The sequence below is a fragment of the Bacteroidota bacterium genome (assembly GCA_039821555.1).
In the GTDB taxonomy this organism is placed as follows: Bacteria; Bacteroidota; Rhodothermia; order Rhodothermales; family Rubricoccaceae; genus JBCBEX01.
In genome coordinates this window covers 438,356-496,026 of sequence record JBCBNX010000001.1, presented here as the reverse complement: position 1 = coordinate 496,026, position 57,671 = coordinate 438,356, and the positions used below count along the sequence as shown (strand labels likewise).

The 57,671-nt window shown below is 61.1% G+C and carries 48 protein-coding genes (1 of these 48 cut by a window edge); 16 read left to right on the top strand and 32 right to left on the bottom strand.

Annotated elements, in window-relative coordinates; translation table 11 throughout:
• From AAFU51_01995 to AAFU51_01980, 4 genes are all read right to left on the bottom strand, one after another.
• Window positions 1–4, bottom strand: the 5' end (the start) of a protein-coding gene (locus tag AAFU51_01995) for a lamin tail domain-containing protein (GenBank protein ID MEO1570018.1). The gene continues 4,772 nt to the left of window position 1, outside the view; the window shows 4 of its 4,776 coding nt (coding positions 1–4); its start codon is at window positions 2–4; the stop codon falls past the left edge of the window.
• A gap of 89 nt (window positions 5–93) precedes the next feature.
• Window positions 94–495: a nuclear transport factor 2 family protein gene (locus tag AAFU51_01990; protein MEO1570017.1), complete on the bottom strand. Its 402-nt coding sequence runs from the start codon at window positions 493–495 to the stop codon at window positions 94–96.
• A gap of 29 nt (window positions 496–524) precedes the next feature.
• Entirely contained in the window at window positions 525–2,222 is a 1,698-nt protein-coding gene (locus AAFU51_01985) for an AbgT family transporter (protein ID MEO1570016.1), read from the bottom strand.
• 109 nt (window positions 2,223–2,331) lie between these two features.
• Window positions 2,332–4,164: an ABC transporter ATP-binding protein gene (locus AAFU51_01980; GenBank protein ID MEO1570015.1), complete on the bottom strand. Its 1,833-nt coding sequence runs from the start codon at window positions 4,162–4,164 to the stop codon at window positions 2,332–2,334.
• A 172-nt stretch (window positions 4,165–4,336) separates the two neighbouring features.
• Between AAFU51_01980 and AAFU51_01975 the strand changes: the two genes are divergently transcribed.
• Window positions 4,337–6,064, top strand: coding sequence for an AAA family ATPase (locus AAFU51_01975; protein ID MEO1570014.1), 1,728 nt, complete (start codon window positions 4,337–4,339; stop codon window positions 6,062–6,064).
• On the opposite strand, the gene AAFU51_01970 is transcribed toward AAFU51_01975, so the two are convergent.
• Together AAFU51_01970 and AAFU51_01965 are read right to left on the bottom strand one after the other, a co-directional pair.
• Complete coding sequence (locus AAFU51_01970) at window positions 6,061–6,708, bottom strand: GNAT family N-acetyltransferase (GenBank protein ID MEO1570013.1); 648 nt, start codon at window positions 6,706–6,708, stop codon at window positions 6,061–6,063. The two genes, AAFU51_01975 and AAFU51_01970, sit on opposite strands and share 4 nt — an antisense overlap.
• A 23-nt stretch (window positions 6,709–6,731) precedes the next feature.
• Window positions 6,732–7,349 carry a TetR/AcrR family transcriptional regulator gene (locus AAFU51_01965; protein MEO1570012.1) on the bottom strand — a complete coding sequence of 206 codons (618 nt, stop codon included), beginning with the start codon at window positions 7,347–7,349 and terminating at the stop codon, window positions 6,732–6,734.
• 126 nt (window positions 7,350–7,475) lie between these two features.
• Here AAFU51_01965 and AAFU51_01960 point away from each other — a divergent pair, with 126 nt between their 5' ends.
• The 3 genes from AAFU51_01960 (at window position 7,476) to AAFU51_01950 (ending at window position 10,403) form a co-directional block, all read left to right on the top strand.
• A complete protein-coding gene (locus AAFU51_01960) occupies window positions 7,476–7,766 on the top strand; it encodes a YiaA/YiaB family inner membrane protein (GenBank protein MEO1570011.1) in 291 nt (96 codons plus the stop codon).
• A gap of 100 nt (window positions 7,767–7,866) precedes the next feature.
• Entirely contained in the window at window positions 7,867–8,754 is an 888-nt protein-coding gene (locus AAFU51_01955) for a lysophospholipid acyltransferase family protein (protein MEO1570010.1), read from the top strand.
• A 383-nt stretch (window positions 8,755–9,137) separates the two neighbouring features.
• Window positions 9,138–10,403, top strand: coding sequence for a DUF2357 domain-containing protein (locus AAFU51_01950; protein MEO1570009.1), 1,266 nt, complete (start codon window positions 9,138–9,140; stop codon window positions 10,401–10,403).
• 59 nt (window positions 10,404–10,462) lie between these two features.
• On the opposite strand, the gene AAFU51_01945 is transcribed toward AAFU51_01950, so the two are convergent.
• The 4 genes from AAFU51_01945 to AAFU51_01930 all read right to left on the bottom strand — a co-directional run bounded on the left by AAFU51_01945 (window position 10,463) and on the right by AAFU51_01930 (window position 16,863).
• Window positions 10,463–12,061, bottom strand: coding sequence for an acyl-CoA dehydrogenase family protein (locus tag AAFU51_01945; protein ID MEO1570008.1), 1,599 nt, complete (start codon window positions 12,059–12,061; stop codon window positions 10,463–10,465).
• 970 nt (window positions 12,062–13,031) lie between these two features.
• Window positions 13,032–13,793 carry a lipase gene (locus AAFU51_01940; protein MEO1570007.1) on the bottom strand — a complete coding sequence of 254 codons (762 nt, stop codon included), beginning with the start codon at window positions 13,791–13,793 and terminating at the stop codon, window positions 13,032–13,034.
• A 101-nt stretch (window positions 13,794–13,894) separates the two neighbouring features.
• Complete coding sequence (locus tag AAFU51_01935) at window positions 13,895–15,148, bottom strand: TIGR01777 family oxidoreductase (protein ID MEO1570006.1); 1,254 nt, start codon at window positions 15,146–15,148, stop codon at window positions 13,895–13,897.
• 260 nt (window positions 15,149–15,408) lie between these two features.
• Complete coding sequence (locus tag AAFU51_01930; GenBank protein MEO1570005.1) at window positions 15,409–16,863, bottom strand: deoxyribodipyrimidine photo-lyase; 1,455 nt, start codon at window positions 16,861–16,863, stop codon at window positions 15,409–15,411.
• Between the two features lie 377 nt (window positions 16,864–17,240).
• Between AAFU51_01930 and AAFU51_01925 the strand changes: the two genes are divergently transcribed.
• Window positions 17,241–18,248 carry a polyprenyl synthetase family protein gene (locus AAFU51_01925; GenBank protein MEO1570004.1) on the top strand — a complete coding sequence of 336 codons (1,008 nt, stop codon included), beginning with the start codon at window positions 17,241–17,243 and terminating at the stop codon, window positions 18,246–18,248.
• Window positions 18,249–18,487: 239 nt separating this feature from the next.
• Window positions 18,488–20,629 carry a dehydrogenase E1 component subunit alpha/beta gene (locus AAFU51_01920; GenBank protein ID MEO1570003.1) on the top strand — a complete coding sequence of 714 codons (2,142 nt, stop codon included), beginning with the start codon at window positions 18,488–18,490 and terminating at the stop codon, window positions 20,627–20,629.
• A gap of 44 nt (window positions 20,630–20,673) precedes the next feature.
• Here the strand turns inward: AAFU51_01920 and AAFU51_01915 are convergent, their stop codons facing one another.
• From AAFU51_01915 to AAFU51_01880, 8 genes are all read right to left on the bottom strand, one after another.
• On the bottom strand, window positions 20,674–21,132 hold the full coding sequence (locus AAFU51_01915) for a cupin domain-containing protein (protein MEO1570002.1): 459 nt from the start codon (window positions 21,130–21,132) through the stop codon (window positions 20,674–20,676).
• Between the two features lie 87 nt (window positions 21,133–21,219).
• Entirely contained in the window at window positions 21,220–21,924 is a 705-nt protein-coding gene (locus AAFU51_01910; protein ID MEO1570001.1) for a type 1 glutamine amidotransferase, read from the bottom strand.
• 12 nt (window positions 21,925–21,936) lie between these two features.
• Entirely contained in the window at window positions 21,937–23,073 is a 1,137-nt protein-coding gene (locus tag AAFU51_01905; protein MEO1570000.1) for a bifunctional 2-methylcitrate synthase/citrate synthase, read from the bottom strand.
• A 20-nt stretch (window positions 23,074–23,093) separates the two neighbouring features.
• Entirely contained in the window at window positions 23,094–23,969 is an 876-nt protein-coding gene (prpB, locus tag AAFU51_01900) for a methylisocitrate lyase (GenBank protein ID MEO1569999.1), read from the bottom strand.
• Between the two features lie 96 nt (window positions 23,970–24,065).
• Window positions 24,066–25,577 (bottom strand): MmgE/PrpD family protein, encoded by a 1,512-nt coding sequence (locus AAFU51_01895; GenBank protein MEO1569998.1) that lies wholly within the window; start codon window positions 25,575–25,577, stop codon window positions 24,066–24,068.
• A gap of 195 nt (window positions 25,578–25,772) precedes the next feature.
• Window positions 25,773–26,744: a phosphoribosylaminoimidazolesuccinocarboxamide synthase gene (locus AAFU51_01890; protein ID MEO1569997.1), complete on the bottom strand. Its 972-nt coding sequence runs from the start codon at window positions 26,742–26,744 to the stop codon at window positions 25,773–25,775.
• Between the two features lie 88 nt (window positions 26,745–26,832).
• On the bottom strand, window positions 26,833–27,873 hold the full coding sequence (locus tag AAFU51_01885) for a LacI family DNA-binding transcriptional regulator (GenBank protein MEO1569996.1): 1,041 nt from the start codon (window positions 27,871–27,873) through the stop codon (window positions 26,833–26,835).
• Window positions 27,874–28,042: 169 nt separating this feature from the next.
• Window positions 28,043–28,879 carry a bifunctional hydroxymethylpyrimidine kinase/phosphomethylpyrimidine kinase gene (locus AAFU51_01880; GenBank protein ID MEO1569995.1) on the bottom strand — a complete coding sequence of 279 codons (837 nt, stop codon included), beginning with the start codon at window positions 28,877–28,879 and terminating at the stop codon, window positions 28,043–28,045.
• A 114-nt stretch (window positions 28,880–28,993) separates the two neighbouring features.
• On the opposite strand from AAFU51_01880, the gene ugpC reads away from it, so the two are divergent.
• The 7 genes from ugpC (at window position 28,994) to miaA (ending at window position 36,992) form a co-directional block, all read left to right on the top strand.
• Window positions 28,994–30,103: a sn-glycerol-3-phosphate ABC transporter ATP-binding protein UgpC gene (ugpC, locus tag AAFU51_01875; GenBank protein MEO1569994.1), complete on the top strand. Its 1,110-nt coding sequence runs from the start codon at window positions 28,994–28,996 to the stop codon at window positions 30,101–30,103.
• A gap of 323 nt (window positions 30,104–30,426) precedes the next feature.
• Window positions 30,427–31,365, top strand: coding sequence for a tyrosine-type recombinase/integrase (locus AAFU51_01870; protein MEO1569993.1), 939 nt, complete (start codon window positions 30,427–30,429; stop codon window positions 31,363–31,365).
• A 720-nt stretch (window positions 31,366–32,085) separates the two neighbouring features.
• A complete protein-coding gene (locus AAFU51_01865) occupies window positions 32,086–33,654 on the top strand; it encodes an NAD(P)/FAD-dependent oxidoreductase (GenBank protein MEO1569992.1) in 1,569 nt (522 codons plus the stop codon).
• Between the two features lie 128 nt (window positions 33,655–33,782).
• Window positions 33,783–34,538 carry a lycopene cyclase domain-containing protein gene (locus tag AAFU51_01860; protein ID MEO1569991.1) on the top strand — a complete coding sequence of 252 codons (756 nt, stop codon included), beginning with the start codon at window positions 33,783–33,785 and terminating at the stop codon, window positions 34,536–34,538.
• Between the two features lie 81 nt (window positions 34,539–34,619).
• Window positions 34,620–34,790: a hypothetical protein gene (locus tag AAFU51_01855; GenBank protein ID MEO1569990.1), complete on the top strand. Its 171-nt coding sequence runs from the start codon at window positions 34,620–34,622 to the stop codon at window positions 34,788–34,790.
• A 77-nt stretch (window positions 34,791–34,867) separates the two neighbouring features.
• Complete coding sequence (moeB, locus tag AAFU51_01850; protein MEO1569989.1) at window positions 34,868–36,031, top strand: molybdopterin-synthase adenylyltransferase MoeB; 1,164 nt, start codon at window positions 34,868–34,870, stop codon at window positions 36,029–36,031.
• Entirely contained in the window at window positions 35,997–36,992 is a 996-nt protein-coding gene (gene miaA / locus AAFU51_01845) for a tRNA (adenosine(37)-N6)-dimethylallyltransferase MiaA (GenBank protein ID MEO1569988.1), read from the top strand. The genes moeB and miaA overlap by 35 nt, the downstream gene beginning before the upstream one ends.
• 8 nt (window positions 36,993–37,000) lie before the next feature.
• Here the strand turns inward: miaA and AAFU51_01840 are convergent, their stop codons facing one another.
• The 12 genes from AAFU51_01840 to AAFU51_01785 all read right to left on the bottom strand — a co-directional run bounded on the left by AAFU51_01840 (window position 37,001) and on the right by AAFU51_01785 (window position 52,491).
• On the bottom strand, window positions 37,001–38,818 hold the full coding sequence (locus AAFU51_01840) for a class I SAM-dependent methyltransferase (protein ID MEO1569987.1): 1,818 nt from the start codon (window positions 38,816–38,818) through the stop codon (window positions 37,001–37,003).
• Between the two features lie 155 nt (window positions 38,819–38,973).
• Window positions 38,974–39,390 carry an ATP-binding protein gene (locus AAFU51_01835; protein MEO1569986.1) on the bottom strand — a complete coding sequence of 139 codons (417 nt, stop codon included), beginning with the start codon at window positions 39,388–39,390 and terminating at the stop codon, window positions 38,974–38,976.
• Between the two features lie 67 nt (window positions 39,391–39,457).
• On the bottom strand, window positions 39,458–43,831 hold the full coding sequence (locus AAFU51_01830) for a S8 family serine peptidase (GenBank protein MEO1569985.1): 4,374 nt from the start codon (window positions 43,829–43,831) through the stop codon (window positions 39,458–39,460).
• Window positions 43,794–44,714 carry a glycosyltransferase family 2 protein gene (locus tag AAFU51_01825; GenBank protein MEO1569984.1) on the bottom strand — a complete coding sequence of 307 codons (921 nt, stop codon included), beginning with the start codon at window positions 44,712–44,714 and terminating at the stop codon, window positions 43,794–43,796. The genes AAFU51_01830 and AAFU51_01825 overlap by 38 nt, the downstream gene beginning before the upstream one ends.
• A 37-nt stretch (window positions 44,715–44,751) precedes the next feature.
• A complete protein-coding gene (locus tag AAFU51_01820; GenBank protein ID MEO1569983.1) occupies window positions 44,752–45,387 on the bottom strand; it encodes a glycosyltransferase family 4 protein in 636 nt (211 codons plus the stop codon).
• A 457-nt stretch (window positions 45,388–45,844) separates the two neighbouring features.
• The gene (locus AAFU51_01815; protein ID MEO1569982.1) at window positions 45,845–46,960 is read right to left on the bottom strand and encodes a Xaa-Pro peptidase family protein; all 1,116 of its coding nucleotides are present in this window, start codon (window positions 46,958–46,960) and stop codon (window positions 45,845–45,847) included.
• Between the two features lie 2 nt (window positions 46,961–46,962).
• Window positions 46,963–48,426, bottom strand: coding sequence for an IMP dehydrogenase (guaB, locus tag AAFU51_01810; protein ID MEO1569981.1), 1,464 nt, complete (start codon window positions 48,424–48,426; stop codon window positions 46,963–46,965).
• Between the two features lie 34 nt (window positions 48,427–48,460).
• A complete protein-coding gene (locus AAFU51_01805; GenBank protein MEO1569980.1) occupies window positions 48,461–49,276 on the bottom strand; it encodes a pseudouridine synthase in 816 nt (271 codons plus the stop codon).
• 104 nt (window positions 49,277–49,380) lie between these two features.
• Window positions 49,381–50,061, bottom strand: coding sequence for an SMC-Scp complex subunit ScpB (scpB, locus tag AAFU51_01800; GenBank protein MEO1569979.1), 681 nt, complete (start codon window positions 50,059–50,061; stop codon window positions 49,381–49,383).
• Window positions 50,062–50,110: 49 nt separating this feature from the next.
• The gene (locus AAFU51_01795; protein ID MEO1569978.1) at window positions 50,111–50,875 is read right to left on the bottom strand and encodes a segregation/condensation protein A; all 765 of its coding nucleotides are present in this window, start codon (window positions 50,873–50,875) and stop codon (window positions 50,111–50,113) included.
• 102 nt (window positions 50,876–50,977) lie between these two features.
• Window positions 50,978–51,949, bottom strand: coding sequence for an NAD-dependent epimerase/dehydratase family protein (locus AAFU51_01790; protein ID MEO1569977.1), 972 nt, complete (start codon window positions 51,947–51,949; stop codon window positions 50,978–50,980).
• 161 nt (window positions 51,950–52,110) lie between these two features.
• Window positions 52,111–52,491, bottom strand: a complete 381-nt coding sequence (locus AAFU51_01785; protein MEO1569976.1) for a hypothetical protein — start codon at window positions 52,489–52,491, stop codon at window positions 52,111–52,113.
• Between the two features lie 156 nt (window positions 52,492–52,647).
• Here AAFU51_01785 and AAFU51_01780 point away from each other — a divergent pair, with 156 nt between their 5' ends.
• From AAFU51_01780 to AAFU51_01770, 3 genes are read left to right on the top strand one after another with little or no spacing between them, the layout of a single operon-like run.
• Window positions 52,648–53,463 carry an SdiA-regulated domain-containing protein gene (locus AAFU51_01780; protein ID MEO1569975.1) on the top strand — a complete coding sequence of 272 codons (816 nt, stop codon included), beginning with the start codon at window positions 52,648–52,650 and terminating at the stop codon, window positions 53,461–53,463.
• A 10-nt stretch (window positions 53,464–53,473) separates the two neighbouring features.
• The gene (locus tag AAFU51_01775; protein MEO1569974.1) at window positions 53,474–54,172 is read left to right on the top strand and encodes a Pycsar system effector family protein; all 699 of its coding nucleotides are present in this window, start codon (window positions 53,474–53,476) and stop codon (window positions 54,170–54,172) included.
• A gap of 14 nt (window positions 54,173–54,186) precedes the next feature.
• A complete protein-coding gene (locus tag AAFU51_01770) occupies window positions 54,187–54,696 on the top strand; it encodes a histidine phosphatase family protein (protein MEO1569973.1) in 510 nt (169 codons plus the stop codon).
• Here AAFU51_01770 and rbfA read toward each other — a convergent pair.
• Both rbfA and infB read right to left on the bottom strand, forming a co-directional pair.
• Entirely contained in the window at window positions 54,693–55,112 is a 420-nt protein-coding gene (rbfA, locus tag AAFU51_01765) for a 30S ribosome-binding factor RbfA (protein MEO1569972.1), read from the bottom strand. The two genes, AAFU51_01770 and rbfA, sit on opposite strands and share 4 nt — an antisense overlap.
• A gap of 76 nt (window positions 55,113–55,188) precedes the next feature.
• Window positions 55,189–57,671, bottom strand: a 2,483-nt coding sequence (infB, locus tag AAFU51_01760; protein MEO1569971.1) for a translation initiation factor IF-2, incomplete at its 5' end; no start/stop codon positions are given.

The window sequence follows — 57,671 nt, the reverse complement described above, 5'->3', positions numbered from 1 at the left end:
GCATGGGCAGTGGGATGGGTGCGCGGCAAGATCGTCCGCATCGCTCAGACGCACAACCTGTGACAAACAACCCGTGGCACCACGCCGACGTGCTCACCGACGCCGCGAACGATGCCAGGTCACGAGCGAGACGCGCCAGCCTTCGCTGAGCCGGTGCAAGATCCACAGATGGGTGCCTCGGCTGGCCGTGAAGCTCCCATCCGGAGCGCGGTGCCGCGCTTCATAGCGGCACGACTTGTAGGCGATGCCCTCGGCGCCGTAGAGGTCGGTGATCTCTGTCTGGAGGTCGAGCAGGCGCAGGGGCGAGGTGAAGAGCCGTCGCCCGGCGTCGTGGCCGATCTCGACCTCCTCGCCGTCATCGGTGATCCAGCAAACGTCAGGCGTGCAGCAGCCGAGGAGCGTCTCGACGTCGCCCGCGATCTCGGCACGCACCCAGAGGTCATGCAGGGCGCGGATGGCGCGGGCATCGACGTCGGGGAGCGGGGGACCGGGCATCGGTCAGGCGCGGTCGAAACGGATGAAGCTTAGTTGCCCGGTGTGTAGAAAGTCGGCGCCTCTGGGCCGACTGGCATACCGAGCACGAAAACCCAGAGGTAGAACAAGATGACCCACCCGATGAGGAAGAAGATCGAGTAGGGCAGCATCGTGGCGATGATGGTCCCGATCCCCATCTTGCGGTCGTACTTCGCTGCGAAGGCGAGGATGAGCCCAAAGTAGCTCATCATCGGCGTGATGATGTTGGTCGTCGAGTCGCCGATGCGGTAGGCGGCCTGGATGACCTCCGGGCTGTAGCCGATCAGCATGAGCATCGGCACGAAGATGGGCGCGGTGACGGCCCACTGCGCGCTCGCCGAACCAAGCATGAGGTTGACGAAGCAGCACATCAAGATGAACGGGATGAAGACGAGCGGCCCCGTCAGGTTCGCCTCGATGAGGAAGTTGGAGCCGGTCACGGCGAGGATCGCGCCGAGCTGCGTCTCGCGGAAGAAGGCCACGAACTGCGCCGCGAAGAACACGAGCACGATGTAGAGCCCGAGCGTGCTCATGGCGTTGGCCATGCCCTCGACCACGTCGCGGTCCGAACGCACAGTGCCAACGACCCAGCCATAGACGGCGCCAGGGATCAAGAACGCCACGAAGATGAACGCGACGATCCCGCGAAGGAACGGCGAGTTGAGCACGGCACCTGTCTCCGGGTTGCGCAGCACGCCACTCTCAGGAACGACGAGCAAGGCCAGGATGCCGAAGACGACCAGCGAGGCAACGCCCGCCCAGCGGAGGCCGCTGACCTCCTTCGCGCTGAGCGGCTCCATCGCGTTCTCGTCGTGGATGCTGGGGTCGGCGTTCGAATCGTCATAAGATCCCAGCCGCGGCTCCACGATCTTCGCCGTCACGTAGGTCCCTACGCCGGTGATCAGAAAGGTGCTGATCATCATGAAGTACCAGTTCACCGCCGCGTGGACCTCATACTCCGGGTCGATAAGCTGGGCGGCTTCCTGCGTGATGCCCGCCAGGAGCGGGTCTACGGTGCCGATGAGAAGGTTCGCCGAGTAGCCGCCCGAGACGCCTGCGAAAGCTGCGGCCATCCCCGCCAGCGGGTGCCTCCCGAGGGCCAGGAAAATCACGCCCGCGAGCGGCACTAGGACGACGTAGCCCATCTCGCTCGCCGTGTTGGAGAGCACGCCCGAGAACACGATCGCCATCGTCACGAGGCCTTTGGGCGCCTTGAGCACGATGCCGCGAATCAGCGCCGAGAGCATGCCCGAGTACTCTGCCACGCCCACGCCCAACAGCGCCACGAGCACCGTTCCGAGCGGCACGAACCCCGTGAAGTTGGTCACGAGCGTGGTTACGATGAAGCGCAGCCCCTCGCCGGTCATGAGCGACACGGCGCGGATCATGCCGTCGTCGGTGCGGCCGCGTGCACCGTCAGGGCGCGGATCTTCGACGGCCAACTCCAGCCACCCCGCGATTCCGCTGATGAGCACCACGCCAAAGGCAAACAGCGCGAACAGCGTCACCGGGTGCGGAAGCAGGTTGCCCAACCACTCGACGAAAGCGAGGAACTTCGCAAAGAACCCGCTGGGCTCCTCGGACGAAGCACCTTTCCCGTTGGACGACGGGCTACCGTTCGTGGAGATGGGGCTGTCGTCGGGGGAGGTGGAAAACTCCTCGGGCGAGGAAGTCAAGCGCTCCTCAGGATCGCGGGCGTCGTCTGACATCGGTAGGACGAGTAGGTAGGAAAGCCCGAAGATAGGGCGGGCCGAAACTTGGAGCCGACCAAACGGCTTGCCCCTATCCAAATTGCCCAGGTCGCCCTTCAGGGATGCGTCACGACATCAGCAGCTCCGTCGCTCCGTTTTCACTCGACGGCCCCGTGAAACCGACATCGGCCCCGTTGAACTGCATCGCTGCGAGACGAGCGTACAGGCCGTCTAGCGCGACGAGTTCGTCGTGCGTGCCCGTCTCGACGATGCGACCGTGGTCCAGCACGAGGATCCGGTCGGCGTCGCGAACGGTTGCGAGACGATGGGCGATGACGAAGGTCGTGCGGCCGTCCATCAACCGAGCGAGCGCCTCTTGCACGAGCGCTTCGCTCTCCGCATCGAGCGCGGACGTGGCCTCGTCTAAGAGCAGCACGGCCGGGTCCCGGAGCAGCGCGCGGGCGATGGCGAGGCGCTGTCGCTGGCCGCCGGACAGCTTGACGCCGTCCTCGCCGATCTCGGCATCGTAGCCCCCCGGAAGTGCGGTGATAAAGTCGTGCGCGTTGGCAGCCTGGGCTGCAGCCTCCACGTCGGCATCGCAGGCGTCGAGGCGGCCATAGCGGATGTTCTCACGCACGGAGCGCCCAAAGAGCTGTACGTCCTGTGCCACGATCGAGATGTGATTGCGCAACGAGGCGATCTGCAGTTCGCGTAGGTCGTGCCCATCGAACGTGACGCGACCCGCGGCGGGGTCGTAGAAACGTGGAACCAGGTTGAGGAGCGTCGTCTTTCCGGCGCCACTCGGTCCGACGAGCGCGACCGTCGTTCCGGGCTCCACTGCAAACGATACATCCGTGAGCACGGGGTGCCCATCGTCGTAGGCAAACGACACCGCATCGAAGGCAACGGCGCCGCTGGGACGTGCGAGTGGTTGGGCCCTCTGAGCCTCAGGGATTTCCGGGACGGTGTCGAGTAGGTCGAACAACCGCTCCGACGCCCCGGCGGCGCTGCTGTAGGTCGTGTAGAGGCGGGACAGCGAGCCGACCGCCCTCGAAATCGTGAGCGCGTAGAAAATGAACGCGACGAGGTCGCCCGCCGTGAGCCGCCCCGCAAGCACCTCGCGCCCCCCGAACCAGAAAATGCCGACGATCACCATCATGAAGATCATCCCCACGCTGGACCAGAAGGCCGACGAGAAAAGGATCTTGCGGCGCGACGTTTCGAAGAGCGCCTCGACGCCCTCGCTGTAGCGCGCCACCTCGTAGGGCTCTCGTGCAAAGGCCTTCACAACACGAATGCCCTGGATGGCTTCCTCGGCGATGGCCGTCGTGTCGGCGAGCTGATCTTGAATCGAGCGGGCGAGTTGCCGGAGCTTCACGCCGGCCCAGCGTGTGAGGAATGAGACGGCCGGGACCGTAGCAAAGATGACCAGCGACAGCCGCCAGTTGAGAAACAGCATCAGCCCGACGGCACCGATGAAGGAAATCGTTTCGGTGAGCAGGCTGGAAAGCGAACTCGTTGCCGCGCTCTGAATCTTCGAGACGTCGTTGGTGAGGCGCGACGTGATTTCGCCCGTACGGCTCTCGGCATAGAAGCGAAGCCCCAACCGATGCAGGTGTGCGTAGAGACGCTGCCGCAAGTCCGAGACGACACGCTCGCCGGTCCAGCCGAGGAGGTACTCACCGGCGAGACTCAACAGGGCTCGTGCCACGAACAGGCCGAGCAAGAGCACGGTGAGCGTGTCGAGAAGCCCGCTGTTACCTGCCTCGAAGACGGCGTCGAGCAACTCGCGGAGCCCAAGCGGCACGATCAGCGAGACGACGGTAGCGCCCACCGTCAGGATGAGCGCGATAGCAAGGCGGCCGGCGTAGGGCCGAGCGAGCGCCAGAATTCGACCCAGCGCAGGGAGGAGCGGGACTTTCGAAGCGTCGGGGGTTGCCTCGTCCGGTTTTGATTCCAACGGCGGCGCTTTCGATGGCGCACGACGCGAAGGCTTCGAAGAATGGGTACGCATGATTCAGAAACGCAAGGCCCTCCAGCCGGTTCGGTCATCAATTCGGGTAGGGGAGATGGTGCCGGGTTCGACCGCGTCCCAGAGCGTCGCGTAGTTTTTCGACAGCCGTATATCCTTGATGTTCACCCTAGACCCTATGCGCTATTGGCTGTGGGCCGCGCAGCCTACCCACTTCGCAACGTTCGCCCAGACCGGTACCTTTGCGGTCCGGCGTCAGGGGCGCTCTGCGCTTCGTCGCATGCGCAACGGAGACCGCATCATCGCAGTTGTGACGAAAGGCAAAGGGGTCGCAGGGCTGTTCGAAGTCGTTGGTGAGCCCTTTGAGGATGCAACCTCACTGTTGCACGACAAGGCGACTCCGCACCGCGTCCGAGTTCGCCGTCTTGCTGCGCTTCCGGAAGACGATTGGATTCCTACCGGACCGCTCCTCGACGAGCTGACGGTGCTTCGCGAGTACCCGCAGTTCGACTCGTCGGCCGAGCGGCTTGCGGCCATCCTGCGCCAACTCGTTCACGAACTTCCGACCGTCGACGGGAAGGTGCTTGAGTTCACGATCCACGCGCGTCAGGCGGCACCGCTTGGGCCTATTCTTGACTTCGTGGAACGCTTCATCCGCGACTCCGACGCGTCCCATGATCGGGTGGGCGAGCCCGTTGTGCCGTGTTACGAAGGAGGTCCTTTGTTCGAGCGCACGTCTGTGGTGGAAGCTGTTATTGCAAAGCTCGGCTACCACAGATTCGAGTACGCTCCCTATGAAGTCGCGGCGTTCCTGACCGCGCTCCGCACCAAACCCTTTGTTTTGCTGGCTGGCCCCACCGGCGTGGGCAAATCAGCGCTGCCCAGGCTGGTCGCCGAAGCGACAGGGTCCAGCCACATCCTCATCCCCGTACAGCCGGACTGGGCAGACGACGGCGAAACCATGGGCTATGTAGACCTGGCGGGCCACTTCCGCCCAGGCGTTCTCTTGCGCGCGGCGCAGCAGGCCACCGATCAGCCCGAACGGCAGCACCTAGCCGTCCTCGACGAGATGAACGTTGCCAGACCGGAACAGTACCTCGCGGCCGTGCTCAGCCGCCTCGAAGCACGGCACGCAGGCGACGTTGGCTATGTGACTGAGCCGCTTCTCGACTCGGAGGGCGTTCCAGAGCCCTGGGCGAGCACACCGTTTCCGGCAACGCTGAGCCTGATCGGGACGGTCAACGTGGACGAATCCACCATCCCATTCAGCAGAAAGGTGCTCGATCGTGCATTTGTACTTGAGTTCGGAGGAGAGCTCCTTCGCCCATGGGTCCCCGACGAGTCAAACGACGTAGCGTTGAGGCCCGCCGAGGTTATGCCGTGGCCCGTAGAAATGTGGCAACCACGAGCCCTGCGCCTGGCAGAACTCGTCGATCTCGCGGACGAAGAGCAAGCACTCATCGCACATGCAACCCGGTTCCTCGCGGAAGTGGACGCGATACTGAGACCATCAGGGTTCACGGTGGGATACCGCACCCGAGATGAGGTTGCGCTCTTCGTGTTGCACGCTTCCGAGGTGGTTGACGCTTTCCGCACGGACGACGGGACGCCCGTGGACCCCTTCGATGTCGCACTCGTGTCGAAAGTGCTTCCCCGCCTCGCCGGAGGGTCGCAGGCGTTCGCCGAGGCGATCCAGACGCTTTTGGCCTGGGCGATCGACCCTGACGCTGAGAAAGCAGATATCGCGCCCCGCGATGCGGGGGACACAACGGCCGCGTGGCCTCATCACGGTCGATATCCCAGAGCCCGCTTTCCATGCACTGCGGCGCGGTTGGCCGGCATAATCGACCGATTAGAACGCGATGGTTACACGTCGTTTTGGGGCTAAACCGCTTGGTGCGCGCCCGTCGTGTTCCACGCGGCTTCGACCTGTGCCACGGCTTGAGCCAGTGCCTTAGCTGAGGATGCGGACGAGGTCTTCCATGCCGAGTGCTCCGTGGGAAGCGAAAACAGAAGGCCGTCAGGACTTCTACGCGGCCCCAAGCCAAGCCTACGCATCCATCCCTGCACCTTCGTGTTGCCATCCTCAACCAGTCCCAGCAGTGAACGAATGTCTACGCGACGCGCGTGGACGAGAAGCAGCGCCAGCAACAGTCGCCCTGCACCTGAGCCTTGGGCCTCGTCGGCAACCGTCAACGAAAACTCAGCAGCATCGGGGGTCTGGGGCAAGCGAACGAACCGTCCAATACCGATGCCGGGGATGGCGTCGCTGTTCTCGGCTTCGGACGATAGAAGGCCCCACGCACCATGGTGAACATGGTCAACGTCGGTGAGGTAGCGCAGCTCGGCTTCCGTAAGTGTCGGGTGAGGGGCGAAGAAGCGGAGGAGCTTCGAGCGGTCCGACAACGCATCAAAGCCACGGCGCAACCGCTCCCGATCTGTCGGAAGCACAGGGCGTGCGATCACCTCGCGACCCGATTCGAGCGTCAGGGTCAGGCGGAAGTGCGGAGACGGGAATGGCGGTATGAGCATAGAAGCGACGGTGGTGGTAGCCGTCAGTCTGCAACGAGCAACCCGTCCAATAAGGTCGCCACAGCGTGCCTCGCGAGTGCTTCGATGTTGTCGGGCCGTTCCATCTGTCCGTCGACGAGGAGCGAGGCCAGGCCGTGGACGAGGCCCCAGGCGATGTAGGCGTGCTGTTCTGGCGGCGCGTCAGAGCGGACCGTGCCCCGGGCCTGGGCGTCCGCTACCATGCGCACGAGCTCTGCGTAGGCTGCTTCAGCCGCGTCATGGAGGTCGGGGTGGGCACTACGCGCAAGGGCATCCCGACCATACATCAAGCGATAGTGGGCGGGGTGCGCATCGGCAAAGCGCACGTAGGCTGCGCCCATTTCGGCAAAGTGATCGCGCTCTGAGGTCCGCGACGTGGCAGCGGGTGCCGACGATGTAAATCGGTGGAGGAGCGCCTGTAGCGTGGCAAACCCCTCAGCTGCCACGGCTTCCAGGAGCGCGTCCTTGTTGGCGAAGTGGCGGTAGGGCGCCGTTCGCGATACGCCGGTACGCTCAGCCAATGCGCGCATAGTGACGGCGTCGACGCCGTCTGAGGCGAGCAGCGCAGTAGCAGCGTCGAGGAGGGCGGCGCGGAGGTCGCCGTGGTGGTACGAGTCGGGCATAGGTCGGAGATGTTCAGGGCGTCGAGAAAAAGTACGGACTCACGGAACCATGTTGACATGTGATACATAGATTGGCTAAGTTGACAGTGTCAACACTGCTAGTTTAACCATCGATTACCCACAGCCATGTACCCGTCCTCGACCCACCCCGCGCCCAGCATCCAGCAAGACTCCTCGTCGTGGATCTTCTTCGTGAAGGTGTCTTTTGCGCTGTCGCTTCTTGCCCTCGGCACCGGAATCGTCTTCCTGCCCGTGGACGTGTGGATCCGCGGCTACCTCGCCATGGGCGCGCTCTTCACCGTCGGCTCCACCGTCACGATGACGAAGACGATGCGTGACCACCACGAGGCCCAGAAGCTCATTCACCGCATTAACGAGGCGCGTGCCGAGCGCATGTTGAAAGAGGAGACCGAATAGGCTCCGTGTCTCACCCGCTCTCAAACTCGACGGAGTCATTGGCTCTTCCGCTATGTTCTCAGCACTTCGGTTGCTGAATCCCCAAAGCGAAACCGTACGCATGAAACACCTCGTGAACATCCTCATGGCCCCCGTGGCTGTGCTCCGGCTCGTACTGCTCGTGACTATCGTACTCATCGGCGGTTTGGCGATGGTGCTGTTGGCGCCGATCCCGATACGGCTGAGGGGCATTCGGCTGGCCGCATGGCCGCAGGTTGCGATGGCCCGTTCAGCCCTCGTCGTGGGCAACGTGTGGGTCCGGTGCGATGACCGCAGAGCGTTGCGCGCCCATGAAGGCTTGGTCTTCCCGAACCACCTCAGCTTCGTGGACATTGCCATCCTGTTGTCCATCGTTCCCGTGCGCTTCATGGCGACGCAGGGTGTGGCGAAGCTGCCCGTGATTGGCTGGCTCGCGACGATGATCGGTACGGTCTACGTCAACCGCGGCAGCGACCGTGGTCGCGCGCAGGCACGGCAGGAGGCTGGCGAGGCGTTGAAGCGGGAGCCTTACCCGCCGCTCGCCATCTTCGCCGAGGGCGGCATTGGCCCAGGCGACCAGGTGCTGCCGTTGCGGCATGGAGCTTTCGGACTAGCCGCTGAGCATGGCCTCGGGATCAGGCCTGTCGCGATTGCCTACGATCCGCTGGCGATTGCTCGCTGGGAAAAGCCGACATCGCTATGGCGGGTCATGTGGCGCATTGCTTCGTTCCCCGGACCGCTCCGCGTGCGTGTGACGCCGTTGCCTGAGGTGCGCCCGGCGCCCGGCGACGATCTGCCCGCGCTGGCCTCGGCGACGCAGGAAGCCCTTGCCGGTACGCTCGGCGTCCCCGCCGGAACGGTTCGCCACGAGGTCATCCGCAAGCAACTAGGCGCATGGACGTTGGGCAACGGGGCACCGGCCAACGGAGTGCAGCACGATGACGAAGTGGCAACGGAACCCTCGGCGTGAACTACCTCCAGGTTGTCGAAACGGAGCGTCTTCGCATCGAGTGGCGTGCCCCTCACCCGTGTAGCGTCACGGTCACCGCGCGGGGCTCATCGACCGATGCGGCAGACACGGGCTCGGGCGCCGAGCCCCTCTACGAGGAGACGACCTATGGACTCTTCGTTCGGGCTCGGGGTGCGCCGTGGCGTGTGGAGGTTTGGCACAAGGACCCGACAGTGACTCGCGGGCTGCAGGTGTCTGCGGACGGGACTACCTGCCACGGCACCATCGCCACGCGCTCCCAGGTCGGAGAGTTACGCCTCCAACTGTCCGTTGATGGAAGCGCCGACGCGGAGCTAGTGGCCCAGGTGCTTCCGACGAAAGTCGGCCCCGCGACGGTAGAACAGATGCGCGACGAAGTCGATTCGCAGATCGCCGGGCTTTCGTTGCGCTACCTGAAGGCGGCCTCGACCCAAGTTGATGCCACCCGCACTCGTCTTGCCGACGGCGTAGGCTGGCTTAGGCTCATCGAGGTTTCCCTCGACCGACTGGAGCCAGCATTGGCTTCCATAGCCAGGAACCCGCGCCGGGATCGAACCAGTCGGTCTCGGCTAATCTGCGCTTCATCGATTCGACGGATCGATACGAACGTGATCCGTATGGTTAGCCGGCATGGGGGAGAACCGCCCACTTCAACGCTTACAGTAGCCGGTCAGCACATTCCGATTCCTGACCGACTTCTCGCCCGGCGTTCAGCAAGGACGCTCGATACACCCGAGCATCGGTGGCTACGTCGCGAGCTTGACCGGGTGAAGGCACGTTTGCGCACAATGGTCACGGCGATTGGAAGTCCGCGCAGCCAACGGGACCACGCTGACTACCTGGCTGCACTGGAGCAGGCTATGTCTAGAGTAGACGCACTCCTGCGGCTTCCACCGCTCCTTGAAGCTGGCTCTGAACGGGCTGCGACGCCTACGCTCCGGTTGCGCACTGCGCAACACTATCGCTCTGCCTATCACGCAGCCCGCTTGTTCCAGTTTGGCTTAGACCTCGGGGTAGGCCGGATCCGTGTAGGCTTGACGGACTTGGCTGTGCTCTACGAGCAGTGGTGCTTTCTCTCGGTAGCAGCGATGCTCGCCGATGCTAGTACGACTCCCGTGGATCTTCGACAACTCATGGCTTCGGACGCGTCCGGGCTATACGTCCGCTTGAGGCGTGGACAACGGCAGGCCCTTCGATTCGACTTGGCGAATGGAGCTGTTGGGCGGCTCGCTTACCAGCCGCGCTTTGGTCGTCCCTCTCTGCTGACCCAGCAACCAGATATGCTGCTCTCGCTCGAACGAGACGGCGTGCCCTACCGTCGAATCGTGCTCGACGCGAAATACCGGCGAGACGATGGCTCAGCGGCGCTGCGCCGATACGGACTCCCCGCGCCTCCTTCAGATGCTCTTGCTGATCTGCATCGGTACCGCGATGCGATCCGTGATTCAGCCGGGGCACGCATTGTCGACGAGGCAGTAGCCCTCTACCCACTCGAAACGGACGACACAGACCGGGTAGTGGGTAGCCCGCTTAGGAAGTCTATCGAAGTGCTCGGCGTTGGAGCAGTGCCCTGCCTGCCTCAAACGAAACAGCACCTACGCGCGTTCTTGCACGAGGTGCTGTCGTTGTAGGAGACTGCCGGTAGGTGTTGACCACGCTTAGCAGTCGACCATGCCGGGCCGTGGACACACTACCGAAGAGTCGGGGCAGGCTGGACGTATCCGAGCCAGTCGCTCGATGCACGGTAGTCGTCGATCAAGCCTTGGACACCCTCGGTGCGGAAGCGGGTCACGAGCTCCTGTACGTCACCGCGGAGTTCGGCGAGAGCCTGGTCTATCAAGTCGCGTCGGTAGCCGCGTTCGCCGAGCTCAATGGTCATCTCCATCGACATGACGCGGCTGAGAGCTTCGCCCAGCGCCACCAGCTTGCGCTGAGGAAGGCTGAGGTCCACATCGAAGGAGAGCGTCTCGCGGAAATAGTCCGCCGCGCGTGCCGTGAGGTCGTCTTGCTGTAGGAACTGGTACAGGTTCGACTCCTTTGCGCGACGCATCTGCTTCAACACCGCTTCTGCGACCTGCTGATAGAGCACATCGTTGGCCCCCTCGAAAATCTGGAAGGGCCGACTGTCGACGGTGGCGCGGCCCGCGAGGTGATCCGTGCGATAGCCCGTTGCACCGCATAGCTGCAAGAACGACTGGGAGGCCTGTTGCATCCAGTCTGTCACGCTCGTCTTGATCGCGTTGGCAGCGAGACTCATGCCCGAAACGTCGCGGTCGGTGCCGCCATGTTCGCTAGTGAAGAGGCTCATGGCACGGCTTGACGTCACGTAGGCCTGCATTTTAGAGAGTGTCGCCTTCACGTTGTCGTACGCCTCCAGAGGCTTGCCGCCTACAAAGCGCTCGCGGCAGTGGACGACGGTGTCGTCCAGCAGGCGCCGGAGAAACCCGGTGCTCATGCCCGGAAACTGCATGCGGCTCCGGTGGAGCAAGTCGAGCATCATTTTGATCCCGGTCGACTCCGCCTCCAAGCGTTGAGCCTGCGGTACCGTGATATCGATCTGGTTGCGGCCATAGGGAATGATGCGCAGTCCCAGGTTGTTGTAGACCTCCTCGACTTCAATATGCTGCTCAGGTTGCGTGACGTCGCAGACAAAAAAGCCGATGTCACGGCCTGGACCCTTGTCTGTCTGCGGTCGAGCAGTGAGGAGCCAGTAGTCGGCCCAGCCGGTGAGACCACCCCAATGCTTGGTACCCTTAATGCGGTACCGTTCGCCATCAGCCTCGAACACGGTTTTCATGTTGAGCGCGTCGGTGCCGTGGTCCGGCTCCGTGATCATGAGGCCGCCCAAGCGTCGATCTCGGAGAAACCGCTGGAGCACGTCGGCCTTCGTGTCATCGGAGCCATACTTCCCGACGGGCTGCAAGAAGAGCGCGCCGTTGATGCCGAAGGTTAGACACAGTCCGAGCGACTCGTAGCCCGTCGTTTCGAGCATGGCGAGGCCTTCGTGGATATGACCGCCGCGTCCACCGTGCTCGCTGTGCACATAGACACTCAGCGGGTCAAGCTGCCGGATCTCACGCATCATGTAGGGCGGTAGGCCTCGCTGTGCGTTCAGCGCGTCAGCGTCGTTGCGGCGCTCGAATAGATCGCGCAGCTTGGCCCGGTAGCGTTCGATGAAGTCCGAGAAGGGGAGACGGCGCTCTGCAGGCTCCTCTCGTTTGCGGGAGATGGTTGCTGACGGGATCGAAGACGAGGCACCGTCGCCTGTTGTTGTAGTCGTGAGCGGCATAGGACTTGGCGAGGCTTTGCACAGCACCACAGTCGCTGTGGCAAGGTAGGGCTGTGCAAAAAGGTGGCGGAAGGTGTTGGCGTAGCGCAGGCACGCTTGAGAACGCGGTTTCGTTTCACAGCACACCGCATTGTGGGAGAAACATGGGCCTGTGAAATGTCCGGACAGTGAATACGACACGCGATGCCCGATGTTAACAGCGTCATCCGCGATGCGCTAGTCAGCATCCCGCACATACCTTCGAATCCGCGCACGCCACAGGGTCAACTATCGACATGGGTTCCTGCTTTGCCACTTTCGTTGTCGTTTGATTATGACTTGCAGAAACCGCTTGCCCTCCCAGACGGTGTGGGGCTGCGAGCGGCGCTAGGTCACGCTGACGGAGCGGTACTTTCTGCTGAGGAACGCGTCCGGGTTAAGTCGTTCGGACATCCTACACGCCGCGTCCTGTTTACCCTCGGTAGAACCGTCGTACGGACCTTGCTCGGCGATCATCTTGGGTACAAACCCGCGGATGTGCCATTGTTCGTCGCGGACGATGGCGCACCAGAGGTCACGGGCCACTCTCTTGACGTGTCCCTGTCGCACACGCTGACCCCGGATGCGTTGCCGCTCGCGTTCGCGGCGTACGCAGGCACGGCCGTTGGCGTAGATGTAGAAGCGCTGAAGCCGCGTCGGGCAGACCTGTATAGATTTCTGCTCCACCCCGATGAATACCCGCTATTGCAAGAATGGTCTAAGCACAACAACGAAGATCCACGAACCACCATCGTTCGGTGCTGGGCCGTGAAGGAAGCGGTACTGAAGGCAATCCGGACGGGCTTTCGTACGTCACCGAAAAAGGTGCGCCTTGCACTTGTTGGAGGAGACGCCTACGCAGCCACGGCTGAGGTCGAAGGGACCCGCTGGCGTATCCATACCGCAGAGGTGCACGGGTGCGCGGTCGCTGTCGCGTTGCCGTTGTAGCGGTTTACAATCCGCGTGCAGCCAGGTGGGCGACGAGACTGCGGTACAACACCCGAGAATCTAGTCCTCCAGGTACAAGCTTCATCCCAACCAACGCAGCGTGATCCGCATCGACCGCTCCGAGGTGGTGTCCCCAAACCATACTCGCCGTGGGCACGATGCCATCGTTGATGCCCCCAAGCTGGTACAACAGCCGGTTGGTCACCATAAGCGGTACATACTGGATGGCGACAGGGGCGCCTATTCCAGCACGGCTCGACACCGAAGCACAGTAGATAGGATCAGGTAGCGTTTGCAGGGGATCGAACCGGTGGAGAACGGACTGCGGTGTCAACTGGCGTAGTCCGTCGACGGTAGAGGGCGGGGCGTGCCCGTAGGCTGCAGCGCCCATGCTGCTCATGACCGCAATCGCGGGGGTTTTCAGCCATCGTGGCTTTGCCAGCACCCATTCGGCGAGCGGCGAGCCACGGTGCGGGCAGGCCACTGTGACCACGGAGGCGACGCGGGACGCGTATCCAAGTGACTCGACCAGGAACCGCGCATCGAGGCCGGCAGACGAGAACGCGATCAAGTTGAGCCGATCAGCCCCTGTTTCCCGATAGATGAGCTCGAACCGATCCGCCCAGGCCTCCGCCCGTGTTTGAATCGTATCGTACGGGTTGACGTGGGGTGCATAGGCTAGAACGCCTCGGCCACGGAGGTACATCGCCTCGTTGTGCAAGACGCCGCATTGCACAACGTTGGCCATGGCGCCGAAGCCATGCATGAGCACCAGCGGATGGCGAAGCTTGAGCAGCGGCGGTTGTGGTGCCGGAGCTAGCTCAACGAGGCGGCGAAGAAAACGAGGTACCCTCACGCCTGCATCCTTCACGCCCGCATCAGAGCTTTAACGTCAATCGTCTTTCCCAGCGTGTGACAAAAGGCCGCATCGATGGTCGGGAAAGTGAACTCGAAGCCGCTTTCGAGGAGGCGATGAGGGATCATGCGCTGGCTGGTGAGCGCAATGTTCTCGATGGCCTCTCCTCCGAGCGACGACGCGGCGACGCGGGGGACGCGCAGCAACACCGGACGCCCGAGCACGCGGCCGAGCCGCTTTGCGAACTGTTTGAACGGGAGCGGCTGCGGGGCGCTGAAGTTGACCGGACCCGCAAGTGGCGTAGCACCGAGGAGGTGCAGCATCGCGTAGAGCACGTCGTCAAGGGCAATCCAGGGCGTGTACGTGTCGCCGCGCCCAATCCACCCGCCGAGGCCTGCTGCGAACGGCGTTTTCATCAGTCCCAAAGCGCCGCCCCTCGCATCGAGGACGACCCCAGTCCGGAGATGAACCGTCCGGATGCCCGCCTCCTCGGCGGGCTGAGTCGCCGCTTCCCATACTTTACACACGTCAGCCAGAAAGCCGGATCCTGCGATGTCGTTTTCCGTCAGGAGCTGGTCGCCACGGTCTCCGTACAAGCCCGACGCCGAACTCGACAGCAGCACGGACGGCTTCTGGTCCAGCTCCGAGAGTGTCTGGGAAAGAAGGCGCGTTCCTTTGGCTCGGCTCTCAAGGATAGCGCGCCTCTTCTGGACCGACCATCGTGGCGCGAACACACCTTCGCCAGCAAGATGGATAACTGCATCCACGCCTTCGAGAGCGCTTCGGTCAACGTAGCCTTGGTCGATGTCCCAGCGGGCATACCGGAGGTTGTCGCCATACCACGCGGGTGGAACAGACCGGGCGTTCCGGACAAGCTGTACCACGCGATGCCCCCCCGCGGTGAGAAACGGTATGAGCTGCGAGCCAATATGCCCGCTGCCACCGGTTACGGCTATGGTGAGGGGATCAAGCTGAGCCCGGGCGTGTGCCGCGAGATCGTTCCGCGTAACCCGGTGCCGGAAGGCAAAGACTCGGTCAAGTTCGCCTTCAGCCAGCCAACCACCTAGCGGTTGCGCCACGCGCGATAGCGGCAGATCGTACACGATCTCGTCACGGAGTGTGCTCTCGGCAGGTCCGCCGGGAACCATGCGATGGGTGTGCCGCCACGATGCGAACGGCCCCTTGACTTGGATATCGGTGAAGGCCCCCGCTGCATCGATGGATGAGACGGGATGGTAGTCCCTGTGCTCTGCGATCCAGGTCATGGTCAGCGGGCCGACCGGCATCGCAATCACAGCGCGCTGGCCCTCGCGTATGCCTTCAAACGAGCGTAGGCGCACCGGCTGCCAGGGCGGCGAGAGACGCTCAAATGCGCCCGGGCGCTCATGCCACGCGAAGAGGGCGGGAGACGCTTGAGCTACCGTGGTTGAGCGGGTAAACGTGGGCAAGGGAGCGGCGTGACAGGAACGTGGGGGAGGGGCAAAAAGCTAGCGAGACCGCTGTCGAACAATGTGGTGGCCGCGTCTCACTTGATTGTGTCAAGTGCCTCCAAGGCGCGCTGGCGAGCCGCCTTGTGATCGACCATCGGTCGTGGATAGTCGGCGCCAAGCTGCACGTTGGCCCTGCGCAGTACCGAAGCGGGCGCATCCCACGGGGCATGGACGTGTTTGGTCGGCACATCAGCGAGTTCGGGGACCCACCGTTTCACGTAATGGCCGTCGGGGTCGTACCGTGTTCCTTGGCTTACCGGGTTGAAGATGCGAAAGAAGGGCTGGGCGTCAGCGCCACACCCGGCGGCCCACTGCCAGCCCATCGTGTTGTTTGCCAAGTCGGCATCGACGAGATGCTCCCAAAACCACGCTGCGCCCTCTTGCCATGAGATGAGCAAATCCTTCGTCAGGAACGATGCTGCGATCATGCGGACTCGGTTGTGCATCCAGCCAGTCGCCCGCAGCTGTCTCATGCCAGCATCCACGATCGGGTACCCTGTCAGGCCGCGCTGCCAGCGACGAAGTCCTGATTCGTTGTCGACCCAGGGGAACGGGGCATACTTCTCTTTGAGCGGTTCAGTGGGTGTGTCAGGGTAGTGATGCAGCACGTGGTAGGAGAATTCGCGCCAGGCAATCTCCTTCAAAAAAACGTCGGCACCGTCGCGCATGACGCCGTTCTGGACCCAGCTCTCCACGCGATCCCAAACTTGGCGTGGCGAGATATGTCCGAAATGTAGGTAGGGCGACAGCCTGGAGGTACCCTGCATGTCAGGTCGGTTCCGGTCGTCGGCATAGCCAGTCGCGCCGGTCTCCAGGAATGCGTCGAGCAGGTCGTGCGCGGCATCCTCGGTCGGGGTCCACGTACCGCGAATATCCTTCGACCAGTCTACGCCGTCCTGGACGGTTGCATCGAAGCTCCAGTCGGCAATGTCGTCCGAATCTGGCCAGGTGTCCGGTGCCTTCGACGGCCCCATCCGAGGGCAATCGATGGGAGCGCCAACATGTACCTGGTTGCTGAATTTCTTCCAGAACGGTGTGTAGACGCGATAGGGCCCGCCGCTACCCGTTTGGATCGCTTCCGGTTCATGCAGCAGCTGACCAGAAAACGTGGACACCTGCACTCCGTCCCCGCGTAGCGCTTCTGCGATATCCAGGTCGCGTGCTGCCATCGAGGGGGTATGCCTCTGGTTCCAGACGACGGACTCGGCTCCAAGCTCTTCGACAAGGTGGTTGAGTTGGTCGAGCGTATCGCCGCGTCGTAGGATGAGATGGCTACCGTGATTACGAAGAGACGCACTAAGTGCGGGAAGTGCGTGGCGAAGCCACACCAGGTGTGCAGCGCCCACCGCGTCGCGCTGCGAAGCGTCGCGCTCCGCGTTGACGTCCCACAGGAAAACCGGGATGACGGTATCGCTCGATTCGACGGCGTAGTTGAGAGCCGGATTGTCGGCGAGCCGCAGGTCCGAGTGGAACCAGACGATGGTGGTCATAGGCCAACGAAAACAGAAGGGCAGAAAAGAAGTGCCCGAGGTCTACGGAGCGAACCCGGCAAAGCTCCCCGCCATGTAATCCCTGCCATGTAACGGGTGGAACATCTCGCTATGGCATCCAGGCCCCCTTCTCGCATTGGAGACGGATCTGCCGGAATAAATAGGCGCCGCGGCCTCAGATCAAACCACCGTTCGTCGCACAACGCGCCGAAGGAACGGAGCCGCACAGTATCTTTCGTCACCCCTCACCGATGACCAATCTCGCCGGTCATGCACAGCACTGCATATAGTCCGGCACATTGCTCGTCTTCGCCCCGATGACTCGTACTGACCCCGTCTCGCTGTTGCCCACTGCTACGTCTCTGCCAGCTGCGGCTGTGCCTCACACCCGCGTTGCCACGCTCGTTGCCCATGTTGACGAGCGGCTGTCTCGCCTAGACCTTCCCGCGTCGCCGCCCCAGCTCTACGAGCCGGTGCGCTACATCCTGTCGGGTGGCGGCAAACGCCTCCGTCCGGTTCTGCTGCTTCTCACCGCTGAAGCCCTCGGTGCGCAACCGGAAGAAGCGATGCCAGCGGCACTTGCAGTGGAGGTATTTCACAACTTCACCCTCGTCCACGATGACATCATGGATAAGGCCGCGCAGCGCCGGGGGCGTGCGACCGTGCACCGCGTATGGGACGAGTCCACCGCTATTCTCGTTGGCGATGCGATGATGGGTCTGAGCTACGATCTGCTCTCTCAGGCGACAGGAGGTGACTTGGGTGCAATGCTCCGGGTCTACAACGGCATGGTGGCTCGTCTTTGCGAAGGGCAAGCCCTCGATATGGCGTTCGAGCAGACCGACGACGTTTCGGTCGGGGACTACCTACGCATGATCGAAGGCAAGACGGCCGCTCTCCTTGAATGCTGCTTCGAAATCGGGGCCGTCGTTGCAGGCGCCGATGCGGAGACACGTGCACTTCTCGTGCGTGCAGGTCGCGAGCTAGGCCGCGCTTTCCAGATCCAGGATGATCTGCTCGACTTGACGGCGAATTCCCCAGGGTGGGGCAAGACGATAGGCGGCGATCTCATCGAAGGCAAGAAGGCATATCTGCTGCTCTGCGCATTGGAACGGACGTCCGATGACTTGGTGAACCGTGGGGAAGCGAACCCGGAGGATGCCGCGTTTTTCCGTCGCATCCTTTCGGAGGGCGGGCTCCCTCAAGAGCACGTCGTGGAGGCGGCAAGGCGAATGGAGCGTATCGGGGTGCTCGCGCACGCACAGCGTACCGTTGCTAAACACACGACGGATGGCCGCGAGGCGCTTGAGGCAGCATTGCCCCCCTCCGAGTCTGCGTCCTTGTTGCTGGGGCTGGTCGAACAGATGGGACGTCGCAGTGTGTGACGGTCGGGTTTCGCTGGCCGTCGTTTGACGCGGCCTCTGCGAAATGTTGACCGAACCCTCGTTGGGCCTTTCATTTTGGGAACGACGACGGCGCGTATACTTTTATCAGGCGTCTCGTCCTTCCGGCGCCATCGAAGCATGACTTCAACACGCTTCTGCACGGTGTGTCCTTTGTAGGGCAAGACGTGCTCCTGGAATTGCCCACCGGCCGGTAGTCGCCTGGCCTTGCACCCCCCGCTATGCAGCCCCCCGCGTCTGAACAAACGCCCGCCCTGAAAAAAGCGCTTCCAACGGGATCGACACTAGATGATCACGACCTAAACGGCCGCGCCGTTTTGCTAGGTTTTGAAGGCGACCTCACGGTCAAGCCTGTCGGACCGCACGACTTTTCGACGGAGCAACTCCGCGCCGTTCTGCGCACCATGCTGACATCGCGTCGCCTTGACGAGAAAATGCTCACCTTGCTGAAGCAGGGGAAAGGCTTCTTCCACATCGGTGCTTCGGGCCATGAGGCTGCACAGATCGGACTCGGCATGCATCTACGCGGCGGGCACGACTGGTTCGCGATGTACTACCGAGATCTCGCAACGGCGCTTTCCGTCGGGGTGACGGCGCAGGAAGTCATGCTGGCACACCACGCGCGTGCGGCCGACCCGTTCAGCGGTGGGCGCCAGATGCCAGAGCATTTCAGCCACCGCGACCTGCAAATTTTTAGCACTTCGTCATCCGTGGGCGCGCAGTGGGTGCCTGGTGTTGGCTTCGCCCTGGCTAGCCAGCGACAAGGCACCGACGCGGTGACGTACATCTCGGGGGGCGAGGGGTCTACAAGCCAAGGCTCGTTTCACGAGGCCCTCAACTGGGCCAGCCGTGCACAGGCCCCTGCGCTCTTCCACGTTCAGGACAACGGCTACGCGATATCCGTACCGGTCCATGAGCAGACTGCTGGCGGCTCAATCTATCCGCTATTGGGGGGCTACACCGGCCTGACACGAGCCCGCTACGATGGCACAGACTTCTTTACCACGTTCGCCGTAGCGAAAGCTGCCACCGGACACCTCCGCGCAGGTCGTGGGCCTGTGGCGCTCTATGCCGATGTCGTTCGCCTGCTTCCGCACTCCTCATCGGACGACCACAAGAAATACCGACCGCTCGATGAACTCGAAGCGGATCAACAGCGCGACCCTATTGCCCGGTTTGAGCGACGGGTCGTAAACGCAGGCTTGATCACGCTGGACGACGTTGTGGAACTACGAGCGGAGGTAAAGCAGGCCGTCGAAGATGCCGCACGCTGGGCAGAGAGCCAGCCCCTTGCCGAGCCGAGTACAGCCACGCAGTTCGTGGTGTCCGAAGCCGACCTCGGCCTTGATTACGAGTCGAGTGATCCCGACGGCGAACTCATCGTCATGGTCGACGCCATCAACCATGCACTCGATGAGGAGATGGCTCGCGACGAGCGTGTGCTGGTCTACGGTGAGGACGTAGCCGGCGGCAAGGGCGGCGTATTTACGGCGACCCGGGGCCTCACCTCGAAACACGGCGCCGATCGCTGCTTCAACAGTCCGCTCGCCGAGCACTCGATCGTGGGCAGCGCCGTGGGCCTTTCGTGCGCCGGGTTCAAGCCCGTCGTCGAAATTCAGTTTGGCGACTACATTTGGCCTGCCATGCAGCAGCTACGCAACCAGGTTGCTCCGCTGCGCTACCGCTCCAACAACACCTGGGCGTGCCCGATGGTGATCCGCGTACCCGTGGGCGGCTACATTCACGGCGGGCTCTGCCATAGCCAGAACATCGAGGCTATCTTCGGCCACATGCCTGGCTTCCAGATCGCGTTCCCGTCGAACTCGGCGGACGCCAAGGGTCTGCTCAAGACGGCGATCCGGATGGAGGACCCCGTGCTGTTCCTAGAGCATAAAGCGCTCTATCGTCAGGGTCCGGCGCGCCGCCCGGAGCCTAACGCGGACTACCTCGTCCCGTTTGGCAAGGCTGCGATTGCTCGCGCAGGTACAGACTTGACGATTGTGACGTGGGGTGCGCTCGTCTACAAGGCACTCAACGCAGCAAAAGCCTTGCAAAAGCAAGACGGCGTCTCCGTAGAGGTGATCGACTTGCGTACCATTCTTCCGCTAGACATGGATACCGTGCTGGCGTCGGTGAAAAAGACCAACCGCGTCCTCGTCGCCTACGAAGATCACGAGTTCATGGGTTTTGGCGCGGAGATCGCCGCCCAGATTGCTGATCGCAGCTTCGGCCATCTGGATGCGCCCATCCGCCGTGTTGCAGGCGCGTGGTGCTCGATCCCGTATGCCGACCCGCTTGAGAAGGCTGTGCTCCCCCAGGACGACGACGTGATCGCGGCCGCCAGGAACGTGCTCGCGTACTAGGAGGGGCAAACATGATTGCTTGCGCGAGCAACCAACGCGGAAGGCTACTCGTCCTCGAAGCTGCCGGGTAAGGCCGCTTTGAAGGCGTCGTCTTTGAGCTGGACTACCATGAGGTAGCACGGCTCGTCTCCGACAGTACCGGAACGGTGTCCTCGATGACCGTGCTCATTGGCCACGGTGTTCTGATCCGCGCCGAACGACACTTCGCCCGGTCCCATCTCGACGCGTTGCCCGTCCATGGTCTCGACGAACCAGCGTCCCCGGAGCGGCACAATCCACTGCGGTTCGGGGTTTTCGTGCCATTCACCGACCCAGCCGACAGGGTGCATAGTGAAGAGAATTTGTGCTGCGCTCTGCATCAGCCAGTTGTTGAACTGCGGCGCAGCACCTTCGCTAATGCTCGATTTTTCGTAGGCCTCAAGGGTGGCCTGGCTCTGGCGACTCACGCCGTCTTGGTCAGTCCAGACGTGCCAATAGGTAAGAACTGGGGCGTCGGCAGACATAGGGCTATCGGGTTAACAAGGTGAAACGACTCGCAACACGACGCACGTGTTTAGGCAACGGGTCCCGCACGCACGACCAAACACCCATTATTGCAAATTAAATACGTAGTCCAGTGCGTTTTGCAACAGCACGTGTGCATAAGCAAGCTTGTCGCCACTGATCGCCTGCATGGTCTCGGCGCTTTGAACCCACGGCTGGCCCTGCGCGAGCTCAAGCTCGTGAGCGCAGCCGTTGATGATGGCGTCGATGCTCCTGGCCGTCATCTCAAGGTGGCACTGGAGACCCAGTACTCGGTCCTTCCAGAGGAACGCTTGCGTCTCACAGACCGAAGTTCGAGCGAGGTGTATCGCGCCGTCTGGCAGCGCGAACGTCTCTCCATGCCAGTGAAATACCGGAAACGAAGCGGGGGCGGCTCTGAAAACCGGATGAGACCGGCCAGCTTCGGTCAGCGACAGGGGGAACCAACCGATCTCTTTCTGACCGACGGGCACAACCTTGCTCCCTAGCACGTCCGCGATCATTTGCGCTCCGAGGCAGACGCCAACGACTGGCTTCCCGGCCTCAATGGCATCGCGGACAAGTGCCTTCTCGCTGACGAGCCAGGGGTAGTCTTCCTCTTCGTAGATGTTCATCGGTCCGCCCATCACAATGAGGCCGTCTATGGCAGCGACATCAGGTGTCGATTCGCCCGCGAAGAGTCGCGTGGTATCGAGCGTCAGGCCACGAGAAGAGGCCCACGCAGCAATGTGCGCGGGCCCTTCGAAGGAAACGTGCTGCAAAACGGCAATCATGCCATCTCGATCCTAGCGCAGCCCGAGCGGCTTAACGCGACGCTGCGCGGCGCCCGTGTAGGCTGCCAGCGGCCGGATGAGCCGGTTGCTGCTGATCTGTTCGAAATAATGCGCGCACCAGCCGGTGATGCGGCTCATCACGAAGAGCGGCGTGTAGAAGTCAATCTCGATGCCCATGAGGTAGTACGCGGGGCCTGTGATAAAGTCGACGTTTGGATGGATGCTCTTGGCGTTGAACATCGCGTCCTCCACGGCATCCATCGTCTCGATGAGGTCCATACGGTCGTTGATCATCGCCAGCCCGCGCAGGTAGGTTCTCATCGTCGGGACACGCGAATCGCCGGAGCGGTAGACGCGGTGGCCGAAGCCCATGATTTTCTTTTTGCTGGCCAGTGCCTCCTCGACCCAAGCTTTCCCCGAGGACGGTCCGTCCATGTCGAGGAGCATGTACATAACGGCCTCGTTCGCACCTCCGTGGATCGGGCCCTTGAGGGCCCCAATTCCACCCGTTATTGCACTATTGAGATCTGAGAGCGTCGAGGCGATAACGCGGCAGGTGAAAGTGCTCGCATTGAAGCCGTGCTCCGCATATAGGATCATCGAGACATCGAAGGCCTTCGACACCTCGGGAGAGGGCACTTCTCCGGTCATCATGTAGAGGAAGTTCTCCGAGAAGCCGAGGTCTGCGCGAGGGCTGACTGCGCTCAGCCCTTTGCGGCGGCGGTGGTCAGCGGCAACAAACGTCGGTATTTTCCCGAGCAGGCTCATGGCATGGTCGCGCTGCGCCTGTTCTGCGTCGGCAAAGCCCCGGTTTTTCTCGGCGCCCAGGGCGGCAATTCCTGCGCGCAGCACGTCCATCGGATGGGCGTCGTCAGCAAAGGTGTCGAGCAGGGCTACTTGGTCGCTCGTCAGTCCCCGTAGGCCGCGTTCCGCATCAGCGAACTGTGCGAGTTGTTCGCTGTTAGGGAGTTCGCCGTACCACATCAGGTAGGCGACTTCCTCGAAAGAGGCATGTTCGCAGAGTTCTTCGATGGGGTAGCCTCGGTAGGTAAGGGAGTTTGTCTCGGCCATCACCTTGGAGATAGCAGTCTCGTCGACGGTGACTCCAAAAAGCCCCTTGTGAATCGTGGGTGTCGCGGTGTCGGTCATGGCAATCGGGGGAGGGTCCGTTACAGTTCGAAGTTGAAGACGTCGCTGTCGAAAGCGTTGTAGGCTTCGTAGTCGACGATGTCGTAGAGCCGTTTGCGCGTCAGCATGGCGTCGAGCAAGTGCCGCTGGGTGCCATCCTGGTAGATACGGGTGAGACCGTCCTCGATCGCCTTGAGTGCGAAGCGGAGGCTCGTGACTGGGTAGATCACGAGGTTGTAGCCGAGGTTGCGCAGCTCATCGAGTGTGAAGATGGGCGATTTGCCAAACTCGGTCATGTTGGCGAGGAGCGGAGCGTCGACGGCGGCACGGAACGCGCGAAACTCGTCGGCATCCTTGAGGGCCTCGGGAAAAATCAGGTCAGCGCCAGCCTCGACATAGGCCTGGGCTCGCTCGACAGCGGCGTCGAAGCCGAGCACTCCTCGTGCGTCGGTACGCGCGATTAAGAGAAAGTTGGGATCGCGCCGCATCTGCACCGCCGCGCGCAGCTTCTGGATCATTACGTCCGGCTCCACGAGCTGTTTACCGCCGAGGTGACCACAGCGCTTTGGGTTGACTTGGTCCTCGAAGTGGCAGCCCGATAGCCCAGCGGCCTCAAACTCAACGACAGTTCGACCCACGTTGGTTGCCTCACCGAAGCCCGTGTCAGCATCGATGATCGTGGGGAGGTTTGTGACGCGACTGATCTGCTGGCCGCGCAGCGCGACCTCGGTGAGCGTCGTCAGGCCAATGTCTGGAAGCCCTAGATCATTGGCGAGCGCGCCGCCCGAGATATAGACCCCATCGTAGCCAATCCGTTCGATCACTTGCGCTACGATCGGCGAGAAGGCGCCAGGAAAGCGCACGAGTTCTCCGGCATCGAGGCGGGTGCGCAACACCGCGCGCTTCTCATGGGGCAAAACGTCGACGTTTAGCACAGTCTATGTTGTTTTGCTCGCTGCGTGTCGGTGCGAAGGCCCTGTAGCTGGGCGACCCCATCGACGGAGCAGCGGTGGTTAGAAAATGCCGGGGCGGCCGTTCGACTCCAGGGGCGCGGCGTCGTGGACTACGTTGAGCTCCGCAACCTGTGATGGTGATAAGTCCGGTAGCTGTTGCACCAGGTCGATAAAGCGGTTGCGCTCACCCTGTGAGATAAGTCCGTGCGTCAGGGTGTCGAACTTGCGAATGTAGTCGGGGCGTTCAAACGGACGAGCTCCAGCCGGATGCGCGTTCGCTACGCCGAGTTCGTCCTCGATCACAGCGCCGTCTGCGAAGTGAATGGCGACACGTCCACCAAACGTGCGCTGCTGAGGGTCTGGGTGGTGGTAGCGCTCCGTCCATGTAGGGTCTTCAGTCGTTTCGACTTTGTGCCAGAGCCGCACTGTATCCTCGCGCTGTGCGCGTTCCGAGGCGTAGCTCCGTACATGGTGCCACTCGCCGTCTTGGAGCGCTACGGTGAAGATGTACATGATCGAGTGGTCGAGCGTTTCGCGGCTCGCCTGCGGGTCCATCTTCTGGGGGTCGCCTGCGCCGGTGCCAATCACATAGTGCGTGTGATGGCTAGTGTGGATGACAACGCGCTCGACGTCGTCCCAGGGGCGACCGGCCGCTTTAACCGCGTCGCCCATCCGAAAGGCGAGGTCGATCAAGGCTTGGCTTTGGTACTCGGCGGAATGCTCTTTTGTGTAGGACTCCAAAATGGCGCGTTTGGGCTCGCCAAGGCTGGGCAGCGGCACCGTGTAACGTGCATCGGGACCGTCGAGCATCCAGGCGATCACGCTGTCTTCGCCTTCGTAGATTGGCGACGGAGCGCCTTCACCACGCATCGTGCGGTCTACCGCTTCAATCGCGAGCTTTCCAGCATGAGCTGGCGCAAAGGCTTTCCACGAGGAAATCTCGCCTTTCCGGCTCTGGCGCGTCGAGAACGTGACGTGCGTGGCTTGCTGGACAGCTTGATATACGGTGTCGGTGTCAAGCCCGAGTAGGGTGCCCAATCCAGCGGCTGCAGACGGACCTAGGTGCGCGATGTGGTCGATTTTGTGCTTGTGTAGGCATATCGCCTTTACTAGGTCGATTTGAATTTCGTACCCGGTGGCCAGGCCGCGAATCAACGCAGCACCGCCAGCGCCTACGGTCTGTGCGACGGCCAAAACCGCTGGGATGTTGTCGGCAGGATGGGAGTAGTCGGCGGCGAGAAAGGTGTCGTGAAAGTCTAACTCACGCACCGCGGTACCGTTGGCCCACGCCGCCCACTCCGGCGACACGCGCGTCTCCTTCACACCAAAGACGGTTGCGCCGCCATTTCGTGGGTGTGCAAGTGCCATGGCCCTCGCCGTCATCACTGGGCCACGATTGACGGAGGCAATGGCCACCGCCGCGTTGTCGATGATGCGATTGATGAGCATCGCCGTCACATCGTCATCAACGGCGACTGGGTCCGTCGCGACACGTGCGATTTTGAAAGCCAGTTGGTCTTCGCGGGGGAGTGGTTCTCTCGAAGGGTAAACGCGAACGAGGTGTTGCTGCATTGCCGTAGGGCAGGAGAAGAGAGCTGTTGGGAGCGCTTCCGGAACGCCGAATTACAAGGACGCACCAGGTGTCCCTGATTGCAACCAGACGGGAGTGAGTGCTTCGTGAATCGAACACGGGCACGGCCGCTCATTCCTCGACACAGCAAGATCTAGGCAACCGACCATAGCCTACATGCAGCGCCCACAAAGCTGTTATTGCAAAGCTAATTTGATTCGGGTATCAACATCGAATGACACAGCTGCATCGAATGTATTGCCCGTTATGGCCTCGTAAAGTTCTATATATCGGAGCGACACCTCGACACGGAACTCATCAGTGAGGGTAGGGAGGACTTGCCCGTCCTTGCCTTGGAAGCCGTGATCCATAAGCCACTCCCGCACGAACTCCTTGGATAGCTGTCGCTGAGGCTCACCCCGCTCTAACCGTTCGTCGTAGCCATCAGCGTAGTAATAGCGAGACGAATCGGGTGTGTGTATCTCATCGATTACCGACAGGGTACCGTCCTCATCACGGCCAAACTCGTACTTCGTGTCAACGAGCAACAGGCCGCGATCAGCGGCCATCTGGGTGCCGCGTTGAAAGAGAGCAAGCGCCATCGCCTCACAGTGTTCTAAGTTTGCACGATCAAGGAGACCGCGCTCCAAGATTTCGGCTTTAGAGATGTCCTCATCGTGGCCTTCTACAGCTTTCGTAGCTGGAGTTAGGATCGGCTTTGGCAGCCTGTCGCTTTCTCGAAGTCCCTCAGGTAGGTGCTCCCCGCATAGCAAGCGTAAACCGTTATTGTATGATCGCCATGAATAACCAGCTAGATAACCACGTACCACAAACTCAATAGGTAATGCTTCACAACGCCTAGCGACCGTCACGTTAGGATCTGGGACGTCGACCAGATGGTTTGGCGCAGTATCCCTTGTGTGTTCGAGGAAATAGGCTGCAGTTTGGTTGAGAACCTGTCCCTTGAAGGGAATCGTCTGTCTCAATACATGGTCGAACGCGGAGATTCGGTCGGTCGTGATCAGTACGAGACGATTGCCTTGCGCGTAGGTGTCGCGCACCTTTCCTTGGTAGCGCTCGCCAAGGTGCTCGAATTGCGTTGTTTCGAGCGCATGGGGTAGCTGCCGCTCAATGGCAGCACGAAGCTCAGCACGACGTTCGGTGGTCATTTGAGGCCAGGATGCACGATGTGGGACGCTATGCTCTCAAAATCGGTAATCCTGTCCACTCAGTGCTCTCGTTCGCTACAGCCTACCGTTAGCCTTGGAGCGGTGCCGTTGAGCTGCGCACGACCAATTCAGGCTGAACGTATCGACTAATCCGCTCGTCGGTATCGTTTTCGATGCGTTGGAGAAGGCGGTCTGTGGCAAGCTTTCCTACCTCGTACATCTTCTGGTCGACAGTAGTGAGGCGTAGGTAGCGACTAAGCTTCAGGTTATCATAGGCCACTAGCGACATATGATCAGGGACCTGCCGATCACGAGAGCGCATCTCGCTCCATGCACCAAATGCCTGGACGTCTGATGCAACGAACACTGCGGTAGGCGGGTCGGGTAGGGCGAGTAGTTTCTTCATTGCCTCAGCTCCTGATTCCTCAGAGAACCCCGCGTGTTTCAACGTGTCACCCGAAGCAATCAAGGAGGGGTCGAACGGTATTCCCGCATCCTCCAGGGCTGAGCGGTAGCCTTGAATGCGTTCGTCAGTAACGTAGCTCCACGGATGCGGTGATATCATCCCGATGCGTCTGTGCCCGATACTGATTAGATGTTCGACCGCTTTGCCAGCGCCGATTCGGTCGTTTAGATAGATACAGTCGAACTTGGGATGCTTTACGCCCACGATGACAACGGGCGCGTGCAGCTTCATGAGCTCCTTCTCCAAATTGTCGTCAATAGGCAACGAGGCCAACAAGAGTGCATCGACGGCACCACGAGCGAGAAACCGCTGGAGCGTTTGATATGGAGAGGTAGACCCCAGATTGCATAGCAGCAGGTCTATGTCATGCTCGCGGAGCGTGTCCTTCACCCCCTTCAAGATCTCCACGTAAAAGAGCGATGTCGTGGACGGCATCGCCACGGCAAGCGAGTGCGTTTGCTGTTGTGCTAGAGTCTTAGCTGTCCGTTGTGGCTTAAATCGCAGCTTTTCGATGGCTGCCTCCACCTTGGCCCTGGTCTTATCAGATACCTCTTTGGAATCGTTGAGAACACGCGACACCGTCGAGATTGCGACCCCGGCCTCGTCGGCGACGTCGTAAATTGTGACCTTGGGTCGATCTGAAGTCAGCGAAGCCTTCGCCATGGGAAATACCTAAAGGCGCAGTAACGAAAGTGAAGTACCGGAAGCAAATTTGAAAGCAAGCGCTCTCGAAAAACATGTACGCGGGTGCGTATGCTTCTTCCGGAAGAAACAGATCCGTTGAACCCGTTCACAAACGGAGATTAAGAGAACAGGCAGCTAGAACTATACTTTACAGTGGGCTACCCTGGTATGCATGTTCATAGCTTACTACGCTTGGCATCTCGTTTTCACTACTGTGGCGAAGAGCATCCGTCACTGCACGCTTCGCGTTCTGGAAGGCGTCTTCCAGCGACTTTCCTTGCACCATGGCACCGAGGAGCGCCATCCCATGGACGCTCGATGCACCGCGACTGTCCGTCACGACCGTTGGTGCTTCGAACAGCGCGAAGTCCTCGCCGTCGTAATAGAGGTCGCTCGTGAACCCCGTACTCGTGGCTTCGGGGTCATCCGCTGCATCGTAGAACCGAGCTGGAAGGTCTCCGCATTTAATAAGGACGCGCTGTGCTCCACGATGGTGCGCGCGCTGAGCGGCAACTTGAGCATCGTCGAGAGAACGGATCTCTCCACCAGTTACTAGCTCTGCATCTACTCGTCTGAGCATGACGACGTCAGCGCGCTTCATGCGCTCGGAGAGAGCATCAATGCCTCGTTGTGTAAGAACCGTCTCCCCTGTGGGTCCGCTCGCAATGAAGTCGAGCACAACAGGGCCGTCGTACTCGTCCAAGTGATCAAACACGGCATGGACGGTACGAAAGTCGCCCAGGATGCCAACTTTGACACCTTCCCAGCGAATCACACGCTGTAGGTGTTCCAGTTGGGCACCGACTGTGTCTGCTGGTACGTCGGTGACATCCGTTACGGTGTCATGTGATGCGACTACGATGGACGTACAAACCGGCTGAACGTGCAGGCCAAGTCGACGTCCCGCTTGTAAGTCAGCGGCGAGACCCCGGTCGCTTCCGGTGTACAGCGCATGGATGGCGAGAACACTGGGGTTGGTAGGCATAGGTAGGGGAGTATCATGGGTGCGAGGTGGACCGGGATCTTGAACCACGCCACGCTACTTGGTTGGTACCTTTCCCCATCTTCACTAAGCATTCGCCCCAGTCTCCGCGCACGCATGGCCAGCGTAACCCTCGAATCCGTTCGCAAAGTTTATGACAACGGCTACGTTGCCGTGCATGACGCCTCGTTCAAGATCAATGACGGCGAGTTCGTCGTCTTGGTTGGCCCGTCTGGCTGTGGAAAGAGCACCACATTAAGAATGGTAGCCGGACTTGAGGACATCTCGGAGGGCACGCTCAAAATCGGAGATCGCGTAGTCAACGATGTCGCGCCAAAGGATCGTGATATCGCCATGGTCTTCCAGAACTACGCGCTCTACCCACACATGTCGATCTACGACAACATGGCCTTCGGCCTGAAGCTGCGGAAGTTTCCGAAAGACGAAATCGACCAGCGGGTTCGAAACGCTGCCAAGATCCTTGGTCTCGAAGCCACGCTCGACCGCAAACCCAAAGCACTCTCAGGTGGACAGCGTCAGCGCGTCGCGTTGGGTCGCGCCATCGTCCGCAAGCCGCAAGTGTTTCTCTTCGACGAGCCCCTCTCGAATCTAGACGCCAAACTCCGTGTGCAGACTCGCACGGAGATCTCGAAGCTACACAGCCAGCTCAAGGCAACGATGCTCTATGTGACGCATGACCAAGTTGAGGCGATGACAATGGGGGACCGCATCGTTGTCCTGAAAGATGGATACGTGCAACAGATCGCAGCCCCGCTAGAGTTGTATGATCGCCCAGCCAATCAATTCGTCGCGGGCTTTATCGGGTCTCCCTCGATGAACTTCCTGAATGGGCGACTCTCGAGCAAACCGTCAGGCGTAGTTTTTTCGAGTGGTTCAGTCTCATTCACGCTTGCTGATGAGCACCAGAACGCAGCTCGAAGCCTTGTGGGCCAAGATGTCACTCTTGGGATCCGACCTGAAGACATCTATCTCGACGGCTTCGTACCCGAAGGCCGTGTCACGGCACCAGTCAAGGCTCGCCTAGACGTTACCGAGCCGATGGGTAACGAGATATTTACGTACGCCACCGTCGACGGTAGTACCGTTGTAGGGAGGGTCGAGCCGGTACCCATGCCCCCACGGGGAGATGTTCTAACGTACCAGTTTCATTTGAACAAGATGCACCTCTTTGATGCGGAGACCGGGCGTGCAGTATCGCTGGCATAGATCGCTGGCAGGCAAAGAGGCTTAGTGTCTTAGTCGGACCGCCGCATGGATTTTGCGACAGGGTTGAAGATATTGTCCTCAACGGCTTACAACATTGCCCACGGTGAGGCTAAGGATGAAGCCACAGAGGGTACTATGAACGCCGCCGCAGGCGCCATCGGAGACGCCGCTGATTCAGAGACTGATGCTGCTGATGGTCAGTAACAGAGACCACGCCCGGGGGCAGGCGCTCTCGGGTGTCCCCCTTTGTTTGTTGAAGTTTACTTCCGATAATTGTTATTATCAGCAGTAGACGTATATCCTCACGACTCCATATTGTACTCATGTCCAGCGCCTTGCTTCGACCTGCCGGTCAGTTGCCCTCTGGTAGCGGTACCGATGATTTGCTCCAGCTGTACCTGCTACGCTTTGATCGCGTGCAAACGAGGCGTGCCTATCGGAACGACATGGTCGCATTCTTCGGAACGGAGACGATCAGTCTTGACCTGGCACGAGCTGTTTCCTTCGTCGATGTGAACGAACACCTTCGACGCGGTGAACTGGCAGGGCTTAGACCCGCGACGCTGCGACGGCGGACCGCAACACTGCGTGGGTTCTTTGCCTGGCTTGTTGCACTCGGCGCACTCGATCGCAACCCCGCCGACCGTCACCTTGTGCGAAAGGTTCGCGGCGGGCACTACTCCGACAACGCACTTACCGTGTTGACCCGTGAACAAGCAACTAGACTGATTAACTGTGTTGATTTAAGCACGGCTACGGGTCGTCGCGACCGAACGCTCATGCTAACCATGTTGCACTGTGTTCTTCGTCGGTCCGAGGCGGCAGCCATGCGGATAGAGCATATTCGCCAAGTTGGACCATACTGGGTACTTGACCTACCACAGACGAAAGGCGGCGCCGATCAGTACGTCAAGGTTCCCGATTATGTAGTAGAAGAGATCACCATACATACTGAGGAATACATGATCAAGAGCGGCCCTCTTTGGAAATCATTTAGCAATAACAGCTACGGCAGAGCCCTATCTGATAGATCTATTTATTCCATAGTAAAAAAGCACGCAGGACGCTCTGGCCTAGCAGCCACCGTAGGGACTCACACGCTGCGGCATACCGGATGTACGCTCGCAATCGAACAAGGGGCCTCGCTTCAGCAGGTCCAGGCACACGCCCGGCACAAGCGAATCGAGACCACCATGGTGTACATCCACCAACGCGACAAGCTTCGCGATAGTGCTGCCGATCACATTCGTCTCGATGTCTAGACAGCCAACACTCCCCTTGCCTCATGTGGTGTAAGCAAGACTGCCCGCACAGGCGATGCATCGAGCCCACGGAGCTTGAGCGGGAACGCGACAAGGATATACCTTCCTGGTACAGCGTTAGCTAGTTCCAGGTTTTCCAGGATCATGATGTTTGAATCGCCTAGGGCATGATGAGCAAGAAGAGACGTACTTGTCGATGGATCCACGCTCGGCGAGTCGATGCCTACCAATGGGCAATTATAATGCCTTAATGCAATAACAGTATTTACTGCTAGGTGTGGGTTGTTCCCTTCCCAAGCTGTGCTCGCCGGACCGCTCCGTGTGCGGAACAGAACTCGGTCGCCTCGACGCACATCGGCCCCTTCCATCACACTTGGGCGGACGGTGCTGATCCCTAGCGCGTCGACCACAACGCAAGGACCCATATATGGTCCCAATGCTACCTCATCGATCCTCGGTGACGTGTCATCATAATGCCACGGAGCGTCTGCGTGTGTCCCGTTGTGTGTACTGGTATGAATTGAACAAAGGTTTACTGAATCACCCCCGTTGATTTGCAGAGTTTGATTACTGCAAAACGCCTGGTCACCTGGCCACGTAATTGTGTCTTTATCTAAATAGGTTGATATATCTATCATGGTAGTAAGCCGTACTGCGTGTGGTCATAGGAACGAGTAAGTTAGCGATCCACCCGCTTGACCCTCCACCACCACCACGATTATGCCCCTCGGCTCATTGCTAGCCCGACGAACGCAACCGCAACAAACCGATTACGATGTCGCCGTCATCGGCGCCGGCCATAACGCTCTCGTCGCAGCGGCCTATCTGGCACAGGCAGGCTACCGCGTTGCCGTCTTCGAGCGCCGAGGAATCGTTGGTGGAGCAGTCTCGACACAGGAAATCGTACCAGGCTACCAGTTTGACCTGGGAGGCTCTGCGCACATCCTGATTCGTCTCACACCGATTATCGACGAACTAGGCTTGGAGGATTTCGGGTTAACCTACTTGGAACTCGATCCTCTCTTCTTCGCCCCCTTCCCAGACGATGATCACTTTTTCCTGTACCGGGACATCGAGCGGACCGTGGCCCATCTTGATGAGCGCTTCCCTGGAGAAGGAGCCGCTTATGCGCGCATGATGGAAGACTGGATGCCGTTCTCCCAGTCAGTGCGGGACATGTTTTTGAGCAGCCCCCACCCGTTCGCGCTGGGAAAGAGCATGGCAATGGGGCCTTCCACTGAGGTGGACTGGCAAGAAGCGCTACGTCACATCCTTCGCCCCTACGGGGAGGTCGTAGACAGCTACTTCAGCGAGGAGAAAGTCAAAGCCGCATTGGTATGGATGGCTGCCCAATCAGGTCCGCCTCCCACCGAACCACTCTCTGCCCCCTTTCTGCTTTGGCATCCACTCTACCATGACGGAGGCATCGCGCGCCCACGGGGCGGTTCGGGAATGCTAACCCAAGCCTTACGGAGGCACATTGAAGCACACGGGGGCGATGTATACACGAACGCTGCCGTCGATGAGATCTTGACGGTCGGTGAGCGCGCAGTTGGAGTACGCGTCCATGGCGACGCGTACACAGCCCGGACGGTTCTAGCCGGTACGCACGTCTTCGAGTCGCTTGGAAAACTGCTGGCGCCTGCCTTACGTCCTGATTCGCTGTCACGCATGCGAGTTGGTAACGGGTTCGGCGCGATTATCCGACTCGCTCTCTCCGAGCCTATTCGCTATTCGGCGTGCCCAGATGACGAGGCACGCGTAGGACTGCAGTTGCTCTGCCGCGACCGGCAGCAGCTTATGGACGCGTATGCTGACTATCTGGGCGGCCGTCCTGCGGCCGATCCACCCCTGGTGGGCATGAGCTTCTCAGCAGTCGACGACACCCTTGCCCCACCAGGAGGCGAAGTATTGTGGCTCTGGGCGCAGTATTACCCCTACGCAATGGCAAATGGCGCCACGTGGGACGCGGTAGAAAATCAAGTCGCCGACCGAATTCTCGACACGTTTGAAGAGTATGCACCCGGAACGAGAGACAAGGTGGTTGGACAACTGTTTCAGCATCCGTTGTGGCTGGAGCGCGAACTCGGGCTCTTCCGTGGCAACGTGATGCATCTAGAGATGAGCCTCGACCAGATGTTCATGTTCAGGCCAGCGCTTGACCTCTCTAACTATAGCACGCCAGTCGACGGGCTGTTCCTCACTGGGGCCAGCACACACCCTGGAGGTGGAATCATGGGCGCTTCCGGACGGAATGCCGCGCGTGTTGTGCTTCGGCACCTATCCTGACCCAGGATTCTGAGGAACGTGTTCACGGGACTTCCACAACCTAAGGGAGCGTAAGCACGTCGCTTCATAGCATATCCCATGGCCGTGCCAACAGCTCTGCGGCCCACTAAACGCTGCTTCCTCGTCCGATGACGTATCTGGGCTTCCATGCCGTTTTTACACTGCCGCTTCTGCTGGCGTTGGCGTTCTGGCCACCCCGGCCGCTGTCTGGCAACCGCGCCGCAGCACAGGCTCTTGGCCTCATCGTACTCATTGCCTTCGTCTACACGACGCCCTGGGACAACTACCTCGTCTATCGAGAGGTGTGGGGCTATCCGCCTGACCGAGTGATTGCTCGAATCGGATACGTGCCGGTCGAGGAGTACATGTTCTTCGTGATCCAAAGTCTGATGACGGGTCTTTTCACCCTACGGGTATTGACCCGCTCCGGCACGCCAGCTCCTCTCGGTACATCCAGTACAACGCCACGATGGGTCGGCGCGAGCTTTTTTATTGCTGTATCCGTTGTAGGATTCGTCTTTCTATTTGCATCATCCGAGCGCGCACTATATATGGGGCTCATTCTGTCTTGGGCAGGGCCCGTACTAGCCGGTATGTGGGGCCTTGGCGGCCATTGGTTCTGGCAGCGACGACGAGCATGGGCTATCTCGGTAGCAATCCCAACCCTATACCTTTGGTGGGCCGACCGCACCGCGATTGCCCTGGAGATCTGGGATATCTCAAACGACACGAGCTTCGATATCGACCCGCTTGGCCTACCCATCGAAGAAGCTGTGTTCTTCCTCGTCACCAACCTGATGGTCGTGCAAGGGATGCTGTTGTTCTTGCCAACGTCAGAAACAGACCAGGTTGCATCGCCTGCCCCTGCCAAAGCATCGGCATAGCCACCACCTTGAAACTGCGTCGTTCTACCGACGATTCAAACGCCGCTTGCTCTCAACCTTTCACATCTAGAGGAATGTGACATGGGCCTCACCCCTCAAATCGCTCGCGTCATCTATGGCGCTGTTGGAGCGCTAGCGCTTGCGCTAGCCATCATCCGCTTCCAGTCAGGCTACACGTCTGGTGCATTGTTTTCACTGGCGATCGCCGTGTTTGCCTCCGTCCGCTTCTACCAGCTCATGCAGCAGGAATGAATGCTGTCCTGAACGATACGTCCCATATGGCAGGAGAGAACCAGGCATTGAGTACGCAGCCTACTGGACCTGCGTTCATGACCGAGAACGAACAGCTTCGGTACGCCCGCCACCTCTCACTGCCTAACGTAGGCGTTACTGGTCAGCTTCGTCTCAAAGAAGCGCGTGTTCTCGTGGTCGGGGCTGGTGGCCTGGGATCTCCGATTGCTCTCTATCTTGCTGCAGCCGGTGTGGGGACTATCGGCCTAGTCGACTTCGACGAGGTTGAGGCCAGCAATCTCCAGCGCCAAATTCTTTACGACACACAGGACATCGGACAGCCGAAACTTCGCGCCGCGACGGAGCGACTCGGAGCGTTGAACCCACATGTCACCCTCGTTTCCCATGCCGGGCCATTCTCAGCTTCAAATGCGTTAGCGCTCGTGCAAGACTACGATGTTGTAGCCGACGGTACTGACAACTTCGCTACGCGCTATCTCCTAAACGATGCCTGCGTCCTAGCAGGTGTGCCGAACGTCTACGGGTCCGTATTTCAATACGAGGGCCAAGTCTCGGTTTTCGGTGCCCCTGACGGCCCTAATGTCCGCGACTTGTATCCCGAGCCTCCCACAGATGCGGTATCGTGCGGCGTAGGCGGCGTCCTAGGCGTCCTGCCTGGTCTCATTGGCACGCTACAAGCCACCGAGATCCTAAAATGGATCCTCGATATTGGTGAGTCCTTAATCGGCCGTGTCCTGCTCTACGATGCGCTCAGTGCACGCTTTCGCTCTTTTACGCTAAGTCGTGACCCCGATAATCCCGTGAGCGGGGAGGCCCCGCTCATTCGCAGCATTGCTGACAGCGTTGCCAATACCCGAGCGCTTGGGTGCCATCCTCCTCAATCTCTCTTCCATTCACGCCTAGAAGCCATGTCCAACGTCCCAGAAATTTCAGTCGAAGAGTACAAGACGCTTCGCGACAGCGATGCGCCCCCCTTTCTTCTCGACGTGAGGCGCCCCGAAGAGGTATCCATCGCCGACCTTGGCGGCTCACTAATTCCGCTTGACCAATTGCCTGAGAGACTGGGCGAGTTGGAAGATCACCGAGACGACCCCGTTATCGTTGTGCACTGCCGCTCTGGTGGCCGCTCTGCGCAGGCGACCGCGCTGCTGCACCAGCAGGGCTACACCAATGCGGTAAACCTCGCAGGCGGCATTCTAGCCTGGAGTGACCGCATTGACCCCTCTGTTGAAAAGTACTAACGTGCCATCCTCGACGCACGGCTTACCGACACGCGGGCCTTTTCTGGCGCTGGTGGGGCCCACTGCTGTCGGCAAAACAGGGGTCAGCCTTGCGGTGGCCGAGGCACTCGAAAAAATTTCTGCGGCCCCAGTTGAGATCGTCTCCATAGATAGCCGTCAAGTTTACAGACAACTCTCCATTGGCACCGCGAAGCCGACACTTGAAGAACGAGGGGACATTGCCCACCACTTCATCGACGAGTTAGACCCGAGCGAGTCATACTCGGCGGGTCGCTTCGCCGCCGATGCGGAGCAACGCGTTGCACAGATTCTAGAGCGAGGCGCCCTGCCCATCTTCGTAGGGGGCTCGACGCTCTACCTCGAAGCGTTAGTACATGGCATTGCCGACATCCCTGCATCGCGGCCCGAAACCCGCGCATATTTCAAAGCGCGACTTCAAAGCGAAGGCGCTACGGCCCTGTATGATGAACTGAGAGCGGCGGACCCAGCCGCGGCGGCTTCCATGGATGCCTCAAAATCGCAGCGGATCGTACGGGCCTTGGAGGTGCTTTCCGATACGGGCCGCCGCATCTCAGACTGGCAACAATCCGTCTCTCCGCCACGGTTTTCGTATGCCGTTAACGTCCTTACGCGGCCAAGATCAGAGCTTTACGCTCGCATTGAGGCTCGGGTTGACGCCATGTTGAGAGCTGGGCTGCTCGATGAGGTACGAGCGCTCCTCGATGCGGGCTACGCTCAAAACGCTCCTGCGCTTGCTACGATCGGCTACCGCGAGCCATTGGCTTACCTCCGCGGCAGCATCACTCGTGGCCGTATGGTAGATCTGCTCAAGCGCAACAGCCGCCGGTATGCTAAACGCCAACTCACCTGGTTTCGACGTCATCCCTCCTATGTCTGGCTTGACGTGTCGGCGATGTCAGCAGAGGACGTTCTTTCGGACTTGATATCGCACGCGGTGTAGCAAAGGCGCTAGGATACAGCAGGGCCTAGGACGAAGAGGTGTTGCCGGTGTATCCACCTACCGCGCGAAGACTCGGCATCTATACGGAACCCTGCGTGCTCAAATCGACTCCGCCAGCCTTCGACCGTATCGAACGAGAGGTAGGCTTCTTGGGCTTCCATCTCGCCTTCGCCTCGCAAACGATTTGCCTGGACATCTAGGAATCGTAGCAATCCATGGTTGAATGCGTTGGTGTATACGGATTCGACAACGGCGACGCACCCATGTTCATCGACAACGCGTCGGGCTTCGCGGAGCACGGCATCGGGTGCTTCGGCATGATGAAGAACGAAAACGAGGAGGACCATGTCGAACTGGCCCGATACAAAGGGCAATGATGCGCCGTCGTATTTGACATGCGGCAGCATAGTCTGGTTGAGGTCTACCACATCAGCGAGATGCACCGCCGCACCTGTGTCGACCTGGGCAGCCCATCCCACCCAACCTTCGCCAGCTCCCAGGTCCAGTATTGATGTTGGCGAACCCGCCCGCTTAACCTGCTTGATCCAGCGCCACTTTGAACGACCACGGCGCTGCATGACTCTCCCCAACGTTTTCTGTACGGGCGATGAGATTGCAAACGCAGCAACCGTTGCGATGAGCACGGCCATCCAACCTGACACACCAGAGATCACAGCGAGCGACATCTCGCCAACGTAGAATCCGTACGTGCCAACGGCAAAGAGCCCAAACCACCACCAGCCCCACATCCATCGCCTCATTGCCCGCGATCCTGCTACCCAGACAAAAGGGCATAGCGCGATGGGCATCAACACATACCAAGGATGTACCGTCGTGGTCACCAGTAGATACCCCCCCAAGAGGAGTAGCTCCGTACTTAAAACCTGCGACCGCGGCGGAGTCCTTCTCCGTAGTTCGAACAAGTACAGGGTCAATGCGAAGGCGAAAAACCCTCCCGAGAGCAGTGGTCCAAGCGTTTTGCTAACATCGACACCGGTCAAGGCGAGCCAAGTGTGCTTGATGAGAAAGTAAGGCCCCCCGTTGAACTCGAACAGCTGCACGTACAAGCGTAAAGACGCGCCGATGTTTGCCATGGCTTCGAGGCTAAAAAATGACGCCCAGAGTGCCAGCGTCACAGCCAGCCCAACGACCGCAGCGCTCCAGCCTTTTCGCAACACGAGGAGCGGCACGAGCAGGAGCGGTATCATCTTCGCCCAGGCTCCCACGGTAATGCACGCTATCCCGAGATTCGACCGACCTTGTATCAGCCCAGCGAATCCGGCCACGCACCCGACGACCCAAAGCCCTTCTGTATGGCCTTGTCCGGCAACCTCCAATACCAGCAGCGGATGCCAGGCGAGCAGCACTACGAATGCAACTGGAATTACATTTACTAGCCAAATAAGCGAAAATACTTCTAAAATAATTATTAGTAATTTGTATATGACAAAACTAGAGTAATGCCCTCTCCTCCCAAGTAGTGTTCCCATCGCAAAAGCATATTGAGATGGTGGTGGATATACAGAGTAATACAAAGGTGAATTCAGCTCTTTGTAGAGCGATCCGCCTGGATCTACGATCACCGTCAACGAGTCAGGCAGTGCCTCAGGAGTGTGCAGATACGGGTTCTCCATCTCGACGGTAAGGCGACCGTCCCACATATATCGGTAGGCGTCGTCAGAAAGGGTTGGCCCCAGAGGTAGAGCGACGAGCCTCAAGAGAACCGCCACAAACAGGAAACTGGTCACGGACAGCGACTTCCACCATCCACGAACATGGCCCAACGCGAGGATACTGCCACCAACGATCGTGGCGACGGCAAGCACCCACACCGATAGGCGCTGGGTGCCGTCTCCATCGAACGAACTCGCTGCCACGACAGCAACCAGCTGGCAAACCGCTACCCCGACTACACCAAGGATCCAGGGCTGCTTCAACCACCGCTGTTCCTGTGTCCCTGGCTCAGCTGCTAGCACTTCACCTACGATCTGATGTTCAGGTCAAATCGCATACAAATACAGCGCCCTTCGTCTTCCAGCCAAACAGCATCCGCGAGTTGCTGAATGATGAACAAACCGCGGCCCCCCGTCTCCAGCACGTCGGTCGGGAGCGAGGCACTGTCCAATGCTTCGCTCGTGAGGCCGTCGCCCTCGTCTGAGACGCGCAGGGTCCACGAACGAGCGTCACCGAGCAAACGCAAGCGCACGCTGTCGCCCGATGTAGCGACGTTGCCGTGCTCGACCGCGTTCGCAACGACCTCTGCTACGGCCAATAAAATGCGATCCTGATCATCACCAACAAGGCCGTGCTCCAGACCAAAGGCCTCGACGTCTTCAACAGCCGCTGGCACGACCGACAAGTCACTCGGGTAGACCGTGTCCAGTTGTTTGGGCTGCATTGTGGTTTAGGGAATGGTCGTCGTGCAATCTACGCTGTGGACACCATTTGCATGCGTGCAACAAGCCTCATCGCTGCACTGCAAGCTTCACGACCACTGGCTGCTGACCGTCTGCTGCAACGCGGATTAGATACACGCCAGAGGGTACACCCCGTCCTTGTTCGTCGCGCAGATCCCATCGCGCGCCTCCGAAGGTGCTGCTTCGCTCCTCAAGTACACGCACCTGGGCGCCGGAGGTAGTGTAAATAGAAACGTCAGCTTCAGACGGCAGGCCTGCGACCACCACCTCCTCGCCGTGCACTCCAAGGCGGACGGGATTTGGGTAGACAAAGACATCGTCAAGCGACTCGGCAGGCTTACTTAAGGTCACTGTAGCGCCATCCGTTGCAAGTTCAGCCCCGTTGATGGAACGCAGGCCTCTCACCGTCACCGTTACAGCACGGCCAACAGCGCCGACGGCCACGCCTGAGAATGAGAGCGTGACACTACGCGCATCGTCAGGACGCAAGTCGACAATCGCTACTTGTCCCGCTGGGGAGAGCGTGTAACGGTTTGGATCCGTTGCTAGGCTTGGATCGACCGGCTCGGAGAAGGTGAGTGTGGCAGTGCCATCTTCTGTTGTTATGACACTGACAATATACAATAACGGTATATTGTTTCGGAAATTGACAATGACCGACGAGTCTGCGACCGGCGTTCCTTCGCGGTCGCGGAGGTCTCGCCACGCGAGTTCGCGTAGCCCCGGCGCCACCGAATCCAGACGGATGACAAGTCGCCTCCCTTCCACGATGACCGCCGCAATCTCGCCGCGACTTAGCGTGAACTGATCGGGCTCCGTGGACATATCCAGCCGCTCTGAAAACTCAAGGCGAATCGTTGAGCCGTCCTCTACCCTGCTCTGTACCAGTTGTGCGGGAGCATGAGGACGTACGGTTCGCGTGTCCGACACCGGACCGACTTCGCCATTTTCGATGACCGCGAGTGCGTACGTCGTAGTCTCACTGGCTGGAACGACGATTGATTCACCGCCTACCCGTGCCACGATGTCGAACGGAGCATCCACCGCGGATGCGTAGACCGCAACCGAATCGCCGTCTGCGACCCACCGCAGGTGTACCGCTTCTTCGTTCAAGGCAACACTCTCCACCCACCGAGGCACGGGCGGTACGATCTGCTGCGCCTGAAAGCGCCACAGTGAGCCCCCAAGCCCAGATACAAACAAGCTGGGTGCTACCCCCGGCGCCATTCTTCCAACAGCCATCTGCGGGCTCGAAAAGCCGACTGGTCCCAGTGCTGCCTCATCGGTGCCGCGATGGTAGATGGGCTGCAGTTTCTCTGAATCTACAGTCAGGACCCAAAGCTGAAGGGCGTGTTGGACCACGACCTCGTCGCGGCCGTCATCGTCGAAGTCTGCGGCCGTCAGCGATCCATCGGTTCGGCTGTCCCCAGGAAAGACCGCCTGCGCAAGCAGCCGAGGCATAGCTGATGCGCTACGTGACCATACGGAAAGAACGCCAAACGCGGGCGTGCCGAGATCTGACGCAGTGAACTCGGTCGTAAACGTCGCAAAGTCTGGCAGGCCGTCCCCGTTGAAATCGCCCACGGCCATACGCTGGCCCGCGTTGTGGCGGTCTGACTCCTCGGTCCAGACGAGGTCATACTGGTCGTCTCCGACCGCCTCGAAGAGCAGCAGGTCACCGTCTGCGTCACCCGTAAGCCATTCCATGCGTCCGTTTCCGTCGAAGTCAGCCGATACACCGTAGGGACGCTGGTAGAGGTTGCGGTCCAACGGTGGAGACACACCTGTGGGATTGTCGAGGATGGCAGCCTCTTGAAACGAGTCTCCGACGCGCTCCATCACCCGCCAGCGAGTCGACGCCGCTGTGTCGGCGTCGGGTTGAAATCGAGGTGAGCGGAGATCTAAGCCGAGGATTTCGCCGCGTCCATCCCCGTCCAGGTCCGTGAGCCGAGCTCCCCACAGCGGCGTCCCTGTGGGGGTCGTGCCCTCTTCATCCCGAAACCGTTCCGTAGCGGGATAACCACCCGGTTGGCTTGCCTCGACGAGCAAGGTGATCGGGTCTACCTGGAAGAGCAATTCGGCGCGTCCGTCGCCGTCCGTGTCACCCACGTCGCGCGGGATCGCAGGCACCGCGTAGGTGGCGGCGCGGCGCAGCGGGGCGTCCGCTTGGCCCGTTGACTCGTAGACCACGACGGTGTCGCCCAGCGCGCCTGGCGCCCCGGCCTGGTTTAGCACGATCTCGCCGAGCCCGTCTCGATCAAAATCGACTACGCGGGGCAATAGGTAGCCGCTCGGGATGTCGAGGCGCTCTGCGCGCAGCAACCCTGGTTGGCGGCGATCTGAGGGCACCGTGACAGAAACAGGTAACTCTGCTGTTAATCCGGCTGCGTTTGTGACCCTAACTCGTGCTGCAAACGTTCCTGCTTGAAGGCTCGTGTTGGGGACGAACAATCCGTGCTCTTCCTTAATCTCGGGTGCGATGGCCACGCCCAGCCCCTCCACGCGTAGCTCGGACTGTACGGGCTCGTCGGCCATCAGGTCGACAAACACTCCATTTCGTCCCGCATCGTACGCAACACCCGCGTAGCGGACCGTGACGACAGGCGCAGAGCGGTCGAGCGTGATCCGATGCCGAACCTCCCGCGTGCGCCCATCGCGCGTTGACACGGAAAGCCGAAGGGTATAGGCCCCTTCCGCAAAGCCCTCCGTGGTCCACGTTCCCAGCGTGCTCCGCCGCACCTGGTCACGGACGGGTCCCACAATGCGCTCCCAGCGGCCGTCGGGATCATCGTGGCCGGGAGACACATCGAGTACGTAGGATTCGAAATCAGCCGCGAGCGCTGATCCCTCGATCGGCGCCGTCAGCGATGAGACGCCGCCGTCCATTCGTGGGGACGTGATCTCGATGCGTCCGGGAAACGGCCCCCCTAAGGCCGCCGCCACATCGAGGAGACCGGCTCCTGTTTCATGGTCCCAGCCATCCGCACCGACATCGAACGCGGTGGCCGTGAGAATGTCGCGGATCGACTCGGGCGAGAGCGAGCGGTCGATGGAGCGCAGCAGCGCCGCTGCCGCCGCAACCTGAGGCGCTGCCAACGAAGAGCCACCCACACGGCTGTAGAGCTGCGTCTGGAACGGACGCGGGTCCTCCGGATTGGGCAACCGCGTCGTTAACACCGACGACGCAGGCGCCCCGATTGCGATGCCAGGCCCGTGCTGTGCGACACTGGCACGGCTTAGGCCGTCGTTCGCGAGCCAGACCACCCCGATCACCTCGAGATAATCGGAGGGGTAGTGCGGTGCATCGCCGCCGACGTTGCCTCCTGATGCGACCAAGACTGTGCCCTTGCCACCCGCGTATCGCAACGCTTCTTGCAATAACGGCGACGATCTCGTTCGGCCGAACGAGAGGTTGATGACGTCCACACCTAGGTCCGCTGCATAGACAAGTGCCGCTGCGAGGTCGTCGTCCTCGGCCGCACCGTCGCGGCCGAACGCGCGCAGCACGACCACGGGGCAGCCCGGTGCGGTACCTGCCATGCCCTCTCCGTCCAGGGCGGCGGACATCACACCCGCCGTGAGCGTCCCATGGTCCTGAGTGCCATCCTCGTACACGTCAGCGTCCCAGTCACGGTAGTCACCAGGCCCCAACACGACGGTCCGGTCCACGAAGTCGTAGCCGTGCACGTCGTCGACGTAGCCGTTGCCGTCGTCGTCGAGGCCGTTGCCGGGGACTTCGGCGGGGTTTCGCCACACCTGCGCTGCCAGATCGGGGTGGTCGAGCATCAGTCCTGTGTCGAGCAAGCCGATAGTGACGGACGGGTCGCCCGTGGTTATCGCCCACGCTTCGACGGCCCGAGTCACCCGGAGCACGTCCAGGCTGTCGGCAAAGGGCTCCCCGTCCAAAGGGTCACCGTCCAAGAGATCACCGTCCAAGAGATCACCGTCCAAGAGATCACCGTCCAAGAGATCACCGTCCAAGAGATCACCGTCCTCGAACCCTGGCTGGACGGCATCGAGGTAATACAGACCGTTCGCTTGGGTATACGCCACGCCGCTGGTCGCTTCGAAACGAGCCTGGGCCTCACGATACGCAGCAGAATCAGGGAACGTGAGGACGAACACGCGCGCTCGCCACTCCTCGCTACGCTCCCGAGATCGTCCGTCATCAACGGGGAGCGCGCGGCGGACGCCCTCGACGCCACGCAACAAATCGCTCCGAGCCGCTGCTGGGTCGTCTAGCAGGGCCTTCACCGTCTCGCCCCCCTCGTCGGCGACACGTACGATGAGTTCGACCTGCGCCTTGGCCGGTGCTGCGAGCGTAGCTACCGAGATGCTCAGTGCTACCAGGATCCACAGCCGTCCGTTCGTTCGTTGAAGCATGTCAGGCTGGAGCTTGAAGCGCCCGAAGGCAGAGGCCACGGACCCCGAGCGTGTGGAGGGATGCGGGCAGGTGGGGAAGCACGCCGCGTATGAGGCGAGGCGGCACGAGCTGTGCCAACGTCCGAGCCAGCGCACCTCGTGCGCCCGCCGATGCCGCATCGATATGGAGCGTCGGATGTCGTTCCAATAGAGCCGGCAGATCACGACGGCCAAAGCGCGAGAAGTTGGCAAGAGCACGCTCCAGGGTGTCGGGGTCGTGATGGTAGGCGATGTTGCTCGAATGTAGCCGCAGGCCGCGAGGGTGTGCTGCTCCAAGGCGTAGGCCAAGGTCCGTGTCTTCTCCGTAGCTAATCGCCGGGTCAAAGCCGTTGACCTCCAGAAAGGCGCGCCGACGCACGGTCACGGCTGCCGTCACGAACTGCTTCCAAGGCAATTCGGCCCCCGCCCCCCTCGCTCCGATAGCGCCCTCTTTTCGCCTGAGATATCGATGGAAGTCGTCGGTCGGATCGAGCCCTAGAGGCACCCGCCTCGGCACGACGGCCACTGCGCTATATCGCTCATGGGCCTCGACCTGTTGGGCTGCCCAGTCTGGTGGCAGCGCCACGTCCGCGTCAACGAACGCCACCAGAGGTGCTTGTGACGCCGACACGCCAGTGTTTCGGGCAACCGAACGCCCCTGGTTCTCACGGAGCCGCATCACACGTACGCGATGACCCAGGCTTCGCGTACGCGCCTCGTGCTCGGCGAGGAGAAGCGAGAGGCGCGCGGCGGAATCGTCGGTCGATCCGTCGTCCACAAACACAAGCTCGATCGGGGTCGATTGCGCGAGCAACGAGGGTACGGTGATCGGCAGCCAGCGTCCCGCATCGAGGAAGGGAACGACTAGGCTGAGCGCGTGAGGAGCCGAGTGGATACGACGCACGTGTTCCGTTGTGGAAGAGGCGAGGTGCAGGCAGTGCCTAGAGCGAAGCTAGGAGGTCGAGAAAATGAGCACTTTGGGCACCCATGTCAAAGGACGCCACAGCGCGTTGCCCTGCGAGGGCTTGACTTATGCGGATCTCTGGATCGCGAAGCAGGTCGAGGGCAGCATCGCCCAGAGCGACACCGTCACCGACAGGGACGCATCGAACCGAGGTACCGTCATCCAGAAACTCGGCAATCCCTGGATTCGCGCTAGACGCGATGGCTACGCCGCATGCTGCGGCTTCCATCGGCACGAGGCCCCATCCTTCGCTCCGGCTCGGATGTAGCAACACCGCCGCACGGTTGTAGAGCGAACGCACCTCATCTAGAGAGGGCCGGACGTGTACCTGCACCCATCTGGGAAGCTCGTGCGAGGGCGGACGGGCCGCGAAGATCTCGGCTTCGACCGTGGGCAGACGAGTACGCACGTGATTCAGCGCAGCGATCAAGACGTCGGGGCCTTTGACGGGGTGCCGGTGGTAGAGTGCGGCCAAGCGCAGGCCGCGCGCTTCTGGCGGGACGGTCTGGTAGAATTCCTCGGGGTCGATAGCATTCGGGACGACACCGTGCACCGTGAGGCCTTCGCGCTCCACTTCTGTCGCGAGCCAATGGGCGCAGGGGACGAGCGCCATGGGATAATGCCACGACTTGCGTGCTTCAGGATGCACAAAGGTCTCGAGCCCCTGTAGGTAGTAGACCTTGCTCCCGTGACACGGGGGAAGCGCGGACACGCCCTGCGCTGTCTGAAATCCAGTCGCGATAATGACATCGCCATGCGGGACGTATTGGGGAGACAGCGTCGGAACGACCAGAGACTCCACGCCACCGGCCTGGTAGTAGGGCGTCGGCTGCACCCTGTGAAGTCTGTCGCGCGCCTGCACCGCCATGTGTCGCGCCCATCCAGCGATGCCCGCCTGCATGCGTTGCGGCATCACGATCTGGACGGTGTGTCCTCGTTCAGCAAACCGCGCTGCGTGCTGATAGACCACCTTTGCGCCTCCCATAGGGATTCGTATCGGGGCAGGAAGCACGAAGGTGATTCTCACAACGAGCGCAAAGCGACGGCTACGGTACGATCTACGCGGCGGGTTACAGTTCGAGCAACGTTTTCGGCGTGCTCGTCAAGTTGTCGCAACCAGCCTCGTCTAGAACAATGATGTCTTCGATGCGAACGCCGAAGCGCCCGGGGAGATACACGCCAGGCTCGATCGTTACCGTGGTGCCAACAGGGAGCATGTGTTCGACCTGCTGTGAGAGCCGAGGCCATTCGTGCACACGTAGCCCGACGCCATGCCCCAGACTGTGGCTGAATTGATCGCCGTAGCCTGCATCCACTAACACAGAGCGGGCCGCCGCGTCGAGCTCTGTACCCGACCTTCCAGCTTTCGCGATCTCGATGGCCGCTTCCTGCGCGAGCAATACGGCCGCATAGACGTGACGGACCTCGGCGCTCGCTTGGCCCAGCACTAGAGTTCGGGTCATGTCTGACGAGTACCCTTCCACGTAGGCACCCATGTCGATCAGGACCACGTCGCCGTCCTGAAGCACGCGGGTAGTCGGCCGCGCATGGGGGAGCGCGCTGTTCGGGCCGGATGCGACAATCGGCTCGAACGACATCGCTGAGGCGCCGCGCTGCAAGTGCGCGTACGTGATCTCAGCAGCGAGGGCCTGCTCCGTGACACCAGGCCGGATCATCGGCAAAAGCGCCGAAAACACGTCGTCCGTGACGGCTTGAGCTGCACGGACCCGTTCAATCTCGTCCGCCGATTTAGCCGCTACCGCTGCATCGAGGAGGCTAGGGACGGGCACGAAGCCGACCGTGGGGAACTGCCCTTTCAGCTTCTCGAAGGCTGCGACCGTGAGGCAGTCGCTCTGAACGAGCGCCGTCGCACCTTCTGGAACTAGGGTCAACTTGGCCGCGAAGCCGCCCAGATCGCCTTGGACGATGTGGACATCGCCGAGTCGGACTTCGCGCTTCGCCTGCTCGTCGTAGCGCCCGTCGGTCAGGAACGCAATCGACCCGTGCGTGACGATCAGCAACGCGTTGGACCCCGTGAACCCCGTAGCCCATCGCACATCATGGCCTGCCGAGACGAACACGGCATCAGCTTCGTGGGCTTCGAGGTGCCTTCGGATCTGCGCGATTCGTGCCGCCTCGACTGTCGGCGCCGCTGTGTGCAGGGTGCGGTCTACCAGGGACTTCATTTTCAGGAGCGGACGGAGTAATTCGGGGCCTCCTCGGTGATCGTGATGTCGTGCGGATGGCTTTCGCGGAGGCCTGAGCCCGTGATTCGCACAAACTGTGCGTCGTCTTTCAAGGCCGAGATGGATCCAGCTCCGCAGTAGCCCATTGCCGCCCGGAGACCACCGAGCATCTGGTAGATGACTTCGCCGAGCATCCCCTTGTAGGGCACACGGCCCTCGATCCCCTCGGGGACGAGCTTCTTGAGGTCGTCTTCCGCGTCCTGGAAGTAGCGGTCTTTTGACCCTGCTTCCATCGCTCCGAGCGAGCCCATGCCGCGGTAGTGTTTGTAGCGGCGCCCTTCGTAGAGCACGGTCTCGCCAGGGCTCTCCTCGACGCCAGCGAAGAGGCCACCGATCATCACCGAGTCGGCGCCGGCCGCGAGTGCTTTCGGGATATCGCCCGTCTGCTTGATGCCGCCGTCCGCGATGAGTGGCACGTTATATTTTCTACATGCAATAGCGGCATTCATCACCGCCGTCAGCTGCGGGACGCCAACCCCGGCCACGACGCGCGTCGTACAAATCGACCCAGGTCCGATGCCCACCTTGACCGCGTCGGCGCCTGCGAGGATGAGCGCTTCGGCCCCGGCTTCCGTCGCCACGTTGCCCGCCACGATCTCCAGATCGCCAAAGGCCTCTTTGACCTCACGAACGGTCTGGAGCACCCCTTCCGAGTGGCCATGCGCGGTGTCGATCACCACGAAGTCGACGCCCGCCTCGGAGAGCGCACGGATGCGGTCGTGCGTGTCGCCAGTCACACCAACGGCAGCGCCCACCCGAAGGCGCCCAAACTCGTCTTTGCAGGCGAGCGGATACTTCCGCTTCTTCTGGATATCCTTAAAGGTGATCAGCCCCAGGAGCTTGTCGTCATCGTCGACGACGGGCAGCTTCTCGATCTTGTGACGCTGGAGGATATTCTCAGCTTCGTCCAGCGTTGTGCCGACTGGAGCCGTCACGAGAGGGGCCTGGGTCATAACCTCCTGCAACACGACGGTGCCATCGTGCTCGAAGCGGAGGTCGCGGTTGGTCACGATGCCCACGAGACGTCCTTCCAGGTTCACGATAGGAATGCCGCCGATGGAGTTGCGTGCCATGGTCAGGCGAGCGTCCGCTACGGTGCCGTTGGGTCGAAGTGTGATCGGATCGAGGATCATGCCGCTCTCCGAGCGCTTCACGCGACGAACGTGGCGGGCCTGCTCGGTGATGCTCATGTTTTTATGGAGCACCCCAACACCGCCCTGGCGCGCCATCGCGATGGCCATCTCGGCTTCAGTCACGGTGTCCATGGCGGCTGAGAGGATGGGCACGTTGAGCGTGATGCCTCGGCTGAGGCGGCTTGCGGTGTTCACATCGCGGGGCATCACGGCCGAATGAGCCGGCAGCAGCAATACGTCATCGTACGTCAGCCCTTCCTGATAGATTTTCATGGTGGAGAAGCAGAGTCCAGGGAGTGAGAAGCGGCTAGGAGACGATGGCTTTGAGCTTGACGGCTCGCCGGAGCGCATTGATCTCATGCGGTTCGAGCCGCCGCCACCGGCCGCGCCGCAGGGCATCGAGGGTCAAGCCTGCGTAGCGGAAACGATCGAGCGCAACGACTTCGTGACCGAGCGCTTCAAACATCCGGCGGACCTGGCGGTTGCGGCCTTCGTGCAAACTGAGCGCGACCTCGTCGTGGCGGTCGCCCGGATAAGCGATCATGTCTGCCCGCGCAGGTCCATCGTCCAAGTCAATCCCGCTCCGAAGCTGATCGAGTTGGTGAGGCTTCACCGACTCCTGCGTCTTGACGAAATAGAACTTCTCGATCTCGTAGCGCGGGTGCATGAGCCGGTGCGCGAGATCGCCGTCGTTGGTGAGTAGGAGCGCGCCGGTGGTATCCCGGTCGAGCCGACCCACGGGAAACAGGTCGTGCAGGTCAGCCGGGAGCACATCCATCACCGTCCGGCGGTCGTGTTCATCGTCGGTGGTGGTGATGGTGTCCTTTGCCTTGTTGAGCAACACATAGGCGAGCTTCCTCGGCGCGATCGGACGACCATCCACACGCACGTCTTGGTCCGGGGTCACCTTGACGCCGAGGGTGGTCACCGTCTCGCCGTCGATGGTCACACGACCCTCCGCGATCCAGACATCGGCTTCACGACGCGAACACAGCCCAGCCTGGGCGATGTACTTATTGAGCCGTACGGGCCCGTCTGCGTCCTTCCGCTCGTGTCGGCTGCCAGATTCACCCTTGGGTGGCGTTTCGTTGGACGAGGGGTCCCGGTGACGCCTCGCCTGCATTTTCCGGCGCTTTACAGAGGCACCCCTTCCCTTCTTGCCCTTCGGCCGTTTTTTGCCAGTGGAATTAGAACGGGAAGCGTCGGGGCGATGCGAATCGGGCACGGTCAGGCGTCGGCGGGTTCGGGGTCGATGGGCGTCGCCTCGTCGGCGGGTGGGGTCCTGTTCTCGGCGTCTCCGGCTAGCAGCCCATCGGCCGAGAGGAGAGCGGCGCGCTCTGAGTTAAACGCAGGGTCGTCGAGGAGTTCTTCGATCTCGCGCGGCTTGGGAAGATCGTCTAACGCGTGGATGCCGAAGCGTTCCAGGAAGGCATCCGTAGTGCCATAGACAAGCGGCCGCCCCACGGCGTCCGAGCGTCCCACGATGGTCACGAAGTCGGCGTCGAGGAGCTTGCGCAAGGCGTAGTCCGAATTGACACCGCGCACATGGTCGATCTCGGGCTTCGTGACGGGCTGCCGATAGGCGACGATGGCTAGCGTCTCCATCAGCGAGCGACTCAGACGGCGGGTGTCCGTCCGCTGAAAGTGGGCATGCAGGATCGGCGCGACTTCTTGGATCGTAGCCATGCGGTAGCCTTGAGCCCACGAGCGAATCCGGAAAACGCGGCCTGCGTGCTGAAACTGTGTGTTCAGCGCAGCAACCGCCGCGTCCACCTCCTCAGGCGACACAGGCTCGCCGTAGACCTGGGCGTGTAGCCCGGCTATGGCCTCGGGAGAAACGGGCTCATCGCTGGCAAAGACGATCGCCTCGACCGTGCGCTGGAGCGGCGTACTCGGAGTGACTTCCATGTGGGAGGGTGCGGTTCGGGAAACCTAGGGACCAGGTACGGCGATGTGTCTACGCGTCGAAATCGGACCGCACAGACAACGGTGCACCGTTTTGGCCCTCAGGCACGAGTTCGACGCCGAAGTCCTCCGGCGAGACGCCGAGGTGCACACGGAGCCGCTGCTGTTGCACGAGGTCGAGCAGAGCGAGGAAGGTGACGATGACAAACGCTTTCGTGGCTGCGGCGGCCGGCGGTCCGCTACGCACGATCTGACGAAAGGACCGCAGCCCCTGCGCGACTGCGCCGAGTAGGTGTGCGCGCTGCTCCTCGATCGAAAACTCATAGCGCTCGACCTCGTGTCTGTCTGGCTCCGGGGTTTGCGCGAGCACGTCTTTGAGCACCCGAACCAAGTCGAAGAGCGACACCCGGTAGTGCACGTCCTCCGTCTCGAAGCGATCGCCCTCGGCAACAGTCCGGACGTATTGACGGCTGCGCACCTCCTGGAGCGTTTCAAGGTGGATCGCGGCTTCCTTGTAGCGCATGTACGCGAGGAGTCGCTCCACCAACTCTTGGCGTGGGTCGATCTCCTGTCCGTCCTCGTCAAGCTCGGGCCGCGGAAGCAGCATCTTCGCTTTGATGCTGATCAGGAGCGACGCCATGTAGATGAAGTCGGCGGCGGCGTCTAGATCAACCTGTTCTAGCACCGACACGTACGACAGATACTCGTCCGTGATCTGCGCGATCGGAATGTCGAACACGTCGAGTTCGTCGCGCCGGATGAAGAAGAGCAAGAGGTCGAGCGGCCCCTCGAATTGGTCGAGACGGACACGGTACATCGGCGCGGTACGTCGGGCTGAGGGCCAACAAACAGGGCGAGGCGCAAGATACTGCGCCCCGCCCTGCTGGGATCATGGATCGTGTAGCAACGCCGGCGGCGGCTACGCGGCAACGGCCTCGTGTCGCTCCCGGAACCAGGCCACCGTGCGCGCCAGCCCTTCCGTCACATCCACCTTTGGGGACCAGCCGAGCACGGCCTGAGGCTTGGAGATATCGAGGACGCTGCGCTGTTGCTCGCCTGCCTTGGCGGCACCGTGCTCTTCCGGCGTGGCGTTCCCCACGTGCTCGTTGATCGTGCGGAAGAGCATGTTGACGTCCGTCTCGATGCCCGTGCCGACGTTGAACACATCCGCTCCGTCGTAGGCGGCTCCGGCCATCACGGCCTCGACGACATCGCCGACGTAGACATAGTCGCGCGTCTGCGTGCCCGGCCCGTTGATGACCGGCTGTTCGCCACGGAGCATCCGCTGCGCGAAGATGGCGACCACGCCGGCTTCCCCGTGCGGATTCTGCCGAGGCCCATAGACATTGCCGAAGCGCAGGGCCACGTACGGAATCTTGTGCACGTTGTGGTAGAACCTGAGGTAGTGTTCGGAGACGAGCTTCGTAATCCCGTATGGCGACAGTGGCCGCTGGGGGTGCTCTTCTGGCTGCGGCCCGGCCCCGTTGAACACCTCGTCTGGTTCGCCGTAGATCGCCCCCCCGGTCGAGGCAAAGACGACTTTCTCCAGCCCATGCTGCCGTCCTGCTTCCATGAGGTTGAGCAGACCGAGCACGTTGACGTTCGCGTCGAACTGCGGGTCGGCGACCGACTTGCGCACGTCCATCTGTGCCGCAAGGTGGAACAAGGCTGCGAAACGGTGCCGCGCAAAGAGCTCAGACACCGCTTCGGCTTGGATGTCTAGGTGATGAAACGTGGCAGCCGCGGGGACATTCGAGCGCACGCCGCCGGACAGATCGTCCACGACGTGGACGTCACAACCACGAGCGATCAGGGCGTCGACCACATGGGAGCCGATAAAACCCGCTCCACCTGTGACGAGGACGGAACGGCCAGCAAAGGGAAAAGACATGGCGGGGATAGCTAATCCGAGAAACGGTACAGAGGCTTGGTCTAGCCAAATATGTGCCGTGCTCCCCGCTTGTGGCAAGGAGGTAGAATCAGCGCGCCCACCTAGGCTGGAATAGAGGCGCTCGGTCTTGTCTATGAACCGCAGCGTACCAGGGCTCCAACCTAGCGGTTAAAGCTCAACTGGACTGTGAAGTCGCCATCCGCGGTCGCAGACGTTTGGGAGACTTCCGACGGCACGCGAAAGCGCGCCACCCCAATCGGGGTACACTTGGGTGTGCACGTCGCCGCGTCAGCGATCACGAACAGCATCGCTGTCTCGCTTGGAATCGCAGCGGGCAGATCGTCCTGGGAGGCGTAGATCCGGCCCACACTATTTTGGACCTCCCAGATGAGTGTACCGCCGCGGTCTACGACCGTTTGGGCGTTTGCCGAGAGGTTGGTCAGAGTCGATACGTCGACGAGTTGTGCCGTCGAAACAGCTTCTGAGTCATCGCAGCCCGAAAGCGCGAAGGCTACAGCGAGCATGATGGTAAGTGCACGCATGGTCAGGGAAAGAACGACTTTGGAGGGTAAAGCGTAATCGCGAGTATAGCTCACCTGTGTTGTCGCTGTCAACGATTCATATCTCATTGCGGAATATCAGCATAGGCGGCACACCGTTCTTCTACAGCGATAACGTCCAAACCGTTCACACCTTAGATGCGCACCCTACTGGTCCTCTCCCTGCTAGTACCCGCTTTGCTGCGCTCAGCCAGCTGCGATTCGGCAACGCAGCTGAAAACGCACGCTCAACTAGAACCGGTCGCCGTCATTTCGCTTCCTTCGGAGCTGCGCGAACTTTCGGGGTTGACGCTGCTGAACGATTCGACGTTGGGTGCTATCCAGGACGAGGAGGGAATTCTCTACGATATCAGCCTAGTCACAGGCCGCGTCACGAGCCGGTCGCGCTTCCACGGCGCCGGGGACTTCGAAGGCATCGAACGAGCCGGGGCTACGATCTACGCGCTCCAAAGCGATGGCGACGTGTTCGTCCTGGACGAAGATCGCAAGGACGCTCAGAAGTTCGAGACGCCGCTCAACTCCGATGCGGACACCGAGGGCCTCGCGTTCGATGCGGCCTCGAACAGCCTCTTCATCGCTTGCAAAGAAGATCCAGGCGACGGACTCGAAGATGTTCGGGCGGTCTATGCCTTCGACCTGTCGACGAACACGCTGCGCCCACGGCCCGTCTTGATCCTCCTGCTCGATTCCGATCTCGGGTTGCGCGATTTCAAGCCCTCCGCGCTCACGTATCATTCCAAGACCGGCTGGTGGCTGATGACATCGTCCACGACCCAACAACTAGCGGCCCTTGACACCACTGGCCAACTGGTGGGGGCCTGGGAGCTTCCCGCCTCAGTCCTTCCCCAGCCCGAGGGCCTTGCCGTGCTACCACGTGGAGATCTGCTCATCGGGTCGGAAGGACGTCCGGCCCGTATTGCACGGTTCGCCTTTCCTCTCCCCTCTGCCCCTTGACGCCGCCACTATGGCTGCCACCTCCGACTCCGCCGATCCACAAAAACACGACGCTAGCACGGACCCCGCTACGTCGTCGAATACGGCCAAGAAGGCTAGCAAGAAAAAGCGCAAGAAGCTCGGGTCGCGCAAGCGCGGCATCTCGGACATGTTCCGCTCGCTCTACCGCGTACAGATGGACTTGTCCGCCCTCGCCGATACGAAAGCCAACATCATGATTTCGATCAACGGAATCATCGTATCGATCCTCCTAGCCTCGATTTCGCCTGGCATCGATAAGAACACCTTCCTCCTCTATCCAACGATCGCGCTCTTGGTCGGGTGCGTAATCTCGCTCGTGTTTGCGATCCTTGCTGCCCGTCCGCGCTTGAACACGGAGACAATCACAATGGAGGATGTGCGCGCCAACCGCAAGAACCTCCTCTTCTTCGGCAACTTTACAGGCCTGTCCCGCGCGGAATTTGAGAATGGCTTGACCGACTTGATGCAGGACGGAGAACTGCTCTACGTGAACATGATTCGCGATATCTATGGCATCGGACAGGTCTTGGAGAAGAAGTTTAAGCTGCTACGGTGGTCCTACACCCTGTTCATGCTCGGGCTCATCATCGGCGTTTCGCTCTTCATCCTCGCATACCTGACGGTGGAACCCATCGTGGCGCCTGCCACCCCGGGACTGATCTTGCCCGACTCGCTCTTGCTTCGCTAAGTCTACGAAGACCCATGAAGACACTCTACCTGCTTCGCCATGGTAAATCGGATTGGAGCGCAGACTATACGCGGGACTTCGACCGTCCTTTAGCCAAACGCGGGCGCAACGCGGCAGACCGCATGGGGGCGTTCTTCGTGGCCACGTTACAGCCTATCGACCGCGCGGTCTCGTCGCCTGCCGTGCGGGCACGACGCACCGCCGAGCGATTCCTTGTTGCCTCAGCGTCCAGCACCTCCCTCCTGTTAGACGAGCGCCTCTACCATGGGGACGATGAAGGTCTACTCGAGGTCGCAGCAGAGCAGCCACGCGAGGTTAATGCGTTGCTCCTCGTCGGCCATGAGCCCACCTGGTCGGAAGCCACAGCGTATCTAATCGGCGGTGGCGATGTGCGATTTCCGACGGCCGCGCTCGCTCGCATCGACCTGCACATCGACGCTTGGGACGACATCGACGAGGACACAGGCGACCTCGTCTGGTTTGTGACGCCTCGGCTCCTCAAACCTCTTCTGCGGCGGAGCTAGTAGTCCCCGCGGGTAGGCTCCGCGTCGTTGTCCGAAGCCGTCTCGTCCTCGGCGCCGCGGGCTACGCGCTCCGCTCGGATCTTCTCGAAGAGGTCGTTCATGTGTGCCGCTTGCTGCTGGCGCTCGTCCAGGAAGAATCGCAGCTCAGGAACTCGGCGCATCTGATGGCGCACGCGGCTCGCGAGGGCCGTTCGCACCTGCGGTGTGATGTCTTCGAGGCGACGGAATGCCACCTTGCGCTGTGTCTCCGTCTCGCCGAGCACGCTCACGTCGAGATAGACTATGCCGAGGTCCTTCGTGACCCGTGCGCCAGTGATGGTGAGCATCGACTGGGAGGTCTCGTGGAAGTCGTTGTTGAGTAGGTCCGCGACCTCTTTTTGGATGAGTTTGCTGACGCGTTCGGTTCGGATACTCATTATTTGCAATAACAGATAAATGAAAGAGACGGCGGCCGGTGTGCGTACCGACCGCCGTCTCGCAGGGTATGGCTAGCTAGACTGCGAGTTGGCGCTTCTCCTCGACGATTTCGAACACCTCGATCTGGTCACCCACCTTGATGTCGTTGAACCCGTCGATGTTGAGACCGCACTCGTAGCCCGCCGCAACCTCGCGGACGTCGTCCTTGAAGCGCTTCAGCGAGCCGATGTTGCCCGTGTAGACCACGACGCCGTCGCGGACGAGACGGACACGGTCCGAACGGCGAATTTTCCCGTCGAGCACATAACAGCCGGCGATGGTCCCCACTTTGGGGATGCGGAATGTCTCGCGGATTTCGACCGAGCCGAGGACAATCTCTTTCTCCTCAGGCGACAGCAGGCCTTCGAGGGCGTCGCGGACGTCCTGGATGGCGTCGTAGATGACCGAGTAGGTACGGATGTCGATTTCCTCGCGCTCAGCAGCGAGCCGGGCATTCGCCATCGGGCGCACCTGGAAGCCCAGGATGATCGCGTCCGAGGCGGCGGCGAGCATCACGTCACTCTCAGAGATTGCGCCGACGCCGGTGTGGATGATATCCACCACAACCTCGTCGCTCTGGATCTTCATCAGCGAGTCGGCAAGCGCCTCGACGGAGCCGCCCACATCACCCTTGATGATGAGGTTGAGTGAGGTGAGCTGCCCGAGCGCCATGCGGCGGGACAGTTCGGCCAGCGAGACGTGCTTCGACTGGTGCATGGCTTGCTCGCGCTGCAACTGCTGGCGCTTCGACGCGATGTCGCGTGCCTCGCGCTCGTCCTCGCGAACGAGGAATCGGTCGCCCACGTCCGGCTGGCCGTCCCAGCCGAGAACGAGCACCGGCGTGCTGGGGCCCGCGATCTCGACGCGTTGATCGCGCTCATTGAACATGGCGCGGACGCGACCCGAGTTGGTACCCGCCACGTAGGCGTCCCCCGTGCGGAGCGTCCCGTTCTGGACGAGCACCGTAGAGACGACGCCGCGGCCCTTATCGAGACGCGACTCGATGATGGTGCCGAGAGCTTCGCGGTCCGGGTTCGCCTTCAGGTCGAGCAGTTCGGCCTCGATCAGCACCCTCTCCAAAAGCGTGTCCACGCCCTCGCCAGTGATCGCCGAGACGTATTCGCACTGCACACTGCCGCCGTACTGCTCTACGAGCACGTTCTGGTCGGACAGCTGCTGGAGGATGCGGTCGGGGTTCGCGTCGGGCTTATCGATCTTGTTGAGCGCCACAACCAGGGGAACGCCTGCAGCACGAGCGTGGCTGATGGCCTCGATGGTCTGCGGCATCACCTCGTCGTCGGCGGCGACCACCAGGATGACGATGTCCGTCACCTGCGCGCCGCGCGCGCGCATCGCGGTAAAGGCTTCGTGACCCGGCGTGTCGAGGAACGCGATTTCGCGCCCGTCGCCTACCTCGCCCACATCTACCTTGTAGGCGCCGATGTGCTGGGTGATGCCACCAGCCTCGCCCGCTACGACATTGGCGCTGCGGATGTAGTCGAGCAGGGACGTTTTGCCGTGATCGACGTGGCCCATGATGGTCACGACCGGGGAGCGGCCTAGCAGGTCCTCCTCGGAGTCCTCCTCGATGTCTACGTCCACCTCGTCGAGGTCGGACAGGAACTCGACGTCCATGTCGAACTCGTCGGCGAGGAGTACGATCGTGTCAGCGTCGAGGCGCTGGTTGATCGAGATCATCAGGCCATTGGAGAAGCCTTTCTGGATGACTTCGTTGACCGGCACGCCCATCAGATCGGCGAGTTCGCCCGTGGAGATAAACTCCATGAGACGGAGCAGCGACTGCTCCTCCTCCATGCGTGCCTCTGCGGCCTCGCGCTCGGCGGCACGCTGGTCGCGGCGCTCGCGGCGGCGCTTCTGCCGCGCGCGGCTGGCACCTTGCTGAATCTGGTTGAGGGTCTCCTGAAGGTTTGATTCGACCTCTTCCTCGTTGACGACGGGTCCGCGCTTGCCGCGCTTCTTCGACTTCGACTTGGTGGAGGCGCTCTTTGCGTTGCGGTCGTCGCTGCTGGCCTCCGTGCCCCCTTTGCGCTTGCGCTTGCGGCGGCTGCGGCCGAGGTCCATCGACGAGAGGTCAATCTTGCCGATCACTTTGGTCCCAGTCAGCTCAAACCGATCAGCGCGGAGCACGCCTTGCTCGTCAAGCTCACCATCGAGTTTGCCTTCGCCCTCAACCTCTGCGTCGGGGTCTGTACCCACGTCACCGCTCTCGGTCGCGCCGTCAGCAAGCTCAGCCTCGGGGTCAACGTCGGATGGCTCGTCAACCTTGGCGGCGGCGTCAGCCTCCAACTCAGACGTAGACGTAGGCTGGACGTCGGCAGCCTCAGCAACAGGCTGGTCCGCCTCGGCATCAGCTTCCGACATGGAAGCTTCAGCGACGCCATCGCCGGCATCAGCGTCAGCCGCGGACTCGTCTGGGTCACCGAGCGCCTCGGGTGTGGCAACCTCGACGACGGCGTCCTGCGACTCTTCGGGAGTCCCGATCGCACTGGGCTCTTCGG

What these genes read in the sequence shown, in the direction of transcription:
- AAFU51_01855 (MEO1569990.1), top strand. Translation starts at nt 34,620, where the DNA reads ATGGGCCTCACCCCTCAAATCGCTCGCGTCATCTATGGCGCTGTTGGA.
- AAFU51_01920 (MEO1570003.1), top strand. Translation starts at nt 18,488, where the DNA reads ATGCAGCCCCCCGCGTCTGAACAAACGCCCGCCCTGAAAAAAGCGCTT.
- AAFU51_01910 (MEO1570001.1), bottom strand. Translation starts at nt 21,924, where the DNA reads ATGATTGCCGTTTTGCAGCACGTTTCCTTCGAAGGGCCCGCGCACATT.
- AAFU51_01795 (MEO1569978.1), bottom strand. Translation starts at nt 50,875, where the DNA reads ATGTACCGTGTCCGTCTCGACCAATTCGAGGGGCCGCTCGACCTCTTG.
- AAFU51_01865 (MEO1569992.1), top strand. Translation starts at nt 32,086, where the DNA reads ATGCCCCTCGGCTCATTGCTAGCCCGACGAACGCAACCGCAACAAACC.
- scpB (MEO1569979.1), bottom strand. Translation starts at nt 50,061, where the DNA reads ATGGAAGTCACTCCGAGTACGCCGCTCCAGCGCACGGTCGAGGCGATC.
- AAFU51_01820 (MEO1569983.1), bottom strand. Translation starts at nt 45,387, where the DNA reads ATGGCGCTCGTCCCCTGCGCCCATTGGCTCGCGACAGAAGTGGAGCGC.
- AAFU51_01960 (MEO1570011.1), top strand. Translation starts at nt 7,476, where the DNA reads ATGTACCCGTCCTCGACCCACCCCGCGCCCAGCATCCAGCAAGACTCC.
- AAFU51_01860 (MEO1569991.1), top strand. Translation starts at nt 33,783, where the DNA reads ATGACGTATCTGGGCTTCCATGCCGTTTTTACACTGCCGCTTCTGCTG.
- ugpC (MEO1569994.1), top strand. Translation starts at nt 28,994, where the DNA reads ATGGCCAGCGTAACCCTCGAATCCGTTCGCAAAGTTTATGACAACGGC.
- AAFU51_01870 (MEO1569993.1), top strand. Translation starts at nt 30,427, where the DNA reads ATGTCCAGCGCCTTGCTTCGACCTGCCGGTCAGTTGCCCTCTGGTAGC.
- AAFU51_01815 (MEO1569982.1), bottom strand. Translation starts at nt 46,960, where the DNA reads ATGAAGTCCCTGGTAGACCGCACCCTGCACACAGCGGCGCCGACAGTC.
- AAFU51_01935 (MEO1570006.1), bottom strand. Translation starts at nt 15,148, where the DNA reads ATGACCTGGATCGCAGAGCACAGGGACTACCATCCCGTCTCATCCATC.
- AAFU51_01985 (MEO1570016.1), bottom strand. Translation starts at nt 2,222, where the DNA reads ATGTCAGACGACGCCCGCGATCCTGAGGAGCGCTTGACTTCCTCGCCC.
- AAFU51_01790 (MEO1569977.1), bottom strand. Translation starts at nt 51,949, where the DNA reads ATGTCTTTTCCCTTTGCTGGCCGTTCCGTCCTCGTCACAGGTGGAGCG.
- AAFU51_01895 (MEO1569998.1), bottom strand. Translation starts at nt 25,577, where the DNA reads ATGCAGCAACACCTCGTTCGCGTTTACCCTTCGAGAGAACCACTCCCC.
- AAFU51_01955 (MEO1570010.1), top strand. Translation starts at nt 7,867, where the DNA reads ATGAAACACCTCGTGAACATCCTCATGGCCCCCGTGGCTGTGCTCCGG.
- moeB (MEO1569989.1), top strand. Translation starts at nt 34,868, where the DNA reads ATGACCGAGAACGAACAGCTTCGGTACGCCCGCCACCTCTCACTGCCT.
- AAFU51_01990 (MEO1570017.1), bottom strand. Translation starts at nt 495, where the DNA reads ATGCCCGGTCCCCCGCTCCCCGACGTCGATGCCCGCGCCATCCGCGCC.
- AAFU51_01970 (MEO1570013.1), bottom strand. Translation starts at nt 6,708, where the DNA reads ATGCTCATACCGCCATTCCCGTCTCCGCACTTCCGCCTGACCCTGACG.
- AAFU51_01770 (MEO1569973.1), top strand. Translation starts at nt 54,187, where the DNA reads ATGAAGACACTCTACCTGCTTCGCCATGGTAAATCGGATTGGAGCGCA.
- AAFU51_01975 (MEO1570014.1), top strand. Translation starts at nt 4,337, where the DNA reads ATGTTCACCCTAGACCCTATGCGCTATTGGCTGTGGGCCGCGCAGCCT.
- AAFU51_01885 (MEO1569996.1), bottom strand. Translation starts at nt 27,873, where the DNA reads ATGGCGAAGGCTTCGCTGACTTCAGATCGACCCAAGGTCACAATTTAC.
- AAFU51_01950 (MEO1570009.1), top strand. Translation starts at nt 9,138, where the DNA reads ATGCGCGACGAAGTCGATTCGCAGATCGCCGGGCTTTCGTTGCGCTAC.
- rbfA (MEO1569972.1), bottom strand. Translation starts at nt 55,112, where the DNA reads ATGAGTATCCGAACCGAACGCGTCAGCAAACTCATCCAAAAAGAGGTC.
- AAFU51_01940 (MEO1570007.1), bottom strand. Translation starts at nt 13,793, where the DNA reads ATGCATGGCTTCGGCGCCATGGCCAACGTTGTGCAATGCGGCGTCTTG.
- AAFU51_01905 (MEO1570000.1), bottom strand. Translation starts at nt 23,073, where the DNA reads ATGACCGACACCGCGACACCCACGATTCACAAGGGGCTTTTTGGAGTC.
- AAFU51_01805 (MEO1569980.1), bottom strand. Translation starts at nt 49,276, where the DNA reads ATGCAGGCGAGGCGTCACCGGGACCCCTCGTCCAACGAAACGCCACCC.
- AAFU51_01930 (MEO1570005.1), bottom strand. Translation starts at nt 16,863, where the DNA reads ATGACCACCATCGTCTGGTTCCACTCGGACCTGCGGCTCGCCGACAAT.
- AAFU51_01775 (MEO1569974.1), top strand. Translation starts at nt 53,474, where the DNA reads ATGGCTGCCACCTCCGACTCCGCCGATCCACAAAAACACGACGCTAGC.
- AAFU51_01965 (MEO1570012.1), bottom strand. Translation starts at nt 7,349, where the DNA reads ATGCCCGACTCGTACCACCACGGCGACCTCCGCGCCGCCCTCCTCGAC.
- AAFU51_01880 (MEO1569995.1), bottom strand. Translation starts at nt 28,879, where the DNA reads ATGCCTACCAACCCCAGTGTTCTCGCCATCCATGCGCTGTACACCGGA.
- guaB (MEO1569981.1), bottom strand. Translation starts at nt 48,426, where the DNA reads ATGAAAATCTATCAGGAAGGGCTGACGTACGATGACGTATTGCTGCTG.
- AAFU51_01785 (MEO1569976.1), bottom strand. Translation starts at nt 52,491, where the DNA reads ATGCGTGCACTTACCATCATGCTCGCTGTAGCCTTCGCGCTTTCGGGC.
- AAFU51_01915 (MEO1570002.1), bottom strand. Translation starts at nt 21,132, where the DNA reads ATGTCTGCCGACGCCCCAGTTCTTACCTATTGGCACGTCTGGACTGAC.
- AAFU51_01890 (MEO1569997.1), bottom strand. Translation starts at nt 26,744, where the DNA reads ATGACCACCGAACGTCGTGCTGAGCTTCGTGCTGCCATTGAGCGGCAG.
- AAFU51_01780 (MEO1569975.1), top strand. Translation starts at nt 52,648, where the DNA reads ATGCGCACCCTACTGGTCCTCTCCCTGCTAGTACCCGCTTTGCTGCGC.
- AAFU51_01945 (MEO1570008.1), bottom strand. Translation starts at nt 12,061, where the DNA reads ATGCCGCTCACGACTACAACAACAGGCGACGGTGCCTCGTCTTCGATC.
- AAFU51_01835 (MEO1569986.1), bottom strand. Translation starts at nt 39,390, where the DNA reads ATGCAGCCCAAACAACTGGACACGGTCTACCCGAGTGACTTGTCGGTC.